Consider the following 54659-nt stretch of genomic DNA (forward strand, 5'->3'; position numbering starts at 1 on the left):
GCCGACCGCCCGCCTGACGGCTGTGGCAGCATGCGGCCATGCCCTTCCCGCACCCCGACGGCGACTACGCGATCACCGTGATGTACTCCGTCCCGGACGACGCCTGGTATCTGGAACTGCACCTTGTCGCCGATCAACGAGCTCTTGTGACCGCCGTCGTCCCCGATGAGGACCCGGTGCGGGAGCCAGCGCTGTGCTTCGATCCCCAGAGCGGGCACCTGGACATCCCGTACGTGGTCATGCGCTGGTTCATGGATCAGGTCGAGGAGGAGATCCGAACGTCTCGCGCCTGGATGCGGTTGCGGCCCGAGCTTGTCGAGATCATCCACAAGCTGCGCCAGGAGTACCTGGGTGCCATCGATGATGACGACTTCCCCCGTGTCCTGGCGGAGGTGCGCACCGCTGTCCCAGCGGCCGACCTCCCCGACGTCCTCGCATCTGCCTTCGGGCGGAAGCCGGACGGCACCCCCGTGGGCTCCTGACCTCGTCGCGACGGGACGGGCATCAATGAACCGGCCTGAAGAGGAGATCACGCATCCCCGAGCGTGCCTGAGGCAGTGGACTCGCCGAGTTCCGCGAGAGGTTCGCAGATCCGGCTGGAGGTCGCGGTGTGCCGTTCGACCTCACGAGGCCAGCCGCGTTCGACCGCGTCCTGGACCAGCTCGTGCTCGCGGACCAGCCGCTCCCTCAGTCGCGGAACGTACTCGCTGGTGGTGAAGAACTTCGAGCACCGTAGGTAGAGGTCGCATTCGCACGGTCCTTCGGCCGGGGTGCGCAGGCAGTGGCCGAGTTCGAGTTCGGTCTTGAAGAAGTTGGTCTTCAGCCAGTGGACGGTTTCCTCGCCGAGCTGGTTGGCCAGGAGTGCCTCGGCGGCCGGGCCAGCGATGCGTCCGCCGGCAGCGATGACCTTTTCGTACTGCTCTTTGAGCACGGGGTCGCTGATGTGCGAGTAGGTTGCTGACATCTGCGCGCTGCGGTGGCCCAGGATGGCCATGATGGTCTGGATCTGGGCACCGCCCTCGGCGAGCTGGGTGCCGACGGAATGCCGGAACCTGTGCGCGGTGACTGTGTGGTTTCCGTCGCCGTCGAGGAGCCCGGCCTTGCGGCAGGCGATCTCCAGGGCGTCGTCGAAGAGGAAGAACCTGCCCATCGGCTTGCCTCGGCGCATGAACACGTAGCGGACCGGCCGCTGGGCCCACGGGTCGTGGCGGGCGGCGGCGTTGCCGGCCTTGGCGGTCTCGATCAGGCTCCGCAGTGCGTCGGCGGCCTGCGGGTGCAGCGGGATCATGCGTTCGGTGTAGGTCTTGCCGACAGGGATCCGTAGCCGGGGATAGCCGTCGGGATAGGCGTCGAGGTGTCGACGGTCAGCCAATTCCCCAGGTCAAACGCCAGACAATTCCCCACCCTCTCGCGTCTGGCCGGTGATCTGAAGGCGGTCCCGGAGGCGCTCAGTCGTCCTCCGCGCCTGCACTGGCTTCCCATGCGGCAGTGACACATCCTTCTTCCCAGTGCCACCGACCCTGCGCCTCGCCGTGTTCCAACAGCGTTCGGATCCGCTGGATGTCCGCTTCCGGCGGGATCTTCAGCGCGACCATCCGGAACTGCTCGATGCCCTCGCCGGTGGCGCCGAACTGGTGGAAGGTCTCCAGCACGGTCTGCCGGGCAGCGGCAGAGCCGCCGCCCTCGAGCACGATCAACCGGATGGTGCAGTTCTCCGAGGCATGAACGGTCTCCGTTGCCCAGCGCAGGCCGTCATCATCGACGCTCACGCGGATGACGTCGCCGCTCGCGACGCCGCGGACGAACCAGGGGGTGTTGTCGAGACGCACCGTTCCGTCGCCAAGGTCCACTGCCCACAGGCTCTCGACGCTTGCCGGCGGCCAGCCGTCCTCGTCGACCTCCATCCGGAAGTGGACCTTCACCTGGGCGTCGCTGATGTTCGTCACCGCACCATCATCCACGTGGGCCGGCGGGGCCGGAACGCGGGGCTGCGGGCAGCGGTCAGCTGAGCACTCCGTGGCGCCGGTCAGAGTGTCTGAGGCTTCTCGGCGGGATTCCTCGGGCGCTTGTTGGGCCGGTAGCTGGGGCCGTTCATGATGACCTGGTGGCTGGTGTTGATCAGCCGGTCCAGCAGCGACTCGGCGACGACGGGGTTGGGGAAGAGGGGATACCAGTCGCTGGGGGCCCGGTTGCTGGTGATGATCAGCGAGCGCCCCTGCCGCTCGGAGACCAGCTCGTAGAGGTCGTCGGCCTGGGCCGCGCTCAGCTGCCGCATGGCGAAGTCGTCCAGGATGAGGACGTCGGGTCGGATCAGCTCTCGCATGCGCTTGTCCCAGGTGCGGTCCGCGTGGCCGCCGGCGAGCTCGGCCAGGACCCGGCTGATCTTCGTGAAGCGGACGTTCGCGCCCTGTCGGACAGCGAGGTGACCGAGGGCCTGGGCGACGTGTGTCTTACCGACGCCCACCGGGCCGAAGAGGATCACCGACTCGCCTGCGTGGAGCCAGCGCAGAGCGGCCAAGTCGCGGATCTGGGCCGCGGGCAGCTTCGGGGAAGCGGCGAAGTCGAACTCCTCCAGAGTGACCTGCTGCTCAAACTTCGCCTTCTGCAAGCGCCGTTGGAAGGCGACCGTCTCGCGACGGGTGATCTCGTCCTGGCAGAGGACCTGAAGGAAGTCCAAGTGGCCGAGTTCACCACCCTGGGCCTGGATCAGCCGCGCATCCAGGGTCTCCAGCATTCCCGACAGCCGAAGGGCCTTGAGCGACTCACGCAGGGCGGTGTCCATCACGCTCATCGAGCGGCCTCCTCGGCGTCGTCGGCGTCAGCGTGGCCCGGGGTGCCCTCAGGCTCGCCGGAGGTCTGGGTGGGGATGCTCGTGGCGAACAGTCCCTCGGGGCCGTGGAGGAAGGCCGCGGCCCCGGCGTCGCCGGTCTCCGGCTCGGGGTCGGTCTCGGTGCCCGCGATCAGGATGCCCTTGATGGTGCGGTAGGACGGGTCACCGACCGCGATGGCCTTGGTGCAGGCCGCCTCCAGCCGCTGGTCGCCGTACTCTTCCGCAGCCCGAGGATCCCCTGGGCAGCGCGGAGCCGGTAGAGCGCGTTGACCTCCAGCAGCTGGTCGCTCACCTCCCGGCAGGCGTCGCCGACCTCGGAGGACTGGCTTCGGCACCAGATCGGCGTCTTCATCTGGAAGGCGATCTTCTCCGGCGGGTAGCCGTTCTTGTCCGTGCGCTTGCCCTGGTCGAGTGCGGCGTGGGTCTTGACCAGCTCGCCCTCATGGAAGACCTGGACCATAGTGGCGGTGGAGCGGACGTCGACCTTGCGGCCGATCAGCTTCCATGGCACCGAGTAGAGGGTGCGGCCGACCTTGATGTGGATGTCAGGGCCCACTGCGGCTGTGGACCAGCGGGCCAGCACGAACGGCTTGTCCGGCAACGGCAGCAGGGCCTTGGACTCCACCGCTTCGAACACCGACAGCGGACTCGCGCCGCCCAGCGGTCGGCACTGCCTGCGGCCGGCGGTGCCGGTCGACCACGTCAGGGCCTCGGCCTGCATCTGAAATCGCTGACCGTTCACACGCCTGGATGAGCGTACGGGCGATCCAGCGCTCGACCGGCCCCAAGGGACTGCACTGGATCGACGGCGCCGCACACGTCGACCTCTACGACAAGGAGCGGTACGTCGCCCCCGCCATCGCGAAACTGGCCGACTTCTTCGGCACCCACCTGGCCGCGGCCGGGTAGCCACACCCCGGGAGCCGACCGGCGGGCCGACCGGTCGGTCGTGTGCATCCGCAGGCAGGCCTCCGTGCGCTCACGGCACCGCCGCACGCCTCCGGCGGCGCCAGCGTGCGGGATCACAACGCATGCCCGTCCTCCGCGCCGCAGTCGCTCGCGCACCCCGCGTGGCGGGAGTGGTGTTGGCCGGACTCGGCCTGGCGGTTGGACTCTCGGCCTCACCCGCCGTAGCCGCGACCGAAGGCGGCTGGATCAACGAGGGCGGCCCCGCGCGGTCCCCGTCGGCCATGACGGCTATCTGGCACGACAACGGGACCTACGAGGCCACCCGCGGCGAGGACGACCGGATCTGGTGGCGGCACGGCGCCCGGCGGCAGATGCCGGGCAACGCCCGCACCCGCCTCCCGCCCACGCTGGCGGTCGGCGACGTGGACGCCCGCGCCCAGCGCCTGGTCATGTTCCGCGTCGGCGACGACGGCCACGCCTACTACAACCTCCTCTTGGACCGGAACTCCAACCGGTGGTCCGGCTGGAGCAGGGTCCCCGGCCCCCTGTACCTCACTTCCGGCCCGACTGGGAGGCCGAACAGGAGTTCTACGTCTCACGGAGCCTGATGAACACGCTTCGCGTCGCCCGCATCCGCCCGGACGACGGCCGGAACACCCGCTACACCGAACTGCCCGGCGACGGCCTCGGCGTCGGGCGGTCAGCGGTGGTTGACGATGACGGAGATGCCCCAGCCGATCGCCGCAAGCACCACCGCGAAGACCAGTCCGGCCAGGGCGTAGCCGACCGGCCCGGCGGTGGGCCGGTCGGCCGAACCCTCAGCACCGGTCGGATTGAGCAGGCGCAGGCCGAGGGCGAACAGCGCGGGCAGGCCGGCGCCGGTGAGCAGCCCCACCACGACGATCCGCCACAGCGCGTCCAGGTTGACCCAGGAGTTCACGGGCCCACCTCGTCCTTGGCCTTGACCGGCTCCGGGGCCACCGAACCGGTCCATGCGGCATTGACGTTCTCCGGCGTCACCGGCGGGTAGCGGGAGGCGGCGAAGAAGGCGGTCGACGCCAGTACCAGCACGACGAGGATCACCACCACCCCGGCCGTTCCGCCGATCCCGTTCGCGACCCAGTAGGCCACCGCGCCGGCCGCTGCGGCGGCCGGGAGGGTGAGCAGCCAGGCCGTGGCCATCCGGTGGGCCAGCTGCCAACGAACCGCCGCGCCCCTCCGGCCGATCCCCGAGCCCAGGATCGACCCGGTGGCCACGTGCGTGGTGGACAGCGAGTAGCCGAAGTCGGTGGAGCAGAGGATCACGGCGGCCGAGGCCGACTCGGCGGCCATCCCCTGCGGCGGTTCGATCTCCACCAGCCCCTTGCCCAGCGCGCGGATCACCCGCCAACCGCCGACGTAGGTGCCCAGGGCGATCGCCACCGCGCAGGAGACGACCACCCAGTCCGGTGCCCGCGCTCCGGTCGGCAGGGTGCCGTTGGCGATCAGGGCCAGGGTGATGGCGCCCATGGTCTTCTGCGCGTCGTTGGTGCCGTGGGCGAGCGAGACCATCGAGGCCGAGCCGATCTGGCCCAGCCGGAACCCGCGCCCGCGCGGGCCCTCGGGCACGCCGCGGGTGAGGCGGTAGACCAGAAGGGTGCCGGCCACGGCCACCCCGCCGGCGATGAACGGCGACAGCGCGGCGGGCACGACCACCTTGGAGACCAGCCCCTGCCATTTGACCGCCGAGACCCCGGCCGCCGCCACCGTCGCCCCGACCACCCCGCCGATCAGCGCGTGCGAGGAACTGGAGGGGATCCCGAGGAACCAGGTGGCCAGGTTCCACAGGATGCTGCCGGTCAGACCGGCGCACACCACGGTCAGGGTCACCTGCCCGCTGGCGACCAGGCCGTTGGCGATGGTCGCCGCCACAGCGGTCGACAGGAACGCGCCGACCAGGTTCAGCACCGCCGACACCGCGACCGCGACGCGCGGCGGGAGCGCGCCGGTGACGATCGAGGTCGCCATCGCGTTGCCGGTGTCGTGGAAGCCGTTGGTGAAGTCGAAGCCCAGCGCCGTGACCACCATCAGCGCCAGGACCGCGTCGTTGCCGGTCACGGGCCCGAACCTAACCCGCGCACCGGGACCCGGCCGGTCCGCCGACGACCCGGCACGCCGAACGGCGAACAGCCGCCATCCGGTCGGGCCAACATCGCACGGCCATACCGCCTCACCTGCCGTACGGGCCCTGCTCCCGGATCGGAGCCGGTGAGCCCTCCCCCGTTGCCGTCTCGCCCCGGGAGGCCACCGACCGGCTCGCCGTCCGGTGGCCGTCCCGGTCTGCCACGGGGGTGTTCCACCCCAATACCCAGCCACGCCCCTCAGGTCATCAGCGCATGTGTGTCCCGCCGTTGATGTCGAAGGTGGCGCCGGTGACGTACCCGGCGTCTACGTTGACGGTGACCCCGTACGGGGCCAGCTCCCGGGCGAAGACCTTGGTGAGCGCCAGGACGCCGGCCTTGGCCGCGGAGTAGTGCGCGCCGGCGAGCGTCCCGCCCTGCTGGCCCGCCAGGGAGGACAGGTTGATGACGCGACCCCAGCCGCGTTCCCGCATCGGCGCCGCGCAGAGCCGGGTCAGCACGAGGACGCTGCGGAGGTTGGTCGTCATGACGGCGTCCCACTCGTCCAGTGCGATGTCCCAGACCGATCCCGGCACAGTGCGGGCGGCGTTGTTGACCAGGATGTCGGGCGCGTGCCACCTTCCCGCGACCTCCCCCAGCGCCGCTTCCACCGCCGCGGTGTCGTCCACGTCGACGGTCAGCGCCAGCGCGCTGCCCAGCCCGGGGTCGAGCCCTCGGGCGACTTCGGCCACGGCGTCTCCGTCGCGGTCGAGCAAGGCGACCCGCAGCCCGATCGCGTGCAGTCGGGTGGCGATCGCCGCGCCGAGGCCGCGCCCCGCGCCGGTGACCAGGGCCACCCGCGGTGCTCCCGAACCGGGCCTGTCGTCGGCGGCGCCCACGCCGCCGGTTGCTGTCTCGGACACGCGAGGGTGTAGAGGCTGGGCAGGTCGTCCTGGCGGACCGCGGCGAGCCATTCCAGGAGCCGTTCGCCCTGGCGTTCCGTCAGCATGACGGCGAAGGTGCGGGCGTGCCGGGTCAGGGCGTCCAGCTCGGGGCAGCCGGCCAGGACCGTCTTGAGCTGGAGCTGCTCGGACTCGGAGAGCGCCGTGGGCTGCCGGAGGATCCAGCCGGCGACGGTACGGGGCGACGGCGGCTGGGCGGCACCGGCCGTGGCGAGGTCCGCTTCTACCGCAGACAGGCACTGACGCGCTGGTAGCTGCCCTTGCAGCCGAGCGGGACGATCTCCTCCCAGAGCTTCCAGGAATTGGTGCAGCCGTCGTTCCAGCGGTCGTCGAGGTAGGGCTTGTAGTCGTCGAGGACGGATGGGCGGTTCTGCCACTGACCCTGGAAGAACTCCTCCGGGTTCGCGGCGTCGGCCAGGGCCTTGACCATGCGGTAGGTCATGCCGAGCTGCCGTTGGACGGCGCGTCTGCCGTGGCCCGCGGCAAGCAGGGTGTGCACCTCGGCGTGACGGGCCCGGGTCCGGTCGGCGAACCGGAAGCCCGTTGGCCAGGGCTGGTCCACGTTCTCCTCTTGGGCCAGGAACTGCATCTTGCGCATCGACGGCTCTGAGCCACGGTTCCGCTACTGACCTGGCGAACGGCGACGCAACAGGAGCGCAGTTCAACTCGCCCCGAAACCATCAGTAAGCCCCGATCCGATCGGCTCTCCGCCAATGGAACAACGAACACTAACTCGCTGCACCCGCCTGCCAGGCGGGTGCAGCCTCAGCTGGCAGGAACGTCCGTCGTGGCCGCGTCGTCCGCGCTGCCGGACAACGGTCCCGGGATGGCGGTCTTGATACCTGCACCGCTTTTCCGAGGCCTCCCCTTCGGGCGGCGCACGGGCGCCTCCGCGCCCAGCCGCGAAAGCTCCTCCGCACTCCAGCCCGCAGCCTCCGCGGCCGCGAACGCCTGGCCGTACGGCACCTCGGTCTCGGCCAGCTGGTCGCGCAAGCGCTTGCGCTGCGCCATGAGGCCGGCGAGCGGCACGATCGCCTTCTCGCGCCCCTCCTGGATCTCACGCATCCGCCGAAGGAATTCGTCATCTCTCGTCATGCCGGGGATCGTAGAACCGCCGTCCCCGACGGTCTCGAACCCGCTCGCAGGTGTCACCCGTATCGGTGATTCGCGACCATCACCCCGGCGTATCTACGAGCAGGTAATTCGACAACGAACCAGAGTGGCGAAGCGGGAGTCCGGCGAGGGACGGGGTCGCTCCGGATCCGTGAGAAAAACGTCCTCACAGAGCCGAGGAGCAGCGAGGGTGAGTGCCACGCAGGGTGGACGGCGCCGGGAGCGGCAGACCCGGTCACCCCGGTCGAACCGGGTGAATCTCGCCTACGACGATGTCGAGCTGACCATCGTGCGGGAGGCCGCGAACCGCGACGGCATGGCCGTGTCCGCGTGGGCGGCCCGCAAGGCGCTGGCAGTCGCCAAGGATCAGCTCGTGCCGGTGTCGGCGGACGCCCGGGATGTGCTGGCCGAGCTGATCCGGTCGCGTGGTGAGTTGGTGCGGCTCTGCGCGTCGATCGGGCCGAGCGGAGACGGCGGTGTCCAGCCGATCGTGCACCTCGTCGAGGAGGCCGTTCGTCGGGTAGATCGCGCGACGCTCCAGGTGATGCGGGAGCGAGCGTCGCGCTGGTGATTCCGAAAAGGGCGAAGGGTGGGAACGACACCGCGGGGCTTCTGTTCTACCTCTACGGTCCCGGAAAGCGGGACGAGCACGAGGACCCTCGGATGGTCGCCGCGTGGGCACCGTGGGTGCCCGACCCCGCGCGGTCGGCGAACACGACGGTGGGGGACCTGGGACTTCTGCTGGACGCCCCGGTGCACGCCCTCCCGGGCAACGTCCCCGCCGAGCACGTCTACCACGTCGCCGTGCGCACGGCTCCCGAGGATCCGCTCCTGACGGACGGGCAGTGGGCCGAGGCCGCGGCGACGATGATGAACGCCGCCGGCATCGCCCCGCACGGTGACCCGTGGGGTTGCCGCTGGGTCGCGGTCCGCCACGCGGACGACCACATCCACATCGTCGCGACGAAGGCCCGGCAGGACGGGATCCAACCGAATCTGCGGCAGGACATCGTCCGGATGCAGCGGCTCGCCCGACAGCTCGAGACCCGATGGAACCTACGTCCGCTGACGTCGGGGGACCGAACCGCGAAACGCTGGCCCACGACGGGCGAGACGCGAAAAGCCTCCCGCCGCCACCTGCCGGAGAGCGCACGCGACCAACTCGAACGAACCGTCCGTACGGCAGCGGCCTCCGCAGCAGGCGAGGACGACTTCTTCGCACGCCTCCGCTCTTCCGGAGTGCGGGTGACCCAGCGCGTCGGCGCGCAGGACAACGCGTTCACCGGCTACGCGGTCGCGCTCCCGGGCGACCGGGACCGGGGCGATCGCGCGGTGTGGTTCGCGGGCTCGAGCCTGGCCTACGACCTGTCGCTCCCCCGTGTCCGGGAACGCTGGCAGGTCCCGATCCCGGCGCCCGAAATCCCGCCCGACCTGCTCTGGCAGACGCTCGAACTCAACCTCGACGTGGTCTCCGGGCGACTCGGCGCCGACGGGCCACGGCAGGGTGCCGGTGACGTCGCCGCCCTCGGCGACCTCCTCGTCGTGGTGGCCGAGAACGCGCCGTCCCTCACCGGGCCGGCTCTGCGCGCTTCCGCAGCCGAGTTCGAACGGGCTGCACGGGCACCGGGCCACCGCGACCTCGACGGGGAGGCGCGGCTGCTGCTGCGTTCCTCGGTCCGGATCCTCGTGTCCGCGGCAGAGTCGTCAGGCCGTAACGACACCGTCGCCTTCCTGGGCTTCCTCCTCGCCCTGGCCACAGCCGTCAAGGCGGCGCAGCTGTGGCACGAGGAGCAGGGCTACCGCCTCCAGGCCGAAGCCGCGGCCCGAACGGGCCGACCGCTACGGGAGGCGGTGGAACTCGTCACCGGGGCATCGTCGGTCGGTGCGGGAACCCGGCCGCGTACGAGTGGGGCGGGACCGTCGCCACTGGCCGAGGTCGTGGCTCGGGCCGTTCCCGCTCATGCGTCGGCCGTACTCGTGGACCCTGCCTGGCCTGTCCTGCGCGAGCGGCTGTCCGCGTTGGGGCGGCATGGCGTCAGCCCCGTCTCGGTCCTCGCCGCGGTGGCCGCCCGACGTGAGCTCAGGTCAGCCGAGTCCGTCGCCCAGGTCCTCGTCTGGAGGCTGGACGGCTGGGCCGCCGCTCACAGCGTTCCGTTGGACGCAGAACCAGCAGCTGCTCCACAGGCCGGCGCCGCACCAGCGCACCCTCCGCGGGCGATCCCAGGTTCGACCGTCGGAGCAGGACACTCCCCCGGCCGTGGGGCCGACGGCCCCACCCGGAGCCGCTGACAGACAGGAGACCCCGATGACCATGCCCTACCCGGGCGAGCCCTTCGCCGAGGCCGTCGGCGAAGCGGTGCAGGCATCCACGATGGCGGTACGGCTGGTGCTCGCCGTCGCGGACGCGGTCCGCCGTGCGGCGCAGCGAAGGACGGGCGGGGACCACCAGCTGCCGCCGGTGGACCAGGCCCTCCCCGAGGCGGCCGGGGACGTGAAGGCCAGGCTCGTCCCGGACGTCGCGTGGGCCCTGATGTCCGGTCCGGACTGGCCCGCCATGGCGCAGCAGTTGGTCGCGTTGCGGCAGGCCGGTGTCGACCTCGATCACTTCCTCCCGCAGGTCGGGGACATCGCCGTCGCGGTCCGGGACGCGGTCGCCGCCGACTCGGCGCGGGTCGCAGCGGGGCGGACGCAGGAGTGGGCGCGGGTGCTGCGTGCGACCGTTCCGGCGGGCCCGGTGCGCGAGGCCATCCTCTCCTCCCCCATCTGGCCGGAGATCGCCGCGACCATGCAGGAACTCCACGACCACGGCATCGACGTCCGACGGGTCCTGGCCGCGGCCTACGCCGAGGGGCTGGGAGTCGACCGAGCGGTCGGCCGGACGCTCAACGCCCCTCAGCGATCGGCCGCTGCTCCGAGCCGGGACGCCGTGCTCTCCTACGGTCCGCTGACGGTGGGCCTGGACCTGCCGAAGGACCTCGACCTCGGAAATCGCCGTAGGGCGCTGGCGCAGCTGGGGGTGAGCCAGGCGGAGAACGGCCGCTTCGTCCGCTGGGTCCACGAGGCGATGCCCGGCCGTGAACGCGAGGCGGGGCTGCTGGTGGGCTCCCGTCAGTGGCCCCTGCTGGCCGCCCGGATGGCACGTATGCAGGACGACGGCCGGTCCGTCCCGGACCACCTCGTCCGGCTGATGCGCGACCGCGGCTGGGAGGCTGGCCCCGTCTCCCAGCTCACTGCCCGCCTGATCCACGCCACCGTCGCGGCCTTGCACCGCCCGACGCACGACGACCTCGCGTCGGGCCCAGTCGTGACCAGCGCGGCAAGGGCCTCGTCAGCGGCCGCCGGACCTCCTCCCTCACGAACGCGTGGCACAGCACTCACCGGCCCCGGCACCGCTCCGCACCGCGCTCCCGTCCCTCGCCCTGGTACCGGACGGTCCAGGTGAGCCCAGGCCCTGCATGCCCAGCTGGAAGCCGTTCCGGTCGACGCGCTTCTCTGCCCGACGGTCAGGAGGCCTGGACCACCGGCGGGCGGCTGGTGCGGGGCGTAGGCGGTCAGGTGAAGAACGGGTCGTCCACGATGTGGACCCAGCCGCCGTCCGGCTGGCGCCGGAGGATCTCCGTGGTCGTGGAGATCACCGGTTCGGGGCCGGCGCCCGTGAGCGTGGCGGTGTTCGACACCAGGGCGATGCCGTCCACCTGCCGGATCTCGCGCAGTTCGAGCTCGAGTCGGGCGCCGCTGTCGATCAGTTGTCGCAGGGCCTTCCGGATGGCCTCGGTGCCCACCAGGTGGGTTCCGGGGGTGGGGACGAAGTGGGCGTGCGGCTCGTACAGCGAGAGCAGGCCCTCGATGTCACCCGCCGCCAGGTACTCCGTGAACATGGCCCCGACTTGCTCGGGCGTCCGGGCACGGCGCCGGGCGACGGCGCCGACGGGACGGTCGCCCCAACCCGCCATGGCGATCAGGTCGTACCAGGTGGGCTGAGCGCCGTACGGCAGATGGTGGCGCAGCACTGCTCCCGGGAAGGTCAGCGGAGTCGCCTTCTGCGGCTTGGCGGTGGCCTGGGCGACGATCGCGTCGCTCAGCGCGTAGGCCAGGTCCATGCGCGGGAGCACGGCGTGCACCTCGTCGGCGAGGCCGGCCGGAAGGCTCTCGCGTCGGACTCCGAGGATGTCGGTGCCGATGCCCTCCTGCGCCAGCCGCACCTCTGGGCCCTTGCGCCCGGCGATGCCCTCCGAGGTGTGCAGGGCGATGGCGTCCCAGGCGATGGCGATGCGCCGTTCCTCGACGCCGCGTTCGCGGAGGAACGCCGCCGCGGTGTCGGCACCGTCGACCTCGAAGCGCTGGTCGCCGTTGCCCTCCTCGCTCAGCCCGATGTCGTGCAAGACGCAGCTGAGGAACAGCAGTTCGTCGTCGTAGTCGGTTCCTGCGCGCAGGCCCTGCTGCCGGGCGTGGGCGCGGGCGAAGACGTAGCTGCGGACGCTGTGGAAGAGGACGAAGTCGGGTGTGGCCCGCTGCGCACAGGCGTAGGCGTCCCGGGACAGGTCCGTGTCCGGGAGGCCGAGCCGTTCGAAGACGGGCAGGGGTGCGTCGGTGGTCACGGCAGCTCTCTTTCCGATCAGGGTGGCGTCGCCGTCGTACAGGGGCAGGCCGCCCGCGTAGGGGATCAGCCCGCCGTTGGTGTGCTCGGTCGCGGGCGCCGGGCCGCCGGGCCCGCAGAACTCCCACAGCTTCTCGCTCGGGGCGTCGAACAGCACCGACGTCTTCGCCTTGGCCAGCGCGATCTCGATCGAACCGAGGATCGCCCCGTCCATTCGGGCGAACGCGACCAGGTGTCCGCCGCCGTCGACGACGGCGATGTTCATCGGGACGCCGATCGCCACGGCGTGGGCGCGGGCTCTTTCGATCGCGGCCTGGGCCCCATCCAGCTTGATCCTCATGGTGCTCACCCCTGTCGGCTCACCGCGGAGGCGTCCCCGTCGAGGCCGTGCACAACCACCGCACCCGGTGGTGACGGCAGGAGAGCGTTTCCCGTGGTCATGAACCGACCGTAGGCGCAGACGGAGCGAGGCAGTCAGTGGCACGAGTGCCATCCAGGGATAGGATCGTGCCATGGGAGCCCACACCTCCGACGGCAAGCACCACGTGGTCGTGGTGGCGCTCGAGAACGTCCTCGCCCTCGACATCGGCATCCCGTTGCAGGTCTTCGGAAGCTGGCCGGACGGGCCGTACTCGATGACGGTGTGCACGGAACGGCCGGGCCTGGTGCCGATGCACGGCGGCCCGGCGCTGTCCGTCATCGACGGGCTGGACGCCCTTGAGACCGCGGACACCGTGATCGTCCCGGGGTACCTGGAGCCCGACCCGCCCTCCGCCGCGGTCACCGCCGCCCTCGCACAGGCGGCGGCCCGCGGCAGCCGGATGGTGTCCATCTGCTCGGGGGCGTTCGCCCTGGCCGCCGCAGGCCTGCTCGACGGCCGCCGGGCCACCACGCACTGGCGCTACGCCGCGGCGCTGGCCGGCCAGTACCCGCGGGTGACGGTGCAGCCACACGAGCTGTACGTCGACGAAGGCCAGGTACTGACTTCGGGCGGAGTCGCCGCGGGCCTCGACCTGTCCCTGCACCTCATCCGGCGCGACCACGGCGCCCGTCTGGCGAACCAGCGGGCCCGCCTCCTGGTAACCGCCCCGCACCGCACCGGCGGTCAGGCCCAGTTCGCCGACCTGCCGGTGACCGCGGACCCCTCCGGCACCACAATGCCGGTGTACGAGTGGGCCCTGTGCCACCTCCACCAACCGCTCACCGTCGACCAGTTGGCGCGCCAGGCCGGCATGTCCCGCCGCACACTCATCCGCCGCTTCCACACCGACACCGGCCGACCGCCCATGAGTTGGCTGCTCGACGCAAGACTCGGCCTCGCCCGGGACCTCCTGGAATCGACCGACCTGACGGTCGAAGCCATCGCCCGACGCTGTGGCCTGGGCACCCCGGCCAACTTCCGCACCCTGTTCAAGGCACACGTCGGGGTGCCGCCACGCACCTACCGCGAGACCTTCAACTCCACCGCTGCAAAGAGCCATTGACCGCTTTCCAAGCTGTACGGAGCAGTCTCTTCCCTGCGCTCATCCTCGGGCAGCGGGAATCCGTCGGCTCTCGACCAAAGCCTCCCACCCCCAGGGAGCTGCGTACGTCGGCCAGCGGGAAATCGTCGTACACCCTCTACGGCCTGGTGGCACCCGCGAAGTCGGAGGCGGGCATGTCGGTGACGGGACCCCTCTTGACGACGTCCCCGGTCTTCGGCGCGGAGATCATCACCCCGTCGCCGAGGTAGAGGGCCACGTGGTAGACGTGACCGTTGCCGTGGCGCCAGAAGAGCAGGTCGCCGGTTCGGAGTTCGGCCTGGGCGACGGGGTGGTCGGCCGTGGCGGCGTACTGCTCGGCGGCGGTGCGGGGGAGCTGGCGGGCAGGCCAGTAGGCGTACTGGACCAGCGCTGAGCAGTCCCAGCCGAGCGTGGAGTCGGCCAGGCACTGGCCGCCGCGGAAGCCGTCCTCGCCGTCGCAGTGGCCGTGGCTCGGGCCGGCGGGGCTGCCGCCACCGTAGCTGTAGGGAACACCGAGCTGGGAGGCGGCCTTCCTCGCGGCGGCCGGGCCGACACCACTGCCGGAGATCTCCGACATCAGGCCGGCTCCGCCGAAGCGGCCCAAGTTCCCCATGATTTCGGCTACATAGCGTTGCGTCTCGCCGTAGGGCGGAACACCACGGCTGCCCTGGACCGCAGCCCAGCCCGCGTTGTAGCCGGCGAGCGCCAGGCGCCGGGGGTCGTCGGCGATGCCCGATGCCCGCGCTTGCACGAGCAAGCTGCACATCAGGCGGCCCTGTGCCATCACCGCGTCCCCGATGTCGTACGGCGACGCGGAACCGCTCTGGTCGTCGTCGCGCCCCCAGGTCGCCCAGGTACCCGGCATGAACTGCGCCGGACCCTCGGCGCCGGCCGGACTGCGGGCGTCGACCCGGAAGCCGCTCTCCTCGAACAACTGGGCCGCGAGCAGGGCCGGGGTCAGCCCCGGATCGTGGCACTGGCGGGCGGCCCGGAACACCCAGGGGCGATACGCCTCGGGCACGCCGTCCACCGCCACACGATCCGCTTCGACAGCCCCCGCCGTCGCCACCAGGGCAAGCGCCGCACCGATCACGCCGAGGAAGAGGACGAGCAGCCCACCGAATCCGAGCAGCACCTTCTTCACCGGAATCCCCTTGAGTCGTGCACGGATGGGTCCGAACGGGCGGCTGCGCGTGCCTTCCGAACGGCCGATTCCGTTACGCCATGCAGTCGAATGACTACGCTACCCTCTGTGGCCGAAGGAGTTCGATCTGCCAACGCAAGCAGCCAGGGAAGGTTGCGACATGACAGCCGATCCGGTGGTACCCGTTCAGCGCACGCGCGTCGTCCCGCTGTACGGAGTACTGCCGGTCCACGGATACGACATCGCCTCCGCCGTCGTGCTCCGGATGCTCGACGACGAGGGCGGCCGGGGCACACGAGCCTGTGGCCTCGGGCCGGGGGAAGCGGTGCCGTACGGCGTCCAGCCCGTCCTCGTCGCCCCGAGCACCGTCTACGGCATCGCCTCGGTCGAGGCGATCGTCCAGGGCTGGCCGACGGGCGTGGTGCCGAGGCCCTGGCTGGTCGTGGTCGCCGACGCTCCTGCCCGTCCCGCGCCGGCCGCCCGCTACCGTCTCCGCGCGCTCGGCGGACGCCTCGCCGGAACCACCTACCTGCCGTACCTGCCGGTACTCCGCTCGGTCGAGCGAGCGGAGGACGCCCTGGCCGATGCCGTCGTGGCGCGCGCGGCTGCCCGGCTGCGCGCCCAGCTCGAAGGGAAGTGACAGATGTTCATTGCGGAAGACCTCATCCCCGCCAAGCCGACCAAGATCCCCGGCATGGACGGCATGGTCTCGACCCTGTTCGGCTACGGCTTGTGGCTCCTCGTCCTCGCCGGCGTCTTCGCCACCGGGTTCGGTGTGTTCAAGCTCGCCACGGCCGAGAAGAGCCGCCACGGCGGCGGCAGCGAACCGTTCAAGTGGATGGGGGCCGGAGTCGCGGCGATCCTGTTGTCCGGCTCGCTGATCAGCATCCTCAACGGCATCGTGGGCTGACCGGTGCGGACCCGGAGGAGGGACGGAGTCCTCTCACGTTCTGCCCTGTGGAGCGCGGGGGCGCTGCTCGCCATCGTCGTCGGCCTGACCGGTTACACGGCCCTGTCCGGTGGCGATGCTCAGCCGTCGAAGGCTCAGCCCAGCGAACCCCCGGCCACCGCGGTCGCAGCGCCCCCGCTACCGGTGTCGCCGTACAGCCTGCCGACCACGTGGACCGAACCGCAGCGATGGCTCGCCGCGCCCCGGGGCACCCGTACCGTCGGCAGTCGGGAGGTCGGCTTCCCCCACAGCACCGACGGCGCGATCGGCATGCTGGTCGCCTCCTCCGGCTTCGACGTCGAGGGCTCCACGACCCTGGTGGACGAGCAGCTCACCTTCTACAGGACCTACACGGCCGCCTCCGATCGGACCCCGACCAGGGAGCAGCGGATCCGTCAGGGCGCAGCGAAGGCGGACGCACGCGCCCGCTCCACGATGGGCCTGCCGGAATCGGGCCCGTTGCCGGCCGGCGCCTGGGTTCGAACCCACCTGGTCGGCTTCAAGCTCGTCCAGGCCCAACCCGACTCCGTCACCGCCCACTTGCTGCTGCGCACCGCCCAGAAGGCCGGTGAGACCAGGCCCGAGGCCGTGTCGTACGCGGTGGGCACCATCGGGGTGGTGTGGCGGGACGGAGACTGGAAGCTCGACCCCACCGGCGGTACGTCCCCGGCTCCGGACTCGGTGCCGGAGATCGCGGCCCCCGGCGACCCCGCCTTCAACGCGCAGGGTTGGACCGCGATCAGGCAGGCCTCGTGAGGAACCGTCTGGTCGCCGTGCTGCTGGCTGTCGTCACCCTGTGCGGCCTCGTCGCGCTCGCCCCGCCCGCGATCGCTGACGACAAGCCCGGAATCATCGGTTCGCTCGCCCAGGCAGGTTGTGACTACGGGGTGGTCGGCGCCTACGACTACCTCACCAACGGCCACCACTGCGAGCACATCGGTGAGACCGTCGATCGGACGATCGACGCCGAGTGGAACGACGTCTGGAGCTCCACCATCGGGGAACTGCTCAAAGCCGGGATCGCCTTCGTCAAGGCCCTGGTGAAGTTCACACTGACGGTCGCCCTCCAGGGGCCGTCGCTGCGGCTGGAGGACACCGGGCTGTTCGGTGAGCATGCGACCTTGGCCGGCATGCTGGTGTGGCTCGGGCTGATCATCTCAGCGGTCGGCCTGATGTGGCAGATCGGGCGGATGGCCGTCACCGGGCAGATGCGTCACCTCGGGCAGGCCCTGAGCGGGTGGCTGCAGAACTGCCTGTTGTGCGTGGGCGGTGTCGCGGGCGTCGCACTGCTGCTCAGGGCTGGGGACACGCTGACCGACGGGCTGGTCGACAGCACCTTCGGCGACACGGGGACCGCCACCGGCCACATCGTCGACGTCCTGGTTCCCCATGTGGTCAACCCCTTCATCGTGATCTGCGGCCTGCTGGTCCTGGTGCCGGTCGGCTTCGTCCAGCTCGTGCTGATCTTCCTTCGGAACTCGGCGATTCCGATCCAGTGCCTGCTCCTGCCGATCGCCGGAGCCGGCCGGGTGGGAGGCGAGACCACCCGCAAGTGGGCTCCGCTGCTGATCAGGTCGATCCTCATCGGCATCGTGTACAAGCCGATGGTCGCGGTCATCATCTGCACCGGCTTCGCCGAGTTCGGCCATGCCGACTCGGTGGTCGAATGGCTGCGCGGGCTGACCACGCTGCTGCTCGGGGCACTCGCTCCGGCCGCGTTGGTGCGGATCTTCGGACCGGTCGCCGACGAAGTCGGCACTGCCATGGGCTCGGGCGGAGCGGTCGCCGCCATGTCGGCTGCGGCGGGTTATGCCGCCCGTAGGGGGCGCAGCGAGGGCGCCGACTCCGCAGGCCCGGCCGCCGAAGGCGGGGACGGGGCGACCAGTGCGGTCGAACATGCCCGCCGTGTCGAGCGGTCGATGTCCACGAGCGCGGGGGCCGAGGAGCAGTCGTCGACCGGCGGCGACGCGCTCGCCCAGGCGGCCCGCAACGGGGCTGCCCGGATTCCCGCACCAGCCGGGAGCCCTGACGGCATGCCCGGTGCCGAAGGCGTGCCGGGTTCGTGCGGCTCAGGCGTTGCGACAGGCGCAGCCGCAGCGGGTGGCGCAGCGCTCGCCATCCAGGTCCTGGACGGACTGAACAGTGCTGTACAGCGCGGCGCGGGTGAGATCGGGAACGGATCGGAAGGACAGCTGTGAGTGCCCACGAGGTACCCGACGGGCTGATGGTGAGCGGCCTGCGCACCCGTCGCTCCTTCGGGATGGGGAACCTGTCGAAGGAAGCGACGATCGGTGCGGCAGCGGTCCTGACCGCAGACGGTCTCATCGGCGTCCGCCACCCGGCCAGCCTGCTCGTCACCCTTCCGCTGACCGGGGCGGTCGTCGGCCTGGCCGCCGTCCGCCGGCACGGGATGTCCGCGCTGGCTTACTACCGGGCCAAGTTGGCGTGGCAGCGCGGATACCGCACGGGGACCACCTCCTACCGGCGTGTCCTCCTCCCCCAGCCCTACGTGCTCGACCTGCCCGGGGTAGGGGCGAGCTCGTCACTGATCGCCGCCCACGACCCGACCAGCGGCCGCAAGGTCGGCGTCGTCCACGACCGCACCACGGGTCGGATGACGGTCTCCACCCTGCTCGCACCCAGGGGAAGCCTCATGGCCCCCACCAGTGCCGTCCGCTCCGGGCTGCGAACGTGGGGCGAAGTCCTCAACACCATGTCGACGGCCGAGCAGATCAAGGGCGCCTCGGTCACCATCCAGATCACCCCCGGAGCCGGCGAGGCCCTGGCCGACGACGTCCAGCACCGGCGGCGACCCGACGCCCCTCGCCTGGCGCTGGACGTCATCGACGAGCTGGTGCGCACCACTCCGCGTGCCACCGCCCAGGTCGCCTCCTGGCTCAGCGTCACCGTCGATCCGCGTGCCACCGCCAACCCCCCGACCGACCTCGCCGAACAGGTCGGCGAGACGCTTCGGGTGGTCGACACCCTGGACCTGAGCGGGACCGGCACCGACATCGTCCGCCGGACCACCCCGACCGACCTGCGCCGGATCGTCCGCTCCGCGTACGACCCCGGCGTGGCCCTCGCCCGGGACGAGCAGTTCGACGAACTGCAGTGGGGCGATTGCGGTCCGATCGCAGCCGACGACTGGGTGGAGTCCTATGCACACGACGGCGCGGTGTCCGCCAGCTGGGTGCTCCAGGAGATGCCCCGCCGCCCGATTCCCTACAGCACTCTGCTGCCGCTGCTGGCCCCGGGCCGCTTCCGCCGACGGATCACCCTGGGCTACCGGGTCCTGGATCCGCACGAGGGCGAGGCACTGTTGGAGCGGGAGATCTCCGCCGCCGAGCACCGGGCACAGGCCACCGCCGAAGTGAAGGGCCGCGCCAGGTGGAGTCAGAAGGCGGACTACCAGCGTGCCGAGCAGGCCGCCCGTCAGGTCGCCGGCGGGGCCCAGGTCGTCGACTGGACCCTGTGGGTCACCGTCACCGCCGACAAGCCCTCCGATCTTCCCGCCGCCCAACAGGAACTCAAGCTCGCGGTCGCCGGCACCCGGGGGATCCGCATGCGACCGGCGTTCGGTGCTCAGGCCGCCGTCTTCGCAGCCGGACTGCCCATCGGTTACAACCCCCTGGTGAAGTAGAGGAGTTCTCGATGCCGGACAAGGCGCAGCTCCGCACTCCTCGGTGGGCCCACGAAGAGACTCCCACGGGCCGGGTGCGGTTCCTGGGACACGCACGCCGGATCCACGCGCCGCGGCTTGGCTGGGGCGGCCCGTTCGCAGGCCGCGTCGCGGTGGAGGACACCGGTGCCGTCTACACCGGCCCCACCAGTCAGATCGCGCTGATCGACCCGTTCCTGCTGGGCGCGGGCCTGCCGGCACGGGGAGTCCCGGTCGGCCGCGACGTCCTCACCGGCGAGCTGGTGTGCATCGACCCGTCCGGCTGGACCGGCAGGCTCACCACCAACCCGGGTGTCTGGGTGATGGCGCAGCCCGGTGTCGGCAAGTCCGCCCTGATCAAACGGATCTGCCTGGTGTACGTCGCGTACGGCCACATGATGTGCGTTCCGGCCGACGTCAAGGGCGAGTACGCCGTACTGGTCCGCGAACTCGGCGGCAGTGTCCTGCGGATCGGCACCGGTACCGAACGGATCAACCCCTTGGACTCCGGGCCGCTCAAGCACCGCTTGCCCGGTCTGCCCGCTGCCGAGCGCGAAGCCCTGCTCGACGTCCTCACCGGCCGCCGTCTGGAAACCCTTGGGGCCCTGCTGGCAACCCGGGTGGGGCTCGGCCGCCAGGCGAACGAGATCGAGCGTTCGGCGCTGACCACCGCCGTCCAACTCGCCGCGGACGCCGTCCCGGGCGCCGATCCAGTGGTTCCGGACGTCACCGCCGTCCTCCGGCAGGCCCCGGAGGTGCTACGGGCCAAGCTCGCCGCCGAGGGCGACACGTACCTCGATCTGACCCGCTCGATCGTGGCCGGCCTGGACAACCTGGTCGGTGGTCCGCTCAAGGGGATGTTCGACGGACCCACCACGTCGCCGATCGATCTGAACGCTCCGGCCGTCTCCGTCGACATCAGTGCCCTCAGGGCCCGGGGCAACGACGTCGTCTCCGCCGGGATGATCGCCAGCTGGGCCTACGCCTACTCCTCCATCGACAGCGCGCGGAGTCTCGGTCTGCTGCGCCGCAAACTCGTCCTCCCCATGGACGAGATGTGGCGGGCGCTGCGCGCGGGCCCCGGCCTGGTCGACGCGATGGACGCCATCAGCCGCCTGAACCGGACCACGGAGGACGTCAGCATCTACGCGACGCACTCGACCCTCGACTCCGAGTCCCTCCCGACCGAGGAGGACCGGGCGAAGGCAAGGGGACTGATGGACAGGTGCGACACCTGGGTGATCGGCGGCTCCACCGGCGAGGAACTCGGCCGGGTCTCGGGGCGACGGGCCCTCACCGAACAGGAACGCATGATGATCGAGTCCTGGGCCTCGGCCACCAGCAGCGGTCTCGACACCTCCGACCAGATCCACCCGGGCCGCGGAAAGTACCTGATCAAGTTGGGCACGCGGCCCGGCATCGCGGCCGCCATGGAGCTCACCGCGACCGAGCGCCGGCTGTACCACACCGATTCGGTGGAGAACGAGCCTGGGAGTGCCCGCCCATGATGACGGAGAACGACCGGATGTGGCTCGCAGGCGGAGTCCTCGTCGGCGGCTCGATGCTGTTGTCCGCGTCCACCTGGGCGGGAGCCGCGGTCGGGGCTGTTCTCGCAGAGGCCGACGCCCCTCCGCTCAGCCCGTACACGGTCTTCGAGATGACGCGCGACTGGCACTCCGTCTGGCCGCACTCCGCGACGGCCAGCGGGATCGGCGCCGCGTTCTTCGACCTGGCCGTCGTCGCCGGGGTCGTCTGGGGTCTGTGGGCCGCCCTGCGCTGGTTCCACAACGCCTCCCACCTCGCCACCCTGCACCAGGTGCGCGATCTCGCCCCCAGGCGGGCCGCCCGTACCGCCACCCGGCTGCGCGCTTCCCTCCGGGACGTCAGAGCACGCGACGTCGCCCCGCGCGATCGCGGCGTGCTCCTGGGGGACCACCTCCCCACCGGCGTCGAACTGCGGGGCTCCGACGAGGACACCTACCTCGCCCTGATGGCCCCTCGCGCGGGCAAGTCGAGCACGCTGGCGATCCCCGTCGCCGAAGGGGCGCCGGCCTCCTTGTTGGTGACCAGCAACAAACCCGACGTCTATGCCGCCACGCTCGCCGCCCGCCGACGGGCGGGCAACGCCTGGACCTTCGACACCCAGGGCATCGCCCAGGTCGAACGCGCCTGGTGGTGGGACATCATCGCCGAGGCCGAGACCCTCGACCGCGCCGAGCGCCTCGCCTCGCACTTCATCGCCCAGGTCAAGAGCGACACCGCCGACCCGTTCTGGGCCCAGGGAGCCAGCGACCTGCTGGTCGGCATGTTCCGCGCCGCCTGGTGGGACGGCGCCACCGTGCGGGACGTGCTCCGTTGGCTGGCCGACCCCAAGGAGCGGGCACCCCTGCGGATCCTCTACCGGTACGAGGAGGTCCTGGCCGAGCAGGTCGACAGTTCCATCAACATCGCCGAGGAGACGCAGTCCGGCATCTACCAGAACGCCCGTACCGCGGTCTCGGCGCTGCGCGACGAGAAGGTGCTCGCCTGGATGCTCCCGGACCGGCACCGTCCGCGGTTCCGACCCGAGGAGTTCGCGCTCAGCCGGGACTCCCTGTACCTGCTCAGCAAGAAGTCCGGGGCCGCCGCCGCCATCGTCGCCGCCCTGACCGACGCCGTGTTCACCACGGCGTCCGAGGCCGGCGAGCGCCACGGCGGACGTCTGCCCGAGCCGATGCGCGCGGTCCTCGACGAGGTCGCCAACATCTGTCCCATCGCCGACCTTCCGGACCTCTACAGCCACCTCGGCTCGCGCGGCATCACCGCGCTCAGCATCTTCCAGAGCTACGCCCAGGGCGTGCGGGCCTGGGGTGAGGCCGGCATGAACGCCCTCTGGGGAGCCAGCACGAAGAAGATCATCGGGGTGGGCCTCGACGACCCCCGGTTCGTCAACGACATCGCCACCCTGGTCGGCAACCACGAAGTGACGCGCGGCTCCTACACCAGGAGCCGCGACGGCGGTTCCACCTCGATCAGCGAACAGCGCGAGCAGATCCTCGAACCCGCCCAGATCCGCGCCATGAAGCGCGGCACCGCCCTGCTGCTGGCCACCGGCATGCCCGTCGCCCAGATCGCCCTGCGGCCCTGGTACGAGGAGCAGGCCATGGCACACCTCGGCCCCGCCATGAAGACCGAGGAGGCTGCCATCGCTAAGAGAGCCAATCTCGCCTGGGAGGAGCGGAAGGCACAACGCCGTGGCTGAGCACCCGAGTTCGGGCACGCACGCCCCCACCATGGTCCCGATGTCCGAGGACGTCGAGGACCTCAAGGCGGAACTGGCCGCGATGCGCGTCAAGGTGGAAGCCGTCGCGCGCAGCACGGCGGAGGCAACGGGCCGACTCGCCACCGGCAGCGCGGAACCAGAAACAGCACCGGAAGAGCACAACGACCCGCGCTACCCGCCGTTCATCTTCCTCCTCGAAGGCGAGGAACTCTACGCGGAGCTGCGCCTGCTCGCCGAGTGGGTGGAGGGAGTCCTGGTCCCCGGCTGCCTCGGCGAGCCCTCGGCCGAGGCCCGCTGGTGCCATCTCTGGACCGAACACTGGGACGCGGTGGGCGCCCTGCACGCGCTGTGGCTGGCCTGGCAGGAACTCACCGACCCCGCCGTCTGCGGTTACACCGGTCCGAGCACCTGGTACCGCGACCACTACCGCCCCTGCATGGCGGCGCTGCGCGGACCAGGTGGCCCGTTCTCGGGCTGTACCAAGGGCGAGCACCGAATCGAGCACCGGCTACCCGGAACCGTACCGAGCGCCTGGTGCACAACTCAGGACGACAACCGACCCGACGGCTAACGGGTCCTCCGGTGCGCTTGCACGCTGGCCACCTCCCGCGCCAGCTCGGCCGCCCGGTTCGCGGGCATCCGAGCCGGCTCCAGCGGTCGCGCCGGCACCCTCGTGCTCCGGGCGCGCGCCGCGGCGGCCTGCACACGCCGGGTGTCGTAGGAGGGGTCGCCGGTGAAGCCGAGCGTGTTCCGGCGATCGGCGTCGAGAACGGCCCGTCCGAGCGGGTGGCCGACCGCCTCGGCCGCACGGGCGGTCGCGGTCTGCGCGGCCGCGGACGCCTGGCGGGCGCGGTTGTACGCCTCGGTGACCTCGCGGATCTGCTCGGGCGACGCCGGGTACCACCTGGTCCAGCCCTCCTTGATCTGGTCCGAGGGCGCGCTGCCTCTCGGGTTGTGGGCGGGGTCGGAGCTGAGCAGGGCTCCGCGCCGGACCAGCGCCTCCGCGATGCGGGGGACGTGCTCGGCAAGGACCTGGCCCGCAGCGGGAACAGCGTGGACGACGGCCAGCAGGTGCGACGTGTCGGCCGGGGCCCGGATGATCTCGTCCGCGGCCCTGGGGGTGCGCCGACCGCCGTCACGCGGGGTCCAGCCGGAGGAGAAGAGAGTGCGGCCGAGCCGGACCACGGCGAACTCGGCCTCCCGTACGAAGCGAGGGTTCACCGTCGCCGGTGCGCTCCCGAGGCCGGACTTCCAGCCGGCCGCGGCCTGTTGCCAGGCCTGAGCCGCTGTGCGCAGGGCGCCTCCGGCCGTGTCGAGGAGACCGCGGGCCACGGGATCGGCGCTCAGCAGATCTCGGGTGTGAGCGATCAGACGGGCGGTGAGCAGGTGCGCGACCGCGGAGTGGTCGGAGGCGATCGACAGCTCGGCGGTGGTGGCGTCCGGTAGGTTCCGTGACGCCTGCTGCGCCGCGTGGGCGGCGAGCCACTCCAGACCCGCACCGGCGGCCCGGAGCGCTTCCCCCTGCGGTTCTCCCGGCCGGACCGGGGACGGCGGGACGGTCGCGGCAGCCGGAAGGTGGAGAAGGCCGGGAGCCGGCACGGACGGGCGGGGCGAGCTGAGCTGGCGGTGGATGCCGATGGTCGCCTGCTCGATCAGCACCGCGCGTTCCCTGAGCCGGTAGGCCACGGTGTGGCTGCGGACCACCCGACGATCGGGCGGGCACAGCTGGCCGATCCGTACCGCCACCCGCCCAGCAACACTGGCGAGTTCGGCGGTATCCGCGACGATGTGCCGCGCAACCCCACCGCTGTCCAGGTAGGCGGCGTACGGGCTGCGGGCTTCGCCGTCCGGACCGTGATGGCTGGCGAGCAGGTCACCCGCGAGGCGGAGGAATCGTACGGCGTCGGTCAGGTGCGAGGCCGCGGGGTCGGGCTCGGACCAGGCGTAGAAGGACTCGTCCCGCAGCAAGCGCCCGAGGATGTCCATGTTGCTGTGCAGTCGGGAGACGTCGCCCTCCGCGATACCGAGCGGGTCGGGGGCGTGCGGGCCGAAGCGATCGGTGTTGCGGTGGAGCAGTTGGAAGACGTCCGCCAGCGCGCCGCTGCGGGCGGCGTGCTGGCCCGGGGTGCTGCGGCTCTCGGCCTCGGCGAGAGTGAGCGCCGCCAGGGCGTACTCGAGCCTGGATGCCGCGAGCGTGATGAAGTCGCCCCAGGTGACGTCCATCAGCCGACGGGCCCCTGGTCGACCGGCAGGGCGTTGCGCAGCGCTGTGGCCGCGTCGCGGGTGTGGAGGGCGGCCGTGTGGCGGTCCCGCAGCTGCTGGACGTCGTCCGAGGTTCGGGCGAGCGAGTCCAGGGCGTCGGCAAGGGCGGTGAGCCGGCCGACCAGGTCGTGGTCCGCCGCTCGGCCGAGGTCGCCGGGGACGCTGTCGGGCAACGGTAGGTAGATCGTTGCTTCGGTGGCGTAGGAGGCCGCGGCCAGGGCGGCCAGGTGGTCGTAGCGGTCGTCACGCACGGCCAGGTCGGCGAGCGCGTGCGCGGCAACGGCGGTGTTCCTCAGAACGGCAGCGGCTGCCAGCTCGACGCCTTCCGCCGTAGCGGAGTTCGGGGTCATAGTTCGGTCCTCCTCGGGTCGCTGTACGACGTCAGGCAACCACGGGCGGCGGCTCGATGGACGCGGTCACCCTGCCCTGTGGATCGACGCGGGCTGTCGGGTGGTGAAACTCACCGGATCGGGTGAACACAGCGGGCGCACCTCTGACGTGACTCACCTCTGCTTCGGACGACGCCCCTGCTGGACGGCCACTCCATCGGGTCGCAGGTGTGCGGGCTGCTCCCCGACGCCGGCAGCCGACCGCCGTTGTGCCTGACGGCCCGACCTGGCCTTCGCCGCGTCCGCCGAGACACGCCGACCCTGCACAGTCATCGGGCTCGGGCGCTCCAACGCTTCACCCATCCTGCGAAGGTCGGGAACGTCGATGGTGCCGGAGGACGACCTGCTCCGGGGAGCGGACTGCAGAGCGGTGCCCGAGGAGAGCAGTGCCACGGCCGTGGGAAGGCTGGTCCGACTCCGCGCAGAGGTGCCGTAGGCACTCGCCGTCTCGCCGAGGACGAGCAGGGTCGCGGCGGTGGGCAGTGCCCCCTGCCTCCGGCGCAGCAGGTCCGCTCCCTGATGGGCCAGTTGGGCGATTCGCTCGCAGGCGTGGATCGATGCGTTGCGCAGGAACTCGGAAACACGGTGGTCGGCGAGGAGCCGGTGGGCCCACTCGCCTGCCTTCGTCGTGATGTTCCGCCACAGTCGAGCGACCGCTTCCCGCACGATTCGGATCTCTCGCCATTCCCGCAGACCTTGAAGGGCCGGGTGGCTTCGATCGGCAGCGCGGAGTGCCGCGTTGACGGCCTCGGCGCTACGCCCAGCGGTGGAGGAGCCTGTTACGCCCGTCGCCACCGCCGCTTCGGGTGCGGCCGGAGTCGTGGTGATGTGCCGCCATCGGACTTGAAGTGCCTCGACATCGGCTTCCAGGGCCGCCCTCAGATCGTCGACCGAACGGCTGCCCTCGGGCACGATCTCCGTCCAGGCTTCGACCACCTCTCGGAGCTGCGCCTTGAGGTCAGGCAGTCCGGCCTGGTCCGTCGTCTTGACCGGTTCCGAGGAACTGATGCTGTACTGGTCCCACAGCGGCAACTCGTCCGGCTGTGGGGCAAAGTTGGCCATCGAGGCTTCTTGTTGCACTGCGGCCTCGCCATCAGCCCTGGCGCCCGCCAGCCAGTTGCCTGCGAGACCGGCCGCTGCGGCATCCTCCTCAGCGAGCCGGTCCCAGGTCCTCTGACCACTCGTCGGAGGAACGCCGAGGATGATGTCCTCCTGTTCCGCCGGCCGTGGTGAGCGCATTCGCCGTCTCCCTCACGCTCCAGGCACGCGCCGATGCACTCGCAGCAGCGACTACCACCCCTGGTCTAGCACGGCGTGATCCGGTGCCCCGCGATCGACGCGTCCCGCCGATCGCAGTCGTCGACCAGTGCGCCCCCTGTCCGGCACCACGTCACATCGGGGTCCTCCGGGGGAGGCCGGGATGCACCAGGCCTCCCCCGCCTCTACGCGGCAGGCCAGTTGTGGTGCGCCAGGCCGCCGGGGTCGGTGAGGGCTCCGTGGATACCGGCGGCCGGGTAGGGGATCAGTTCCTCGGGCAGGGCGTCCTCGGCGAAGAAGCGCAGATCGAGGCACTTCTCGGGTTCGCGGTTGACGGGCTCGCCCTCCCACTCGGTGGCGACGAAGAACAGGCCGAGGCGCAGCGTGGTGGGGTCCTGGTGGTGCAGGACGGTGTAGGCGAGGCGGAGGTGGTCCGGGTCGACCAGGAGGCCGGTCTCCTCGTCGAGTTCGCGGGCGGCGCCGTGGGCCGGCTTCTCGCCGGGGTCGAGCTTGCCACTGGGGGCGTGCCACTGGCCGTAGCCGTAGGGGCCGCCTCGTTGGGACAGCAGGATCTTGCCGTCGGGGGTGCGGGCGATCACGTGGACGTCGACCACCGGCGGCGGGGTGGTTGTGCTGCTACTCATGCTCTCTCTCACTTCCCTGCGGAGTTTTGGTGTTGATCGCTCGGTCCGGGACTGCTCCCAGGATGGCCTGTGCGGTCTGCTCGGCGGTGAGGTGGGTGGTGTCGATGGTGTGGAGCCGGTAGCCGAGGCGGTTCAGGATCGGGACGGCCTCGGTGTAGAGCCGGAGTTCGCGGGCGGTGGCGGCGGAGTCGAGCTCGAAGCGGTGCCGGGTGCCTCTGACGGCCAGGCGGCGCTGCACGGTGTCCGGGTCGGCGGTGAGGATGACCGCGAGGTCGGGGACGTCGGCGCCCTGGTTGATGGTGAGGAGGAAGTCGACGTCGACGCCGTCGGCACGCTGGAGGACGAGGGTGGAGGCCATCCAGCGGTCCATCAGTACGGTGGTGCCGGCGGCGCGGTGGGGGCGGATGTCGGTGTCGAGTTGGTGGAGGCGGTCGGCGGCGACGGCCAGGGCGAGGGCGCGGCCGCGCATCGTCGCGGCGGCCTGGCGTACTGCGGTGCCGTAGGGGGTGGTCGAGGGGCCGGTGGCGGTGTGGACGGTGTGTCCGGACGCGGCGAGAGCGCGGGCGGTGGCGGCGACGGCGGTGGACTTGCCCAGTCCGCTGGGCCCGTCGACGCTGATCAGCAGGCCGCTCATGTCCTGACCTCCTGACGGGTGCTGGTGGTGCGGTGGTGCTGTTCGCGGGAGATGTCGGCGAGCCAGCCGTGGAGCTGGGCGAGGGGGACGTCGCCGAACTGCTGGCCGGTGCCGAAGTTGAACTCGTCACGGCCGCGCATCGCCTCGTCGGCGCCATGGTCGGTGAGGTCGATGTCCTGGTAGGTCTGCAGGGCCTCGGGGTCGTGGCCCTGCTGGACGAGGCGCTGGAAGACGGGGCTGCCGGGGTAGGGACGGAAGGTGAAGGCGGAGGCCCGGAAGGTGCCCTCCGAGCGGTCCGAGAGGGCCCAGAGTTCGCGGATGTGGGCGAGGGTGGCGAGCGCGTCGTCCCGGGTCTCGCCGGGGTAGCCGAGGATGAAGTAGCCCTTGACGCCGACGCCGCGTTCCAGGAGTCGACGGGTGATGTCGAGGGTCATCTCGGGCGTGATCCGCTTGTCCATCGCCCGCAGGATCCGCGGGGAGCCGGACTCGATGCCGAGCGCGACCTCGCGCAGTCCGTTGGCGCGCAGCTGTTCCAGGACGGTGTCGTCCTCGCGGTCGAGGACGTTGATCCGCCCGGTGGCGTCCCAGACGTACTTCTCACCGATGCGTTCGGCGGCGAAGGCCTCCAGGGCGGGGTGGATGATGCGGCGCGCGCCGAGGAACAGGTCGTCGACGGCCCTGAACGCGGTGCAGCCGTACAGGTCGTGGAGCTGGTGCATCTCGGCGATGATGTTCTCGGGGGTACGGGTACGGATGCTGACCTCGGGGTTCATGGAAGCGGCCGCGCCGCAGAAGCCGCACTCGTAGGGGCAGCCGCGCGAGCAGACGAGGTTGGCCTCCCAGCGACCGTCGTCGGCCTGGAACGGGTCCTGGGTGAGGTAGCGGCGGTCGAGGAGGAGCGAGTTGATGTCGGGGGCGAGCCAGCGGGCGGTGTCACCGTTCCGTGGGATGCCGGTGGCGGTGGTGCCGAGGAGGCGGTCGCGCCACATCACCTTCGGCAGCTCCCGGCGGCGGTGGACGTCGCCGAGGAGCGCGGTGACCCGGGTCTCGCCCTCGCCGACCAGCAGGGCATCCAGCCGCGCGAACCGCGGATCGGCGAGCACACGTTGCGGGTCGGCCTTGGCGTGGTGGCCGCCGGCCATCAGGGAGATCACCGGGTCGAGCCCGGCCGCGATCCTCGCCGTGAGGTCGTAGGTCGGGGCGAGGAGGTTGAAGCCCACCCAGCGCGGCCTCAGTTCGTTGATGAGGTCGGTGGTGTCCTGGACGCCGAGTCCGTGGGCCTCGGCGTCCAGGATGCCGACGTTGAAGCCGTGCTGGGCGGCGTGGGTGGCGAGGTAGCCCATGCCGAGGACGGGCAGGGTGTAGTCGTTGACGCGCGGGCGCAGGTCGTAGTCGCGCAGCGGGGCGTTGACGAACAGGCAGTCGAGGATCCGGTGCGGGTCGGCACCGGCGACCGGGTCACGGGTGGTGCCGGTCCGATCCTTCGAGCTGGTCGGTGCGGGCATGGGCCCCCCAGGTGAGTGTCGACAGGGTCAGGGTGTGGAGGTGGCGCGGGTCGTGGCCGGCCAGGTGGTGCCAGTGCGCGCCGAACAGGGCCTCGGTCTTCTTCGGCTTGTCGGCGGCGGGCCAGGGGTGGTCGGGGGCGATGCGGGCGACCCAGGTGCGGACCGCGAGGTCGGCGTGCGGGTAGACCGAGAAGTCGCCGGTGAAGTCCGCGGCGGCCGCGGCCGCCGTCCAGGGGCCGATCCTCGGCACGCTCACGAGTGCGGCGACCAGGGCTGCGGCGTCCAACTGCTCCCAGCGGGAGCGGTGTTCGAGGTAGGCGGTGGCGGCCGCGCGCAGCGCGGTGCGGTGGAAGGTCGTGCCGACGTCGGCGAACTGCTCGTCGGTGAGGGTGAGCACTGCGTCAGGCCCGGGTGCTGTGTGGTGGGTGCAGCCGTGGGCGGGCAGCTCGGTGCCGTGGACGGCGCACCAGGTGCGGTAGAGCTTGCGGGCCTGGTCGGCGCGGACGACCTGGCGCAGGATCGCGGTGGTGATCGCGTCCCACAACCAGGGGTTGGCCACGCGCACGCTCGACCCGAGGGCGTGCAGCCCGCTGCGCAGGGCGGTCGGCACGGCGTCGGGCAGGTCGCCCGGGTCGGTGGTCACGACGGCGGGCTCGTGGTCCTCCGCACCGTCCACACGGGCCAGGCCGAGGCCTGCCGGGGTGAGCGTGGCCAGCCACCGGCCGCCGGCGGTGCGCAGGGGGCGGTGCCAGTGGCCGGTGGTGGTGTTGCGCTGCCAGGCGGGGTGATCGGTCGTCAGGACGGCGTGCACGGGTGGCTCCTCGCCTCGGGTGGCGTTCGTGGTGCCCCAGCTTGCCAAGCCGGGAAGGGCGCCGTCGGGCACGGCTGCTGCTCACCGGTTGCCGCGCGGCAGGGGCTCGATGACTCCGTCCGCCGCGAGGGCCTGGTACAGGGCGTGGTGTTCGGCGTCGGTCATGGGGCGCGAGTGCACGGGCGGGGCGCCGTCGGCAGGCCGGGGCCACGAATCGACGGGTGGGATGAGGTCGGTGGCGGCGTGGGCGGTGGCCGTGTAGGGGCCGCGGAGCATCAGGGTAGTGGTGTCGGGGCGCATGAGGGCCTGGTGCGCGAGGGCGGTGCCCAGCGTGTAGGAGCTTCCCGGCAGTTCGGTGGTGGTGACGGCCGGACACAGCTGGTCGGCGGTGAAGGGGCCGGTGTCGCGGCCGTCGGTGCGGGTGGAGACGGTGTGGAGGTAGCCGCCGGTGAGGACGCGGGCCCCGAAGGCGTAGCCGTGGGTGTGCGGAAGGCGCTGGTTGGCGGGTCGGGGGTTGGTGTTGAGGCGGATCTCGAAGCCGCGCCAGGTGTCCAGGGCCAGGACGACGCGGTCCAGGAGCAGGGTGGTGCGGCTGGCCTCGAAGCGCTCGTAGTCGAGGACGGCGGTGGTGGTCAGGTAGGACAGGGTGCTCTTGTGGACGGCGAGGTGGTGGAGGGCGTCCTGCTGGGCGTGGAGCTGCGCCAGGGTGGCGTGGTGCAGGTAGGGGATGTCCTGGAGGCTGGTGCCGGGCCTGCGGCAGTCGTGGGGCTCGGGGCGGGAGAGGCGGGTGCGGGCCTCCTTCACGGCGACCTGGTACTCGGCGGGGGTGAGCGGTCGGGAGTCGGGGGCGGCGAGGGGGTGGTGGGTGAGGACGAGCTGGACGCTGTGGGCGGGGGCGGTCAGTTCGGTGGTGGCACCGGTGTGGATGGCGCAGAGCTGGCCGGGGTTGAGGCTGCGCAGGTACTGGGGTCGGCGCTGGTCGGCGTCGTCCTGGTGGCGGGACAGGGCCAGGTCCAGGGTTCCCGTGAGGGGGAACAGGAGGGCGGTGTGGTCTGCGGCCCGGGGCGGGGTGGGGGTGCCGTCGGGCAGGCACAGGTGGAGGGCGGGCTGGTCCTGGTGGGCGTGGGCGAGGAGCAGCTGGGTGTGGCCGGGGACGGTGTGGGAGGCGGTGGCGAGGGCGTGGGGGTCGGCGTGGTCGAGGAGGTGGAGGAGTTGGGTGGTCACGGGGGTGAGCCAGCCGTCGGTGATCAGCCGTTCCGGGACGGGGATGGTGCCCGGGTCCTGAGTGAGCAGGTCGGCGGCCGGTGGTAGGAGGAGTTCGGCCCGGGTGCCGTCCGACAGGGTGAAGATCATGGTTGCTTCTCTCGTTCAGTGGCGGCCGGTCGGCGGAGCCGCGGGCTGCGGGGACGGCTCGGGCTGGAAGGTCATCGCCGTCCCCAGGTCCAGGGAGGCCGGTGGGCGCCGCGCAGGCAGGCCACCTGGTGGGCGGCCTGCCTGCGCAGATGCGTGTCGAGGTGGGCGCGCCGCACGGTGTCCGTCACGGCGGTGAGCACGACGACGTCCCGCACGGTCTGGTAGTCCGGCCAGGCCCCGATCTGGCCGTAGGGCGGGGCAAGGGCTGCGCGACTGTAGGCGGTGTAGGCCGCGGTGTACGCGTGGAGGTCGTCGCGGTGGCCGCGCAGCAACTCGGTGTGCCAGCGGGCGGCGACGAGGTCCCACTCCCGGTGTCCGTACCGCAACGGGTACTGCGGGAACAGCCGGGGGTGCGAACCGTCGCCGTAGCAGGGGGCGATGGCGCGTGCGCCGAGGATGACCGTGGACGGCGTCGGCCATTCGGCGCGCTCCCACTCCTCGCGCAGCTCGGCGGCGCGTTCGCGCAGGAACCACTGGCTCGCGTCGTCCAGCGCGACGTCGTCCAGGCCGTCCAGCAGCCCCTCAAACGGGTCGTGGTCCTCCAGCCACAGGGCCGCGCCGGGCCGGATCCGGTGCACGGCTGCGGTGAGCCGCGCGCTCGCGGCGACGTCGCGCAGCGGGTGCCCGGGGCTGCGCCAGAAGGTGACCGCGCGTCCGTGGGCGATCCGGACCTGGTCGTAGTCCGGGGCCACGGCGGCCACCCGGTGCTCGTGGAGCAGCCGGGCACCGCGCAGCAGGGCCCCTGCCTCGTCCGCGTCGGCATGCACGAGGGCGAGCGCCCTGGAGGCGGGCAACCACCAGGCGTGGTGCGGGTGTTCGCCGACCAGCTCGGCCTGGGAGGGGTTGTCGCCGGTGTCGGTGCAGACCTGGGTCAGGGCCGCGTAGGCGGCCGCGACCTCGTGCCTGCGGCCCTCACTGGTGATCCTGGTCAGCGTTCTGGTGCGCGGTCCGACGCTCACGGCGCAGTCCTCCGGTACGAAGTCGATGGGCGGGTGGGGTGGTTACGCCGCCGGTATCCGGTCGAGCTCAGGCTGCTGACCGGGCCGCACACCGACGGCGGACCGGGGCCGCCAAACCCGCACGGCGGCGCCGGTGCACAGCACCACGACCTGCGACTCGACCTGCCTACCCGCGACCGATGCGGGGACGGGCCGCGCCGCCTCGGGCAGGTCGAGTTCGGCCCACACCACCTTGCCGTCCGGCCCCTCATCGACGCCGAACCGGTCGACCACCCCGGCCACCAGCAGCAGACCCCTGCCGCTGGTGGCGCCCTCCCCCGCCTTCCGGGACTCGGGCCTACCGGGCCCGGGGTCGGCGACGGACATCCGCAGCACCCCGGTCGGGGAGAGGCGCAGAGCGGCAGTCAGCTCCACGTCCGACCGGCCCCCGTCGCAGCCGTGCACCACGGCGTTGGCCGCGATCTCGGACATCACCAACTGGACGTCGTCCACCAACGGATCGTCCAGGCGCAGGCCGAGCTCCGGCAGCTGCGCCCCCACCCAGCGGCGAACGACGCCGATCCGAGCCAGTTCGGCGGGGAACGTCACCGTGGTGGTTCGTGATGTCGGCTTCATTGGGGCGCCTCACTTCCAGAGGACCAGGGCAATAGTGGAGGCAGCCCGTACGGCTGCCTCTGCCAAGGCACCTCGACTCGACCGGAATCGGATTCGCAGCAGCGCGACCATCCAAGGCTCCTGCCAGTTCCGCAGGTTGACGGTACGTTCGGCTGCGTCGAGGCGCACAATCAGTTCAACACCGAAGCAGTGGCTCTCGGTACACTCGTCACCACGGAAAGTGGTTTACAGGGTTAACAGCCAAGACCGGGATGTGACTCATGACGACATCCAGCACTGCTCTTCAGCACTTCATCAGCAGCTACGGATTGAAGCTGGAGGTCGTGGCCCGCGCCCACCGCGAGCAAGCCGCGCTCAACGGTGACCTTGATACCCGCACGAGCAAGGCGACCGTGTCGCTGTGGTGTGGTGGCCAACGGCGCCCGAGGGGGCGCAACCCCGAATACCTGGCACAGGCACTGAGCAAGATCGTCGGGCGTTTGGTCACACTGGACGAGATCGGGTACGGCGATGCTCAACCGCAGGAGCTGCCGACACTGGCCACCGACCCGGTCGCCGCTACCGCTGACTTGGGAAGGGCCATGATGGACATCAGCCGCCGCGACTTTCTTCAACGGGCCGTCTACGTCTCCTCAGCCGTCGCTCTGCCGCTGAGCTACGACCACGAAGCCGTCGCCCGTACGCTGCGTGCCCGCCAGCCCGGCGCCCGGGTGGGAAAGGCCGAAGTGGCAGCCGTCCGGAACACCGTCCAGGCATTCAGGGCCGCCGACGAACAGCTGGGAGGTGGCCACGGGCTGTCTTCCGCCACCTTCTACCTCACCGACGCCGCCGCGCCCATGCTCAGCGGCCGCTACAGTGACCCGGCCGTACGCCTCGACGCCTTCAACGCCGTCGCCGAACTGGCTTACCTGCTCGCATGGAAGCACCATGACCTCAACCAGGAGGGCGCCGCTCAGCGCTACTACCTCCTCGGCTACCAGCTCGCGTGCGTGGCCGACTTCCACGGTCACGGCGCGTGGATGATGCGAGCCCTCGCCCACCAGGCACTCAACCTGAAACAGCCTCAGCACTGCGTCGACCTCGCCGAGGAGGCCCTCCGCCGGTCGGCCGGCCGCATCGACCCTCAGACCCGGGCACTGCTGCTCATCACCAGCGCCCGCGCCTACGGGGCCACCCGCCAGGGCGAAAAGGCCGCAGCCGCCCTGCTCTCCGCCGAAGACGCCCTGGCCCGTACCGACGACCCGGTTGCCGACTACGCTCTGGCGGCCGGGCCGGCAGGCGCCACCATCAGCTCCCACACCGGCAAAACGCTCGCAGAGCTCGGCGACCACAAGAACGCGGAGAAGCACCGCCGCAATGCGCTCGCAGGCCGCGACCCCGACCAGTTTCGGCGCATCCACGCACTCACCACGGATGAGCTGGCGGGCACCCTCGACAAACAAGGCCGAATGGACGAGGCCGTATCCGCCTGGGGCGCCGCGCTCGACCTGATGGACGGCATCACCTCCGCCCGCAACACCGACTCCATCAAGGCCATGCGCACCACCTTGCGGCGCTACCAGGCCCGCGGGGTACCCGGCGCTGCCGCTCTGTCCGAACGGGCCCGACAGGCCCTTGTAGCCTGATCCACTGACCTGGCGCGGTCCGTTCACAGGAGGGGAAACACAGTGACCGAAGTCTTCACCGTGGAGGCACTCGGGTACGTGGTAGGGGGCCGCACCGAGCCCACCGACGACTACTGGGGAGGTACCCGCGCCGTCATCCGGCTCGACGGCGACCGCTTCCCACCGGAGGCCACGAAGGGGCTGGAGGCGTTCTCCCACCTCGACGTCATCTTCCGCTTCCACCTCACCGACCCGACCGACCTGAACTTCGGCGCCCGCCGCCCACGCGACAACCCGCAGTGGCCCGAGGTCGGCGTCTTCGGCCACCGGAACATGCGGCGCGTCAACTGGCTCGGCTCCTCCCGCTGCCGCCTCCTCAAGGTCGACGGCCTGGACCTGCACGTGGAGGACCTGGACGCCGTCGACGGCACGCCGATCCTCGAGGTCAAGCCCTGGTTCGACGAGTTCGGCCCCCGCGGCGACACCCACCAGCCCTCCTGGACCACCGAGATGCTCCACGAGTACTTCGCCCCTGGCCCCACCACGCCCTGATCGAAACCTCCGGAGACTGTTTCCTCGCGTCGACGGGTAGTGGCGCGAGGAAACGACCCAGGGAATCCCCATGACGACAGTGCTTCGCCGCTATGGGGCCGACCGACTTCCGCCGACCACGCCCAACTGCTCATCGACGTCCACGCCGATGCCTATCGCGACCAGGCCGGCGGTGGGCATCGCCGGGCAGGCCCACGAGGCACTGCCGTCCCAACGCGCCGAAGCGCTGGCTGTGCTCTACGTCGACGTCGCCCACCCCCGGGTCCAGGACATGTACGAGCGGTGGTCGTACGAGAAGGTCGGCGAGCACCGACCGTTCGAGGGCGCTCCGCTCTACGCTGTCATGATTCGCACCCTCCGCTGAGCCCCCGGGTCCGCCCCCAGGCTCGCCCTGCGCGCCAACGGCTGCCTTTCCGGGCGGCTCGACGGCTCTGGGTCCACTCGGTGTTCGGGCGCCCGAGCACTGACCTCAGCGTCCGCGAGGATCGAATGCACCGCCGTCCCGGAACCGCACCTGTCGCTCCCTCGTGACCGGGTGGTCGCTGACGAATGGAGACAGCGAGTTAGTGGTTGTTGTGACATCAGCTGTCGAGCGGCATGCGGGAACCGGCATCTCTGCGCGCCGTCACGGTGGCGGCGGGGGCCAGGGCCGTGCGCCGAAGGAGCGCGGGCTCTCGACCTCGTGACGCCCTGTCGGCCGGTAATGCTCAAGGCCTGCGGATCGGTTCCGGGAGGGACGCGAGGTGCGCCGATCCGTGGAAAGCGGGTGGGTCACAGCCGTCCCTGCGCCGGATGTGCAGATGGCCGTCGAGGGGGGAAGGCGGGCGGTGCCGCGAGCAGGATGCGGTCGAATGCGTACCGGCTCTTCTGTGCGACCCGGCACGAGACGGAGTTGTCCACCTGATGCAGGAGTTCCAGCTGCGCCAGCCCGCCGTTCCCGAAGGTGGCGAAGGCCCCGCCGGTGAGGGCCTCAAGGGCGCGGGGCGCCACGCTCCGCCCGCACGCATGCACCGCGGTCCAATAGCCCACCTCGGCCGAGGGCTTGCCGGAGGCGACGCCTTTGAGGGCCGTCGGCGTCACGATTTCGCGATCGGAGTGGAATCGAATGGCCTTGACCGTGAGACTGGCCCGCCGAACCGGCTCGCCGATCGAGTGAGGCGTGTCGCCGTCCATTCCCCTTGCCTGGCGTCTCCCCCGACGGGAGATTCAAGCCCCCCTTCGCCTGCGCCTTCGAGGGGCCCGGGATCAGCCGAAGTGCCGGACGGTGGTCGGGTCGGCGGGGGCGTACGGGGGCCAGTGCTCGGCGGGGGGACGCCCGGTGGCGGCGAAGGTGGCCACGGCGTGGGAGAAGGCGTGGCCGAGGGTGCGGGCGGCGGGGGTGGCGTCGCCGAGCATGGAGCTGTCGGGGTAGGCGTCGAAGGTGGTGAAGAGGTAGGGGAGTTCGGCGCAGTGGGTGGCGCCCAGGCGGGCCGGGTCCGGGGTCGGGGTGCGGTCGAAGCGGTAGACGTAGGTGGGGTGGCCGGCCGCGGCGTGGTGGTCGGCGATGGCGAGGGTCCGGTCACGGAACTGGAGTCCGGTGGCGACCTCGGTGAGGATGTCGCCCGGCGTCCGTGGAACGGTGGCGGCCGTGCGGTCGTAACGTTCGGCGCCGTCCTCCGCCAGGGTCGCCGCGATCGCGCGGGCCCGCTCGGCGGTGGCGGTGCGGACGGCCGGGTCGAAGGCGTAGAACGCCGTCATCTCGTCCCGGGTGGTGCCGGTCAGCAGCTGCTTGCCGTCCAGGCGGCCGTCGGCCAGGGCCTGCTGCCAGGTCACCGGCAGGCCGTAGCCGCCGAGGACGGGGTACATCGGCGGAGCAACCTTGCCCGGGCGGGCGACGTCCCGGGCGAGTTGCCCGTAGGCGGTGAGCAGCTGCCCGGGCGGGACGGCGCGCAGCGCGGCCAGCGGGTCGGGGCGGCGGTCCAGGCCGAGGATCCCGAGGAAGCGGCGGGCGTGGTCGGCGGCTTCGCCGGGGTCCTGCGGGGGGAGGCCGAACGGGCCGCTCTGGGTGACGACCCGTGCGATCCACGGGCCGGTCTGCGGTGCGAGGGCGAGGTGGAGGGCGGAGTAGGCGCCGGCGGACTGGCCGCCGACGGTGAGCAGTTCCGGGTCCCCGCCGAAGCCGGCGATGTTGTGCCGCACCCAGGCGAGGGCGGCGGCCTGGTCGCGCACCCCGAGGTTGTCGCTGCCGAGCTCCGGGAGGTGGAGGTAACCGAGCGGTCCGAGGCGGTAGTTGGCGGTGACGACGACGAGGCCTCCGGCGGCGGCGAGGTGCCGGCCGTCGTACCAGTCCCAGCCGCCGGATCCGCTGCTGAACCCGCCGCCGTGGAACCAGACCAGGACCGGGCGGCCGCCCGGGGCGGACCCCTCGGCGGGAGGGCCGGACGGACCCGGCGGCTCCGGCGACCACACGTTGAGGGTGAGGCAGCCGTCCTCGTCCCAGTCGGGGGCGCGCCACCCCATCACCGCTTCGAGCCGGGACGGCCCCTGGGGCACGGCCGGCCCCGGACGGGCGGCGTCCCGGACGCCCGGCCAGCCCGGGTGCGGTCCGGGCGCGGCGAAGCGCCGCTCCCCCACCGGGGAGGCCGCGTACGGAATGCCCCGGAACGCGGCCACGCCGCCCTCCACGACGCCCCGCAAGCTGCCCGACCCGGTCACGACGACGGGGCGTTCCTGCACGGCCATCGCTGCCACCTCTCCTTCGCCATCGCCCTGCGGTTCCCTGGCGTCCGCACGTCCGATCGGCGTCTCGCCCGTCCCTCCAGTCAATCGCGCGGCAGGCGCCGCCACCGGGAATCGGGAAAGTCGGGACGTGAGGGAGGTCGGGAACCCGGCGCGTGGGTGTCGTCGCGGCAACTGCCGCTCCGTGCGCCAGGATCGTGGTCCCGGCTCCTGGAACTCCGTCGGGCCCGACACGAAAGGCTCTTGAGGATGGCGATCGACGACGAGGTCAGGGCGGTCGCGTGGAAGTCGGGTGCGGTGGCGCTCGTGGTCGCGGCCGTCCAGTACGTGGTCGCCGAGGCCATGGCGGTCTCCGCCTGGCGGGACCCGGTCTACGACTACGCGCACAACTTCATCAGCGATCTGGGTGTGCCCTCCTGCGGCGGGGTGCTGCAGGGCCGGACGATCTGCTCGCCGCTGAACGGGGTGATGAACGCCGGGTTCATCGCGCAGGGTCTGCTGTTCGTCGCCGCGGCCCTGGTCCTGCAGCACCTGCTGCCGGGGTGGTTGCGCTGGGCGTACCTGGTCCTGGCCGTGGTCCACGGGGTGGGGATCGTCCTGGTCGGACTGGTGCACGGTTCGCCGGAGGCGGACCGGGACGGGTCGATGGCCTGGCACGGCCTGGGTGCGGGCATGGCGATCATCGGCGGCAACCTGCTGGCGGTGGTGGTGGGCGGGCACCTGGTGCGCAGCGGCCGGGCCCGGTGGCCGGGTCGGGCGGTCCTCGGGTGCGGCGCGGTCGGGCTGGTGTGCGCCGTCGTCCTGCTCACGATGATGCCGACGGATCCGGTCCCGTACCACGCGGCCGTGTTCGAGCGCGGCTCGGTCTACTCGATCACGGCCGCCGAGCTGATCGCCGGGGCCACGGTCCTGCGCGCGCTGCGCGGCCTGCGCGGACTGCACGGCCTGCACGGGCCGGGCTCCGGAGCGCCCCAGCCCGTCGGGACCGCCGACTGACGCACCGGCCGCCGAAGTTCCCGTGAGCGGGAGGCAACCGATCAGCGGGGCCCGCCGGTTGGTAGGGGGTGTCGCCTCCCACCACCTCGGCCCGGCGGTCCCCGGCCCCGGTCGGGTGGGGCGAGGGGCGAGGGACGAGGGGCGATCCGGCTAAGGTGCAGCCGGGGGCCGGGGACGGACTGGGAACACGGGTGCGGCATGCGGATTCTCCTGCTGGGACCGTTGGAACTGCGGAGCGACCGGGGCGTGCCCGTGCACGTCGGGGGGTCCCGGCGGCGGGCCGTGCTGGCCGCGCTGGCGCTGGAGGCCAACCGGGTCGTCCCGGTCGAGCGGCTGGTCGACCTCACCTGGGAGCACGCCCCGCCGTCCACCGCCCGGGCCGCGCTCCAGGGCCACATCGCCCGGCTGCGCACCCTGCTGGACGGCGGGCTCCGGCTGGAGACCCGCGCACCCGGCTACGTCCTGCACGCCGACCCGGAGCTGATCGACACCCACCGACTGGAGCACCTGCTCGACCGCGTCGGCACCGCGGACGGGGAGGAGGCCGCGGTCCCGCTGCTGCGCGAGGCGCTCGCGCTCTGGCGCGGGCCGACCCTGGCGGACTGCGGCTCGGCCGCGCTGCGCGAAGCCGCCGCCGGACGGCTGGAGACCCTGCGGGTCGAGGCGCTGCAGCAGCTCGCCGGGCACGAGCTGCGCACCGGCCGGGGCCGGTCGGTGACGTCACAGCTCACCGCCGCACTCCCCGAGCACCCGCTGCGCGAATCACTCGTCCGCCTCACCGTGCTCTGCCTCCACCAGGAGGGCCGGAGCGCCGAGGCCCTCGCCGTGTACGAGGAGGCGCGCGGCAGGCTCGCCGAGGAGGCCGGGATCGACCCGGGGCCGGCACTGCGCGAGGCCGCGGCTCAGGTCCGGTCCGCTGGTGCTGCTGCTGCTGCTGCTGCGGAAGAACGACCCGCGCCCGCCCCCGCCCGACTGCCGCGCGCTCCCCGCCGCTTCGTCGGCCGGGCGGGCGAACTGGCCTGGCTGGACGAGCAGTGCGCGAGCCTCCGGCGAACGCACCGGCCCGGGTACGGCGGCAACGGCCCGGTCCTGCTGGTCACCGGCCCGGCCGGGGTCGGCAAGACCGCCCTGGTGCTGAGCTGGTCGCACCGGCTCGGACCGGCCTTCCCGGACGGGCGGGTCGCCGTCAACCTGCGGGGCTTCGACGAGACCGAACCGCTGCGCCCCGAGGAGGCCCTGGCCGAGCTGCTGCGGGCGCTCGGCGCCGACGAGAGCGCCGTGCCGGCCACCCCGGAGGAGGCCGCGGCGGCCTGCCGGAGACTGCTGGCCGGGCGCCGGGTGCTGATCGTGCTGGAGAACGCCCGCGACGCCGGGCAGGTCCGCCCGCTGCTGCCGGTCGAGCCCGGCTGCGCGGTCGTGGTGACCAGTCGGCACCGGCTGACCGAGCTGGTCGTCGAGGCGGACGCCCGCGCGCTGCCGCTGGCCTCGCTCCCGGCCGGGGACGCCTTCGACGTGCTCGCCGAGGTCACCGGACGGCCCCGGCTGGCGGCCGAGCCGGAGGCGGCGCGGCGGGTCGTGGAGCTGTGCGAGGGGCTGCCGCTGGCGCTGCGGATCGCCGGTTCGCGGCTGGCCACCCGCCCGCACTGGCGGGTGGCGACCCTGGCCGGGGAACTGGCCGACGAGCGCTCCCGGCTGGCCGCTCTGGCCACCCAGGGCGCGTTGAGCGTGGCGGCGGCCCTGGAACTGACGGTCCGCAGCCTGCCCGGCCCGGCCGCCGGTCTGTTCCGGCTGCTCGGCATCCACCCCGGCCAGCAGGTCGACACCCGGGCCGCCGCCGCGCTCGCGGGCACCGGCCTGCGGGCGGCGGCCGCCGCCCTGGAACTGCTGCACCGGGCGCACCTGGTGGCGGAGACCGTTCCCGGCCGGTTCGAGCGGCACGACCTGGTCCGGCTGTACGCCCGGCAGGCCGCCGAGGAGCTGCCGGCCGCCACCCGGGACGCCGCGCTGGCCCGGCTGTTCGACCACTACCTCGCCGCGACGGCGGCCGGCCTCGTGCTGGCCCGGCCGGACGCCCGGCACCACCGCCCGTCCGCACAACCCCCGTGCGGCGCTCAGGAGTTCGCGAGTTCGGCGGAGGCGCTCGACTGGTTCCGGGGCGAGGAGCCCGCCGTCCGCGGCCTGATCGCCCTGGCCGGCCGGTGGGGGCGGCCCGAGTACGCCTGCCGGATGGTCGAGAACGCCGGGTACCTCTACCTGGACGCCGGCCTGTTCCGCGCCTGGGAGGACTCCGCCCGGACGGCGCTGCGCGCCGCCGAGGCCGCGGGGACCGCCGCCGACTGGCCGCACCTGTACTCCAACCACAGCCTGTCACTGGGCTGGCTGGGCCGACGGGCCGAGGCGCTGGAGCAGTCCGCGCGCGCCGTCGCCGTCGCCGACCCGGAGAGCCGGCCCGTCCTGCGGCACCGCTACCTGAGCATGCGCAACAGCTTCCTGGACGACTACGGCGACCCGGTGAAGGCCCTCCCCGGAATCGTCGAGACGGTCACCGAGGCCCGGGCCGGCGGCGACGACCGGACGCTCTCCCAGGCACTCAACAACCTCGCCGACGCCCTGCTGCGGGCCGACCGGGCCGCGGAGGGCCTCGCACCGATCACCGAATCGCTCGCCCTGCTGGCCGGCCGCGAGTCCGACCCGTACCTGGTGATCTCGACCAAGACCCACGCCCAGGTGCTGAGCGCGCTCGGCCGCTCCGAGGAGGCGGTCGAGCAGATCCACCGCGCCCTGGAACTCGGCCGCGCCCAGGGCAACCAGGCCCATGCCGAGTTCGACTTCGCGGACGTCATGGGGCAGGTGCTGTACGACCGGGGCCGGACCGCCGAGGCCCGCGCCCACTGGGAGCACGCCCTCGAACTCGCCGCCGAGCAGGGGCGGATGACCCGGCAGGTGGAGCGGGTGAAGGAACGGCTGGCGCAGTGCGGGCCGCCGTGACGGGCACGCGCTCAGACGCCCCGGGACGGCCGGTACGGCGCGGGCTGACGGCCGGGCAGGCCGGGTACGGCGGGTACGCCGGCGGAGGCGGTCGCCGCGGTGGAGGCCGTCGAGGTGGAGGCCGTCGAGGTGGTGGGGCGGGCCGAGCCGCCTACGGTCGTCCGTACGCCCGAGGCCGTGGGAGCCGCCGCGCCGGAGGCCGTGGTGCGGCGTGCCGCCGACGGCGCCGGCCCGGCCGCAGGTGCGGGCGTGCCGCCGTCCGGCTCGACCCGCTCGATCCGCAGCACCAGGTTGCGGTCCCGGCGGTCGCCCGCCCGGTCACGGTTACGGCTGTGCACGGACTGCGTCAGCACGCCCCGGATCTCCTGCCAACGCCCCTGTACGGCACGGATGTTGGGGCACCACTCGGAGCCGTAGCGGTGTTCCAGCGCCAGCTGCCAGTTGTCGGCCGCCACCAGGTGGACCGCGCCGACCGTCGCCGGGATCTCCACCGGGGCGGCGCCCCGGACGGTCACCACCGCCCGCTGCGGCCACTCGCCCTCCACCGCCGTCACCGTGATCCGGCTCGGCCCCTGGTACCAGGCCATCGCTGCGGTCCTCCCTCGTCCGTCCGCGCCGGTTCGTCGCCCGGCCCCACCCGGTACCACGGACGGCGGGCCCGGGAGGTTCGAACCAGCGTGAACCGGTCGGCACCCGTGAACCGGTCGACCCCCGTGAACCGGTCGGCGCCGTGAACCGGTCGGTGCCCGCCGGCCGTGCAACCCGGCGAGCACCGTCACCCGGGGAGAGCACACGTGACCAGGACCGAATCACCGAGGCGGATCTCCGTGATCTGCTGCGCGGCCGCCGCCGGCCTCGTCACGGCCGGACTCCTCGCGGTGCACGTCCCGCCCCCACCCGCTCCCGCCCGGCCGCACCCGGCCGGCGCGGCGGCGCCCGCAGCGGCCGGAACCCCGGCCCGGCCACCGTCCGGCCCGACCCGCACCGGGGTCCGGGCACCGCTGCCGGACGGGGCGGACACCGCCGGGGCCCTCACCGTCCCCGCCGACCTCACCGACCCCGCCGGAGGCCCCCGTTGAACGAGGACCCGCACGGCACGACACCGGGCCCCGGCCTCCAACTGCCCTGGATCGCCGAGGAAGAGGAAGGCGAAACGGACCCGCCGCACCCCACCGCCGGCCCGCTCGCCGCCCGGCTGTCCGCCGGCCTCGGCCGGCTGGGCGACCGGTCCCGCTGGGACGCCCGCCGGATCGCGATGGCCGCCTCGATGGCCACCGGCGCGGTCCTGCTGCTCGTCGCCCCGTTCATCGAGCCGGACGGCGGCAGCGGCGACCCGGCTACGGCCGCCGCGCCGACCGGCCGCTCGCCCCTGGGCACCCACGGCCGGGCCCACCCCCCGACGCCCGCACCCACCGGGCCGACCGAGCCGACCGCGACGCCCGGCAGCTCCGCCGACCCCACCGGCACGCCCACCGGGAGCCCGTCCGCCGCGCCGTCCCCGACCGACGACCCGCACCAGGCCCCGCCCACGGCCCAGGCCTCCCGGCCCGCCGCCCCGGCGGCCACCACCCCCGCACCAGCCGCACCAGCCGCGACACCCGCCTTGGCCGCCCCTGCCGCCCCGCAGGCCCCGCCCGCCCCACAGCCCGCCCCCGGCTACCGGGCCGTCGCCGGACTCGGCTGCTCCGGCCCCGGCGCCCGGTTCCAGGAGGTCGGGGCGTTCCGCCAGGGGGCCGACGGCTGGGTCACCGTCAGCAGCGGCGGCTACGGCGGCGATTCCTGCGACGGTCGGTACGACGCGGTCCCGATGTCCGGCGACCGCGCCAAGGACGACAACAGCACCTACGCCCTGTGGACCTTCGACACCGGCCCCGGCCCGGCCTCCTGCGCCGTCGCCGTCTACGTCCCGGACTCCTCCTCGGTCCAACAGGTCGGCGGCGCCCCCGCCTACTACACGGTGGCCGCCGTCTCCGGCGCCGACCTCGGGTCCTTCACCGTCGACCAGGTCTCCCACCGCGGCAGCTGGGTGGACGCCGGCACCTTCCGCGCCCAGGCCGGACCACTGACCGTCCGCCTCCACAACCGCGGCCAGGACTGGACCGGCTCCGGCCGGGCCACCCACGCCCACCTCGCGGCCGCCGCGATCCGGGTCACCTGCCAGGGGTGACGCGACGCGCGGGTGACGGCAACCGTCACCCGCGCGAGCGCCCGTAGGGCCATCCGTCAGACCGTCAGGCGGTCACGCGGTACCAGTACCCGCCGGTGCGCAGACCGGCGTAGTGCACGTTGGTACCCGTCTCCTTGGCCTCGTACATCATGTCCGCGCCGGTGGCGGAGTCGGTGCCGGCGTAGATCACCACGTGGTGGGTGTCGTGCGGGCCGTTGCCGAAGTACTCGACGTCGCCCGGGCGGCGCTGGGACTCCGTGATCGGGGTGAGGTGCTTGTCCAGGGTCTGCTCGGTGGTGTCGCCGCCGTTGGCGAGGTCGATGCCGGCGCCGAACCAGAAGGCCGCGCGGACCAGGCCCGAGCAGTCCACGCCGACGGTGGTGTTGGCCGGGCAGGGCTGGATCGAACCGGTGTAGCCGTCGCAGGTGCCCAGCGACGGGCCGGGGCCCTCGCCGCGCAGCGAGTGGCCGCCGCCCCACACGTACGGGACGCCCAGGTAGGACTTGGCCGCGTTCAGGACCTTGGTGGAGTCGATCGGGCCGCTGGGCAGCGGGACGGGCTTGCTGCCGTAGAGGGCGTTCTTGACGGCCGTGCCGACGATGCCGTCGATGGCCAGGGCGTGCGCGGCCTGGAAGTTGCGCACCGCCGTGTCGGTGGCGGGGCCGAACTGCCCGTCCACGGTGAGGCGGCCCGCGTTGAAGGTGTTCAGCATGGACTGCAGGGTCTTGGCGCACGCGCCGGTGGCGCCCTTCTGCAGGTCCCCGCACTGGGTGCGCAGGTCGACCGTGCCGGAGGCGGCCGCCGCGGCCGCGTCTATGGCCGCCTTGGTGGCCCGGCCGACGATGCCGTCCACGTCCAGGGAGTGCGCGGTCTGGAAGTCGCGCACCGCCGTGTCCGTACCCGAGCCGAACTGCCCGTCCACGGTGAGGTGGGCGCCGGTCTGGTTGAGCTCCAGCTGGAGCTGGGTGACGCAGCCGTCGACCTCGCCCTTCTGGAGGTTGGCCGGGCAGGACGGAGAGGTGATCGGTATCGGGGCCGGCACGGTCGCGGCGGAGGCCGCCGAGGCGGTGAAGGCGCCGACGCCCGTCAGCACGGACGCCAGGGCCAGGCCCAGCGACAAGCGGCGCCGGGTGGGGAGGACGGTGTTCACAGGGGTCTCCAAATCCATGATGATTCGTCAGAACTCTGCCTCACCCGGCCACCCGTACGGGAGGGGTACGCCGTCCCATCCGCCGGACGGCCGCGTCTCACGGCACCCGCCCGGACGATGGGACGAGCCGCCACCCGGGTACGGCACCCAACGGGCGCAGCCGTTGAGCTGGGCCGACGGACGGAAGGACGGCGTCCGCCGCAGCCCTCGGCCACCGGGGAATCCGCGGCGTCCCGGCCCGCATCCCGGGAAACCGTCCCGCACGTCCTCCACCGCGCGGGCCGCCACGCGCTCGGTCACCTCACGGACCCTCACCTCGCCCCGGGCCGGGCGGGCGGCCGCTCGGCCCGGGGCGGTGCCCGCTACCGGGCACGCTCGCCTTCGCGGCGGCGGCGGGTGCCGACCATGCCGAAGGCGCCGCCGAGCAGCAGCAGGGCGCCGGCGCCCTCCATCAGGATGCCGGTGGCGTCGCCGCCGCCGGTGTGGGCCAGGGCCTGGCCGGTGCCGGAGCCCGTGCCGGAGGCCGCTTCGGTGGTGGGCGCCGGGGCGGGGGCGGCGGGACTGGGGGACGTGGTGGGGGCGGAGGACTGGGTCGGGGTCGGGGCCGGGAGCGCCGTGGTGGGCTCGTCGGTCGGCGCCGGGTCGGTGTCGGAGGCGGGGGCGGTCGCGGTCGCGGTGGGCGCCGGCGTCCGGCTCGGCTGAGCCGTTCCATTGCCCGTGCCGGTACCGGTACCGGTCGGGGTGGTCGGGCCGGGCGCGGGGGCCGAGACCGTGGTGCAGTCCGCCGTCGGCGTCGCGGGGGCCGTACGGGTGCTCGTGGCGCGGGACTCGGTGGGGGACGCGGCGGAGGCGGTGGCCCTGGGCGTCCCGTGCTTGGTCCGGCTCGCGCTCGGGCTCGCCGTGGGCCCGTCGGAGCCGTCGTCCGTCGGACCGGCCGGTTCCCCGGCCGTGGCGGTGGCGGCGCTCGCCGCGCGCCGCTCCTGCTGCCGGGTGGCCGTCGGCGACGGTGAGGCGCCCGATTCCGGCGGCTGGTGGTCGTCCGCCGGCATCCCGGTGGCGGCGGTGGCCTCGGTCGCCGCGCGCCGGGTCTGCTTGCGGGTGGCCGTCGGAGCGGGTGGCCCGCCGTCGGCCGCGGGCTTCGCGGTGGTGGTCACACCGGTGGCGGGCTCGGGATTGGCGGGCTCGGGGTCCGGGCAGTGGGAGCTGGTGCCGACAGGTCCCCCAGGGGTGGAGTCGACGTGGTAGCCGGCCACGATCCTGGTGAAGGCGTACGGGTCCTGCTGGATCCCGCCGCAGACCGAGGCGCTCTCCGCAGTGAACTCCCCGCCGCACGGGCGGTCCCGGTTGACGGCCCAGTAGGTGAAGCGGGCCAGGTGGTGGGCGGCCGCGAAGTCCCGCATGGCGCGGAAGTCCGCCGGGCCGACCAGCTCGTCCTTGCTGTCGGAGTGCCCGTTGATGGAGGACAGGCCGGTGTGCCGCCAGGCGGTGTCCGCGTCGTAGCCGTAGGCGTGGACGAGGGCCTGCTGGAGGCCGGTCAGGGCGGAGACGGTGGCGTCGACCATGGTGCCGGGGTGGCTGTCGAAGTCGAACGGCATCACCACCCAACCGTCCACCTCCACGCGGGCCTTGGCGGCCCGGGCGATCAGGTCCGCGCCGTCGGCGTCCGGGCCGTTCAGTTCGGTGCTGAAGGTGACGTAGACCCGCAGGCCGGGGTTCTTCGCCTTGACCGCCCCGAGTGCCTCGACCACTCGCTGCCGGGCGTCGGCGCTGGTCAGCTCGGTGGACTCGATGTCGATGTCGATCGCCTTCAACTGGTAGGCGTCGATCACCTTCTGGTAGGCGGCGGCGAGTTGGGTGGAGTCCGCGCACTTCTCGCCGAGCTTGGCGCCGTCCCAGCCGCCGAAGGAGGCCACCGCCTCGCCGCCGGCCGCGCGGATCGCCTTGATCTTCGCCTGGTCGTCCCCGCCGGTCAGCGGACGGCTGCCGTCCCAGCGCGGGTCGCAGCCCTGGCCGGCGAGCAGGAAGGCGAGGGTGAACTGCTTGAGCCCGGTCGCCTTCATCACCGCGACCGGGTCCTGGGCGTCGCCCCAACCCAGTTACTCGTAGGCGGCGTTGAGGCCGACCGGGTCGGTGGCGGCGGCCGGGGCGTCGTTCTGCGCGACGATCAGGACGCCGCCGGCCGCGATCGCGGTGGCAGCGGCGGCGATCCGCCGACGGCGGCTGAGCCGGTGTTTGGGCATGGCGGTCGCTCTCCTGAGTCAGGGCCGGCCGACACCCGGCCCGTCCCGGGTCCGCCGCCGCCCACGGGGATTTCTCGCCGGGGGATACGGCCCGCCGCCCCGCTCCGGTTCACCGCTCCCCCGGTCGGCCGTCGCCCCGCCGCACGGCACGGCCCACCTCGGCCCGCCTCAGCTCAGCGCCAGGTGCACCGCCGTGGTCAGCAGGTAGCCCAGCGCGAAGACAACCGCCGTACGGCGCAGCCCCGTTGCCCGGAGCAGGACGGCCGCGCTGCCGAACCAGACCAGGTCCAGCACCGCCCGGGCCGCCCCGTGCAGCGGCACCTGCGCGCCCGGTGCGCCGAACAGGGCCCAGACCGCGACGTACCCGGCGGGCAGGGCGAGGGCGAGTGCCCAGCGGGCCGGCCGGGTGGTGCGCCGGGTGAGTGCGAACCGTACGGCGGCGGCGTAGACGGCGAGTTCGAGCAGGAAGGCGAGCGCGTCGTCGGCCGTGCGCAGCACCGCGGTCATCGTGCGCCCCCGGTGGCCCGCCGCGCCGTCGCCAGGTGCGGCAGCGCCAGGGCGCCGGCCCCGAGCGGCGGTGAGTCCGTCATCGTCCCCCGCATATCAAGCACACCTCCAATGATTCGAGCCCTGAATGATTCTGTGGAGATATTATCGCCGCCATGGACGCCGTCAACCCCCCTTCGCTGACCTCCTCGCTCGCCTTCCGCCTCGGCACCCTGGGCACCGTCGCCACCGCGCGCTTCACCGCCGCCGTCGAGAGCCGCGGCCTCAAGCCGAAGCACGTCGCGCTGCTCGCCACCCTCGACGCGGGTGCCGCCGCCTCCCAACTGGAGCTGGCCCAGGTGATGGGAGTGGCGCCGAGCCTGGTGGTCAGCCTGGCCGACCAGTTGCAGGCGCTGGGCGCGGTGGCCCGCGAGCGCGACCCCGCCGACCGCCGCCGCCAGACGCTGACCCTCACCGCGGACGGCCGCGCCCTGCTGCACGAGTGCACCGCCCTGGCGCACGCCGTCGACGACGAGTTGGCCGCCGCCCTCTCCCCCGCCGAACGCGAGTCCCTCCGCCGGGCCCTGGGTGTGCTCGCCCGCGAGGCCGGGCTGCCGGTCGAGGAATGACCCCGGGTTCCGGCCCCCGGGCCCCCGGAACGCGAAGGCGGCGCCGGTGCCCTCGCACCGACGCCGCCCGCCGCCCCACCGACCAGCCCTACCGACCGCCGCCCCACCGACCGGCCCGTGCCGTGACCGAGACGGTTCGCCGGGTGGGTGCGGTCAGTCGGAGCGCGCCGCCTTCCACACCCACGAGGTTCGGCGGGGAAGGCCGTCCAGTTCCTGGCGGCCGGTGCACCAGAGCAGCACCTGGACGGGGTCTCCGGGAGGAGCGTCGGGGAACAGCCGACCGAGGACGGCCGCGCACAGCGGTGCGGGCGGCTGCCAGTCCACGGCCAGCCCCTGGGTGATGTCGTGCGTGTGCAGCAGGATTTCAGCGACGCCCATGGCCGCGAAGCCCTCGGGATCGCAGGGACCCCAGTGCCAGGCACGCGAGGTCGGACCGGCCGCGGCCAGTGCGGAGCTGAGGAGGCAGCCGCAGGCGGCGACCGTCCGGAGCACCTCGGCCGGGGAGGCGGTGGGGCGGACGGTCAGGTCGAACGGGAGGTAGGAGTCGGCGGGACGTGCTGCCACCTGCCCCGCGTAGGCCAGCAGGTCGTGCGCGATGTGAGCCGCCGTCTCCCAGCAGCTCCACTCCAGCGGACCGGCCGGCACCGTCCAGTCCTCGTCGGCATGCAGTCCCAGGACCTTCAGCGACTCCGCCAGGGCCGTGTCGACGTCCCGGTGGTCCATGTGCAGCTCCTCGTGCGGTTCGTGCGGTGCGAAGGGGATGTGGCCGCGGCGTCTTCACGCCCGCCGGCGCAGGTGGGCGCGTCGCCTCAGACCTCGCCGAGGAATCCCGGGTCGGTCAGCCCCGCCTGCCCGGCGAAGTCGGCCGCCACTCCGAGCACCTCGTGCATCGGCACCGCACGGCGGCTGGTGGCCGCCAGGTCCGCCTGGGCCTGCTCGGACCACAGGAACGGGAACACCGTGATCCCCTGGGACGGGGTCAGGGCCGCGGCCTCCGCCCGCCAACCGGGCCAGCGCACACCGTCGTAGAAGCTCTCCGCACCGCCCGAGAGCAGCCAGGAGACCCAGGCCGAGTGGCCGATCCCCAGGGCCTCCCATTCCAGGGTGTCGGGAGCGAAGTAGGTGATCTGCCCCGGCGCGCCCGGACGGCCCGCCGCCGCGGGGTCGTGGCCGTTCAGCGCGAAGACCCCGCCCACGGCGTCGTGGCCGACGACGAGACCGTCCGCGGGATGCCAGGCGGACTCGAAGGCCGCCGGGAACCCGTTGACCCGGCCCAGGCTCGGCAGGCCCCCGTCCCCGGCCGCACCGCCGCCGAACACCCGCACCCACCCGTCGTCCAGCAGCAGCCCGCCCGTGTTCAGGACCAGGGCGCCGAGCACCGACCGCGCCGTCACCTGCAACTGCAGGAGGCAGCGGCGCCCCTCCTCCTGGTCGACCGGCAGCAGCTCCACCGGCACGGCCGCCGCCGCGATCGTCGCCGCCAGCTCGGGCCACGCCGGATCGTCCACCTCGGTCAACTCGTCGATCTCTCGCATCCGAGGATGATCGCACCGAACCCGCCCGGCCCCGGCATCCGCCCGCCCGCCTGCCCGCCTGCCCGCCTGCCGGTCGGGGCCGGCAACTGCCGTTGCCCGCTCGGCACCTGCCCGCCGGGAGGCCGCTCCGCTAGCGGGCGGTGCGGCCGAGGGGCGGGGTGCGGGGGCGGAGGACCTCGCCCTGGGGGCCGAACATGACCAGGTACTCGACCGGGGCGTCGGTCCCGGCGTTCGCGACGCCGTGGGGGGTGCGGGTGTCGAACTCGGCGACGTCACCGGCGCCCAGGATCAGGTCCTGGTCGCCGAGGGCCAGCCGGAGCCGCCCGTACAGGACGCAGAGCCACTCGTACCCGTCGTGGGAGGACTGCCGGGGCCGGGCCGGTGGCGCGTCGGCGTCGGCGGTGGCGGCGGTGGCGGCGGTGGCGGCGGCGGCGGGCAGGACGTGCTTGTGGGCGTGCAGGCCACCCACGTAGCGGGTCAGCGGCAGCACGGACTTGTCGGTGGCGTCGGGGCGCCGCCGCCGTGTCGTCGCGCCGGCGGGGGGAGCGGGAGTGGTGCCGGCCAGCTCGTCGAGTGAGGCGCCGTACTCCTGCGCGAGCCGCAGCAGCACCTCCAGGGTCGGTCGGCGCCGGCCGGTCTCGATCCGCGACAGCGTGCTCAGGGCGATCCCGGTCGCGCGGCTGACGCCGGTGAGGGTGGCCCCGCGCCGCTCGCGCGCGGCCCGCAGCCGGGGGCCGATGCTCGCCAGCACGTCGGCCGTACGGTCGTCCGTCATCGCTGCCCGCCCCCTCCGGTCGTACCCTCGCCGACGCCCTGTCCTGCCAGTTTGCCAGGATGTCAAGGATCTTCGCGCCGGGCGGGCGCGGCGCCGCATGATCGGTGGGCAGCCGCACCCGCCCGTTCACCGAGGAGTTGCGATGAACCGCCCCTTGCCGTCCGCCGAACCGCACCACCGCACCGTCGAGGGGCCCGCCGGGCGCCTGCACCTGGTCGAGCAGGGCAGCGGACCGCTGGTGCTGCTCCTGCACGGCTTCCCCGAGTCCTGGTACTCCTGGCGCCACCAGCTCCCGGCCCTCGCCGCGGCGGGGTACCGGGCCGTGGCACTCGACGTGCGCGGCTACGGCCGGTCCTGCACGCCGGCCGGGCCGGACGCCTACCGGATGGTCGACCTGGCGGCGGACAACGTCGCCGTGGTCCGCGCCCTCGGCGAGGAGCGGGCGGTGCTCGTCGGGCACGACTGGGGTGCCGGCATCGCGGCCACCTCCGCCCTGCTGCACCCCGGGGTCTTCCGCGCCGTCGCCCTGCTGAGCGTCCCCTACGCGCCGCCCGGCGGCCCCCGCCCCGGCGAGGTACTCGCCCAACTGGGCGGCGAGGAGGAGGAGTTCTACGTCTCGTACTTCCAGGAGCCCGGCCGGGCCGAGGCGGAGATGGAGTCCGACCTCCGGGGCTGGCTCGCGGGCTTCTACGCGGCCCTGTCCGCCGGCACCATGCCGGGCCGGGACGAGCCGGACCCGCACTTCCTGGCCCGCGCCGGCGGCCGCCTGCGCGACCGCTTCCCCCGGGGCGCGCTCCCCGGCTGGCTGACCGAGGAGGACCTCGACGTGTACGCGGGCGAGTTCGAGCGCACCGGCATGACCGGGGCGCTCAACCGCTACCGCGCCATGGACCGCGACTGGGCGGACCTCGCCCCGTACCGCGGCGCGCCGATCGAGCAGCCGTCCCTGTTCATCGGCGGGGCGCTGGACGCCTCCACGACCTGGCTGGCCGACGCGATCGCCGCCTTCCCCACCACCCTGCCCGGCCTGGCGGCCGCCCACCTCCTCGACGGCTGCGGGCACTGGATCCAGCAGGAGCGGCCCGCGGAGGTCAACCGCCTGCTGACCGAATGGCTCGACGCCCTCCCGGCCTGACGGCACGCCCGGGCCGGGGCGGCGGGCCTGCGTCCGTCACTCGTCCTCGCAGGAGGAGTGGGGTTCGTACGGCTCGAAGTCGCGGTGGTCGAGGAGTTCCGCGATGGAGAAGGGGTGCCGGTGGTCGGCGAGGAGGCGGTGGACGAACTCGGCGGTGGAGCCGTCGAAGCGGGCCTCGTGGTCGCCGTCCTCGTTGCGGGCGAGGACCGGCCACCGGTCCGGGTCCGGGCCCTCCGTCAGCCAGTAGAACTGGTCGGCCTGGACGGAGCCGGCCCACTGCAGGAGCCCGCCGGGGGCGGGGTGGAGCCGGTAGGGGTGGTAGACCGCGGCGATGTCGGGGTGGGCGGCGGCGAGTTCGGCGAGGGTTCGGGCGTTCCTCACCAGGCAGGAGGGATCGTCGGAGCCGGGCTGGGGACCGGGCAGGAAGATGTCGAGGAAACCCGCGAACGTGCCGGGGCCGAAGTGCTCCACCAAGTGCCGGTAGTCGGCTGGCAGGGCGGTGCCGAGCCCGGCCTCGGCCGACGGCCAGTCGACGGACCACTGCCGCGACCGGGGCCGGCCGGTCACCGCGGCGAGCCGTCGCACCCAGCGGGCACCCGACCCTTCGGCCCGGTCGTCCTCCTCGAAGTAGTCGGCGGGAAGGGCGAGTTCCGCCGGGTCCGCCCGGGGAGCCGTCAGCACGAGGAGCTGCGGTTCGCCGCTCCCGCCGTCCGGCCGGACGATCCCGCAGCCGACCCAGCGCCCGCCCACCGCCCACCCGCACAGGTCGACCACGCCCCCGGGGAACGCTGACACCAACGGCAGCCCGCGGCCCTCGTCGAGGGTGGGGTCGACGAAGCCGCCGGTGGCCAGGGTGCGCGAGGACCCCCAGCGGGGGCGCAGCGCCTCGACCAGGCGGCGCAGGGCGGCGTCCAGGTCGCCACCGGTCGCCACCGGCAGGCGGGCGAGGCCCGGTGCCGGACGGGCCAGCAGGGCGTCGACGCGGTGGAGGTGGTCGGCGAGTTCGTCCATCGCACCAGTCAACCGCAGACCACTGACACCTCCTCCCCCGCCCGCCGGATGAGAGGATCTCGCCGAAAGTTCTGTACGAGGAGACACCGTGAACGACCGCTCGAAGCATGACCACTCCGACTGGGAGGAGGTCGTACTCGCGGCCCGCGAACGTGCCCGCGCCCGGCAGGCCCTCATGGTCGACCGCTTCGGGCCGTCGGGTGACGTGCAGTACCACTGGTCGTTGGACGATGCGCGGATCACCTGGTCGCGCGCCGGGAAGGTGTTCCTCGCCGGCCGTCTCACGATGATCGGCAGCGTCAGCCTCGCCCAGCAGTCCTGGCTGTGGTCCTGGGCGAACGACTCGCTGCCGCGCGCGGTCCTCGGCGACATCGAGCGGGTCCGGCGGTACGGCGAGGAGAACGACTTCCCCGTCCTGCCGTGGCCGGGCTTCGACCACCGTCCCGAGCTGGTCGCCGAGGCCCGGATGGTCGCGGCGTCCGTGCTGGACGCCGACGGGCTGTGGGCGGAGTCCACGGACGACGGGCAGCTCCACTTCCTGGTGCACGACCTGGCGCCCGCCACCGGTTGACGGCCACGGGCGTGCGGGCGCCGGGCCAGGCCGCTGATCGCGGCGGGCCCGCGCGAGCCGCCCGCCGGAAACCGGGCGATTCGCGCCGGGAAGACCTCCCCCGAGCCGCGAGCATGGAGCCGTGAACCACGCCCGTACCCGGCCCCCGGAGGCGAAATGAGCAGGACCGTCGGTGACGACACCCCCCTGGTGGGGGCGAACAGCCCGTTCTTCCGGATCGTCAAGGAGGGACTGGACGGCCTGGTCGACGGCGAGGACTTCTACGACCTGCTGGCCGAGGACGTGGTCTTCGAGTTCGTGATCACCGTCCCGGGGTACCCGCGGCGGGTCGAGGGGCGCCAGGGGATCGTCGACCTGTACCGCGACTACGGCGACTACGTGGAGCTGCACGGCGCGGACGGCCTCCGGGTGCACCGGGACCGCGAGACCTCGGTGGTGGTGCTGGAGTACGCGGTCCACGGCAGGTCGGTTCCGACGGGGCGGCCCTACGACAACCACTTCGTCTCCGTGCTGACCGTCGAGGACCGCAAGGTGAAGCACTGGCGCGACTACCTCGACCCGGTCGCCGTCTTCGACGCCCAGGGG

Annotated in this window: 58 protein-coding genes and 1 pseudogene (2 of these 59 cut by a window edge); 27 read left to right on the forward strand and 32 right to left on the reverse strand. The window is 72.8% G+C overall.

What is annotated here, in order from left to right:
• On the forward strand, positions 1-81 hold the end of the coding sequence (locus ACFY2K_RS27820) for a hypothetical protein (protein WP_387714981.1). The gene continues 2667 nt to the left of window position 1, outside the view; the window shows 81 of its 2748 coding nt (coding positions 2668-2748); its start codon lies off the left edge, out of view; it ends in the stop codon at positions 79-81.
• Complete coding sequence (locus ACFY2K_RS27825; protein ID WP_380521774.1) at positions 39-482, forward strand: hypothetical protein; 444 nt, start codon at positions 39-41, stop codon at positions 480-482. Before ACFY2K_RS27820 ends, ACFY2K_RS27825 begins: the two co-directional genes overlap by 43 nt.
• 47 nt (positions 483-529) lie before the next feature.
• On the opposite strand, the gene ACFY2K_RS27830 is transcribed toward ACFY2K_RS27825, so the two are convergent.
• The 4 genes from ACFY2K_RS27830 to ACFY2K_RS27845 form a co-directional block, all read right to left on the reverse strand.
• A complete protein-coding gene (locus ACFY2K_RS27830) occupies positions 530-1372 on the reverse strand; it encodes a tyrosine-type recombinase/integrase (protein WP_380521772.1) in 843 nt (280 codons plus the stop codon).
• 76 nt (positions 1373-1448) lie between these two features.
• The gene (locus ACFY2K_RS27835; RefSeq protein WP_380521770.1) at positions 1449-1946 is read right to left on the reverse strand and encodes a DUF4265 domain-containing protein; all 498 of its coding nucleotides are present in this window, start codon (positions 1944-1946) and stop codon (positions 1449-1451) included.
• A gap of 80 nt (positions 1947-2026) precedes the next feature.
• Positions 2027-2791, reverse strand: coding sequence for an IS21-like element helper ATPase IstB (istB, locus tag ACFY2K_RS27840; RefSeq protein ID WP_380521768.1), 765 nt, complete (start codon positions 2789-2791; stop codon positions 2027-2029).
• Between the two features lie 169 nt (positions 2792-2960).
• Complete coding sequence (locus ACFY2K_RS27845; protein WP_380521766.1) at positions 2961-3551, reverse strand: hypothetical protein; 591 nt, start codon at positions 3549-3551, stop codon at positions 2961-2963.
• Positions 3552-3580: 29 nt separating this feature from the next.
• Between ACFY2K_RS27845 and ACFY2K_RS27850 the strand changes: the two genes are divergently transcribed.
• Positions 3581-3739, forward strand: a complete 159-nt coding sequence (locus ACFY2K_RS27850) for a hypothetical protein (RefSeq protein ID WP_380521764.1) — start codon at positions 3581-3583, stop codon at positions 3737-3739.
• Positions 3740-4020: 281 nt separating this feature from the next.
• Positions 4021-4347 (forward strand): hypothetical protein, encoded by a 327-nt coding sequence (locus ACFY2K_RS27855; protein ID WP_380521762.1) that lies wholly within the window; start codon positions 4021-4023, stop codon positions 4345-4347.
• Between the two features lie 92 nt (positions 4348-4439).
• On the opposite strand, the gene ACFY2K_RS27860 is transcribed toward ACFY2K_RS27855, so the two are convergent.
• From ACFY2K_RS27860 to ACFY2K_RS27880, 5 genes are all read right to left on the reverse strand, one after another.
• The gene (locus tag ACFY2K_RS27860; RefSeq protein WP_380521760.1) at positions 4440-4679 is read right to left on the reverse strand and encodes a hypothetical protein; all 240 of its coding nucleotides are present in this window, start codon (positions 4677-4679) and stop codon (positions 4440-4442) included.
• On the reverse strand, positions 4676-5836 hold the full coding sequence (locus tag ACFY2K_RS27865; protein WP_380521758.1) for an anion permease: 1161 nt from the start codon (positions 5834-5836) through the stop codon (positions 4676-4678). The genes ACFY2K_RS27860 and ACFY2K_RS27865 overlap by 4 nt, the downstream gene beginning before the upstream one ends.
• Before the next feature lie 271 nt (positions 5837-6107).
• Positions 6108-6761 (reverse strand): SDR family oxidoreductase, encoded by a 654-nt coding sequence (locus tag ACFY2K_RS27870; RefSeq protein WP_380521756.1) that lies wholly within the window; start codon positions 6759-6761, stop codon positions 6108-6110.
• Between the two features lie 262 nt (positions 6762-7023).
• A complete protein-coding gene (locus ACFY2K_RS27875; protein WP_380521754.1) occupies positions 7024-7398 on the reverse strand; it encodes a hypothetical protein in 375 nt (124 codons plus the stop codon).
• 167 nt (positions 7399-7565) lie between these two features.
• Entirely contained in the window at positions 7566-7895 is a 330-nt protein-coding gene (locus tag ACFY2K_RS27880; RefSeq protein WP_380521752.1) for a hypothetical protein, read from the reverse strand.
• A gap of 208 nt (positions 7896-8103) precedes the next feature.
• Here ACFY2K_RS27880 and ACFY2K_RS27885 point away from each other — a divergent pair, with 208 nt between their 5' ends.
• The 3 genes from ACFY2K_RS27885 (at position 8104) to ACFY2K_RS27895 (ending at position 11355) form a co-directional block, all read left to right on the forward strand.
• Entirely contained in the window at positions 8104-8484 is a 381-nt protein-coding gene (locus ACFY2K_RS27885) for a hypothetical protein (RefSeq protein ID WP_380521750.1), read from the forward strand.
• A 92-nt stretch (positions 8485-8576) separates the two neighbouring features.
• Complete coding sequence (locus tag ACFY2K_RS27890; RefSeq protein ID WP_387714990.1) at positions 8577-10202, forward strand: relaxase/mobilization nuclease domain-containing protein; 1626 nt, start codon at positions 8577-8579, stop codon at positions 10200-10202.
• Between the two features lie 16 nt (positions 10203-10218).
• Positions 10219-11355 carry a hypothetical protein gene (locus ACFY2K_RS27895; RefSeq protein ID WP_387714993.1) on the forward strand — a complete coding sequence of 379 codons (1137 nt, stop codon included), beginning with the start codon at positions 10219-10221 and terminating at the stop codon, positions 11353-11355.
• Between the two features lie 109 nt (positions 11356-11464).
• Here the strand turns inward: ACFY2K_RS27895 and ACFY2K_RS27900 are convergent, their stop codons facing one another.
• Positions 11465-12850, reverse strand: coding sequence for a heme-binding protein (locus ACFY2K_RS27900; protein WP_380521746.1), 1386 nt, complete (start codon positions 12848-12850; stop codon positions 11465-11467).
• Between the two features lie 172 nt (positions 12851-13022).
• Here ACFY2K_RS27900 and ACFY2K_RS27905 point away from each other — a divergent pair, with 172 nt between their 5' ends.
• Positions 13023-13994 carry a GlxA family transcriptional regulator gene (locus ACFY2K_RS27905; RefSeq protein WP_387714997.1) on the forward strand — a complete coding sequence of 324 codons (972 nt, stop codon included), beginning with the start codon at positions 13023-13025 and terminating at the stop codon, positions 13992-13994.
• Positions 13995-14130: 136 nt separating this feature from the next.
• On the opposite strand, the gene ACFY2K_RS27910 is transcribed toward ACFY2K_RS27905, so the two are convergent.
• Positions 14131-15156: an NlpC/P60 family protein gene (locus tag ACFY2K_RS27910; RefSeq protein ID WP_387715000.1), complete on the reverse strand. Its 1026-nt coding sequence runs from the start codon at positions 15154-15156 to the stop codon at positions 14131-14133.
• Between the two features lie 160 nt (positions 15157-15316).
• Here ACFY2K_RS27910 and ACFY2K_RS27915 point away from each other — a divergent pair, with 160 nt between their 5' ends.
• The 8 genes from ACFY2K_RS27915 to ACFY2K_RS27950 all read left to right on the forward strand — a co-directional run bounded on the left by ACFY2K_RS27915 (position 15317) and on the right by ACFY2K_RS27950 (position 23599).
• Positions 15317-15796 (forward strand): hypothetical protein, encoded by a 480-nt coding sequence (locus tag ACFY2K_RS27915; protein ID WP_387715003.1) that lies wholly within the window; start codon positions 15317-15319, stop codon positions 15794-15796.
• A gap of 3 nt (positions 15797-15799) precedes the next feature.
• Positions 15800-16066 carry a hypothetical protein gene (locus tag ACFY2K_RS27920; RefSeq protein WP_387715006.1) on the forward strand — a complete coding sequence of 89 codons (267 nt, stop codon included), beginning with the start codon at positions 15800-15802 and terminating at the stop codon, positions 16064-16066.
• A gap of 183 nt (positions 16067-16249) precedes the next feature.
• Positions 16250-16861, forward strand: coding sequence for a hypothetical protein (locus tag ACFY2K_RS27925; RefSeq protein WP_387715008.1), 612 nt, complete (start codon positions 16250-16252; stop codon positions 16859-16861).
• Positions 16858-18303: a hypothetical protein gene (locus tag ACFY2K_RS27930; protein WP_380521734.1), complete on the forward strand. Its 1446-nt coding sequence runs from the start codon at positions 16858-16860 to the stop codon at positions 18301-18303. The genes ACFY2K_RS27925 and ACFY2K_RS27930 overlap by 4 nt, the downstream gene beginning before the upstream one ends.
• The gene (locus tag ACFY2K_RS27935) at positions 18300-19748 is read left to right on the forward strand and encodes an SCO6880 family protein (RefSeq protein WP_387715011.1); all 1449 of its coding nucleotides are present in this window, start codon (positions 18300-18302) and stop codon (positions 19746-19748) included. The genes ACFY2K_RS27930 and ACFY2K_RS27935 overlap by 4 nt, the downstream gene beginning before the upstream one ends.
• 152 nt (positions 19749-19900) lie before the next feature.
• Positions 19901-21274: an ATP-binding protein gene (locus ACFY2K_RS27940; protein ID WP_380407674.1), complete on the forward strand. Its 1374-nt coding sequence runs from the start codon at positions 19901-19903 to the stop codon at positions 21272-21274.
• Positions 21271-23007, forward strand: a complete 1737-nt coding sequence (locus ACFY2K_RS27945) for a type IV secretory system conjugative DNA transfer family protein (RefSeq protein WP_380592396.1) — start codon at positions 21271-21273, stop codon at positions 23005-23007. The genes ACFY2K_RS27940 and ACFY2K_RS27945 overlap by 4 nt, the downstream gene beginning before the upstream one ends.
• A 40-nt stretch (positions 23008-23047) precedes the next feature.
• Positions 23048-23599 (forward strand): DUF4913 domain-containing protein, encoded by a 552-nt coding sequence (locus tag ACFY2K_RS27950; RefSeq protein WP_380592394.1) that lies wholly within the window; start codon positions 23048-23050, stop codon positions 23597-23599.
• Here the strand turns inward: ACFY2K_RS27950 and ACFY2K_RS27955 are convergent.
• The 10 genes from ACFY2K_RS27955 to ACFY2K_RS28000 form a co-directional block, all read right to left on the reverse strand.
• Entirely contained in the window at positions 23596-25251 is a 1656-nt protein-coding gene (locus ACFY2K_RS27955) for a hypothetical protein (RefSeq protein ID WP_387715016.1), read from the reverse strand. The genes ACFY2K_RS27950 and ACFY2K_RS27955 overlap by 4 nt on opposite strands.
• Entirely contained in the window at positions 25251-25640 is a 390-nt protein-coding gene (locus tag ACFY2K_RS27960) for a hypothetical protein (protein WP_387715019.1), read from the reverse strand. The genes ACFY2K_RS27955 and ACFY2K_RS27960 overlap by 1 nt, the downstream gene beginning before the upstream one ends.
• A gap of 153 nt (positions 25641-25793) precedes the next feature.
• The gene (locus tag ACFY2K_RS27965; RefSeq protein WP_387715022.1) at positions 25794-26918 is read right to left on the reverse strand and encodes a hypothetical protein; all 1125 of its coding nucleotides are present in this window, start codon (positions 26916-26918) and stop codon (positions 25794-25796) included.
• Positions 26919-27121: 203 nt separating this feature from the next.
• The gene (locus ACFY2K_RS27970; protein WP_380521718.1) at positions 27122-27580 is read right to left on the reverse strand and encodes an NUDIX domain-containing protein; all 459 of its coding nucleotides are present in this window, start codon (positions 27578-27580) and stop codon (positions 27122-27124) included.
• On the reverse strand, positions 27573-28214 hold the full coding sequence (locus tag ACFY2K_RS27975) for a dTMP kinase (protein WP_387715025.1): 642 nt from the start codon (positions 28212-28214) through the stop codon (positions 27573-27575). Before ACFY2K_RS27975 ends, ACFY2K_RS27970 begins: the two co-directional genes overlap by 8 nt.
• Positions 28211-29719 carry a B12-binding domain-containing radical SAM protein gene (locus tag ACFY2K_RS27980; RefSeq protein WP_380521712.1) on the reverse strand — a complete coding sequence of 503 codons (1509 nt, stop codon included), beginning with the start codon at positions 29717-29719 and terminating at the stop codon, positions 28211-28213. Before ACFY2K_RS27980 ends, ACFY2K_RS27975 begins: the two co-directional genes overlap by 4 nt.
• On the reverse strand, positions 29673-30530 hold the full coding sequence (locus ACFY2K_RS27985; RefSeq protein WP_380592390.1) for a hypothetical protein: 858 nt from the start codon (positions 30528-30530) through the stop codon (positions 29673-29675). Before ACFY2K_RS27985 ends, ACFY2K_RS27980 begins: the two co-directional genes overlap by 47 nt.
• Before the next feature lie 81 nt (positions 30531-30611).
• Positions 30612-31883: a hypothetical protein gene (locus ACFY2K_RS27990; protein WP_380592388.1), complete on the reverse strand. Its 1272-nt coding sequence runs from the start codon at positions 31881-31883 to the stop codon at positions 30612-30614.
• Positions 31884-31954: 71 nt separating this feature from the next.
• Complete coding sequence (locus ACFY2K_RS27995) at positions 31955-32902, reverse strand: hypothetical protein (RefSeq protein ID WP_380521705.1); 948 nt, start codon at positions 32900-32902, stop codon at positions 31955-31957.
• A gap of 42 nt (positions 32903-32944) precedes the next feature.
• Entirely contained in the window at positions 32945-33490 is a 546-nt protein-coding gene (locus ACFY2K_RS28000) for an ATP-binding protein (protein ID WP_380592386.1), read from the reverse strand.
• 287 nt (positions 33491-33777) lie between these two features.
• On the opposite strand from ACFY2K_RS28000, the gene ACFY2K_RS28005 reads away from it, so the two are divergent.
• The 3 genes from ACFY2K_RS28005 (at position 33778) to ACFY2K_RS28015 (ending at position 36037) form a co-directional block, all read left to right on the forward strand.
• Entirely contained in the window at positions 33778-35142 is a 1365-nt protein-coding gene (locus ACFY2K_RS28005) for a tetratricopeptide repeat protein (RefSeq protein WP_380521701.1), read from the forward strand.
• Positions 35143-35184: 42 nt separating this feature from the next.
• Entirely contained in the window at positions 35185-35673 is a 489-nt protein-coding gene (locus ACFY2K_RS28010) for a TrmO family methyltransferase (RefSeq protein ID WP_380521699.1), read from the forward strand.
• A 148-nt stretch (positions 35674-35821) separates the two neighbouring features.
• Positions 35822-36037: an acetyltransferase gene (locus tag ACFY2K_RS28015; protein WP_380521696.1), complete on the forward strand. Its 216-nt coding sequence runs from the start codon at positions 35822-35824 to the stop codon at positions 36035-36037.
• Positions 36038-36380: 343 nt separating this feature from the next.
• Here the strand turns inward: ACFY2K_RS28015 and ACFY2K_RS28020 are convergent.
• Together ACFY2K_RS28020 and ACFY2K_RS28025 are read right to left on the reverse strand one after the other, a co-directional pair.
• Positions 36381-36738 (reverse strand): annotated as a pseudogene (locus ACFY2K_RS28020) (GNAT family N-acetyltransferase); the annotation flags it as partial.
• A 180-nt stretch (positions 36739-36918) separates the two neighbouring features.
• Positions 36919-38394, reverse strand: coding sequence for a carboxylesterase/lipase family protein (locus tag ACFY2K_RS28025; protein WP_387715032.1), 1476 nt, complete (start codon positions 38392-38394; stop codon positions 36919-36921).
• 246 nt (positions 38395-38640) lie between these two features.
• Here ACFY2K_RS28025 and ACFY2K_RS28030 point away from each other — a divergent pair, with 246 nt between their 5' ends.
• On the forward strand, positions 38641-39387 hold the full coding sequence (locus tag ACFY2K_RS28030) for a DUF998 domain-containing protein (RefSeq protein WP_387715035.1): 747 nt from the start codon (positions 38641-38643) through the stop codon (positions 39385-39387).
• Positions 39388-39633: 246 nt separating this feature from the next.
• Positions 39634-42375 (forward strand): BTAD domain-containing putative transcriptional regulator, encoded by a 2742-nt coding sequence (locus ACFY2K_RS28035; RefSeq protein ID WP_387715038.1) that lies wholly within the window; start codon positions 39634-39636, stop codon positions 42373-42375.
• 11 nt (positions 42376-42386) lie between these two features.
• Here ACFY2K_RS28035 and ACFY2K_RS28040 read toward each other — a convergent pair whose 3' ends face one another.
• Positions 42387-42962, reverse strand: coding sequence for a hypothetical protein (locus ACFY2K_RS28040; protein ID WP_387715041.1), 576 nt, complete (start codon positions 42960-42962; stop codon positions 42387-42389).
• Between the two features lie 207 nt (positions 42963-43169).
• Here ACFY2K_RS28040 and ACFY2K_RS28045 point away from each other — a divergent pair, with 207 nt between their 5' ends.
• Positions 43170-43454, forward strand: coding sequence for a hypothetical protein (locus ACFY2K_RS28045; RefSeq protein WP_387715044.1), 285 nt, complete (start codon positions 43170-43172; stop codon positions 43452-43454).
• The gene (locus ACFY2K_RS28050) at positions 43451-44542 is read left to right on the forward strand and encodes a hypothetical protein (RefSeq protein WP_387715047.1); all 1092 of its coding nucleotides are present in this window, start codon (positions 43451-43453) and stop codon (positions 44540-44542) included. Before ACFY2K_RS28045 ends, ACFY2K_RS28050 begins: the two co-directional genes overlap by 4 nt.
• Before the next feature lie 64 nt (positions 44543-44606).
• Here the strand turns inward: ACFY2K_RS28050 and ACFY2K_RS28055 are convergent, their stop codons facing one another.
• The 4 genes from ACFY2K_RS28055 to ACFY2K_RS28070 all read right to left on the reverse strand — a co-directional run bounded on the left by ACFY2K_RS28055 (position 44607) and on the right by ACFY2K_RS28070 (position 48430).
• Positions 44607-45704, reverse strand: coding sequence for a peptidoglycan-binding protein (locus tag ACFY2K_RS28055; RefSeq protein WP_380592373.1), 1098 nt, complete (start codon positions 45702-45704; stop codon positions 44607-44609).
• Between the two features lie 350 nt (positions 45705-46054).
• Positions 46055-47755, reverse strand: a complete 1701-nt coding sequence (locus ACFY2K_RS28060; protein WP_387715051.1) for a hypothetical protein — start codon at positions 47753-47755, stop codon at positions 46055-46057.
• A gap of 33 nt (positions 47756-47788) precedes the next feature.
• The gene (locus tag ACFY2K_RS28065) at positions 47789-47932 is read right to left on the reverse strand and encodes a hypothetical protein (RefSeq protein ID WP_387715054.1); all 144 of its coding nucleotides are present in this window, start codon (positions 47930-47932) and stop codon (positions 47789-47791) included.
• Positions 47933-48100: 168 nt separating this feature from the next.
• Complete coding sequence (locus ACFY2K_RS28070; protein WP_380643267.1) at positions 48101-48430, reverse strand: YrdB family protein; 330 nt, start codon at positions 48428-48430, stop codon at positions 48101-48103.
• Between the two features lie 164 nt (positions 48431-48594).
• Between ACFY2K_RS28070 and ACFY2K_RS28075 the strand changes: the two genes are divergently transcribed.
• On the forward strand, positions 48595-49047 hold the full coding sequence (locus tag ACFY2K_RS28075) for a MarR family winged helix-turn-helix transcriptional regulator (protein WP_375884116.1): 453 nt from the start codon (positions 48595-48597) through the stop codon (positions 49045-49047).
• Positions 49048-49200: 153 nt separating this feature from the next.
• Here ACFY2K_RS28075 and ACFY2K_RS28080 read toward each other — a convergent pair whose 3' ends face one another.
• The 3 genes from ACFY2K_RS28080 to ACFY2K_RS28090 all read right to left on the reverse strand — a co-directional run bounded on the left by ACFY2K_RS28080 (position 49201) and on the right by ACFY2K_RS28090 (position 51357).
• Positions 49201-49770 (reverse strand): maleylpyruvate isomerase N-terminal domain-containing protein, encoded by a 570-nt coding sequence (locus tag ACFY2K_RS28080; protein ID WP_387715057.1) that lies wholly within the window; start codon positions 49768-49770, stop codon positions 49201-49203.
• 86 nt (positions 49771-49856) lie between these two features.
• Positions 49857-50582 (reverse strand): DUF2625 family protein, encoded by a 726-nt coding sequence (locus ACFY2K_RS28085; RefSeq protein ID WP_387715060.1) that lies wholly within the window; start codon positions 50580-50582, stop codon positions 49857-49859.
• 130 nt (positions 50583-50712) lie between these two features.
• Positions 50713-51357 carry a helix-turn-helix domain-containing protein gene (locus tag ACFY2K_RS28090; protein ID WP_387715063.1) on the reverse strand — a complete coding sequence of 215 codons (645 nt, stop codon included), beginning with the start codon at positions 51355-51357 and terminating at the stop codon, positions 50713-50715.
• Between the two features lie 142 nt (positions 51358-51499).
• Between ACFY2K_RS28090 and ACFY2K_RS28095 the strand changes: the two genes are divergently transcribed.
• Positions 51500-52492: an alpha/beta fold hydrolase gene (locus ACFY2K_RS28095; protein ID WP_387715066.1), complete on the forward strand. Its 993-nt coding sequence runs from the start codon at positions 51500-51502 to the stop codon at positions 52490-52492.
• Positions 52493-52528: 36 nt separating this feature from the next.
• Here ACFY2K_RS28095 and ACFY2K_RS28100 read toward each other — a convergent pair whose 3' ends face one another.
• Positions 52529-53503: a hypothetical protein gene (locus ACFY2K_RS28100; protein WP_380592357.1), complete on the reverse strand. Its 975-nt coding sequence runs from the start codon at positions 53501-53503 to the stop codon at positions 52529-52531.
• An 88-nt stretch (positions 53504-53591) separates the two neighbouring features.
• On the opposite strand from ACFY2K_RS28100, the gene ACFY2K_RS28105 reads away from it, so the two are divergent.
• Positions 53592-54074, forward strand: coding sequence for a DUF6882 domain-containing protein (locus ACFY2K_RS28105; protein ID WP_380592356.1), 483 nt, complete (start codon positions 53592-53594; stop codon positions 54072-54074).
• Between the two features lie 156 nt (positions 54075-54230).
• Positions 54231-54659 carry the 5' portion of a nuclear transport factor 2 family protein gene (locus ACFY2K_RS28110; protein WP_375884102.1) on the forward strand. It continues 24 nt past the right edge of the window, so only the first 429 of its 453 coding nucleotides appear in the window; its start codon is at positions 54231-54233; its stop codon lies beyond the right edge, outside the window.

The sequence above is a fragment of the Kitasatospora sp. NPDC001309 genome, assembly GCF_042896295.1.
Classification (GTDB): domain Bacteria; phylum Actinomycetota; class Actinomycetes; order Streptomycetales; family Streptomycetaceae; genus Kitasatospora.

What these genes read in the sequence shown, in the direction of transcription:
- ACFY2K_RS27950 (WP_380592394.1), top strand. Translation starts at nt 23,048, where the DNA reads ATGTCCGAGGACGTCGAGGACCTCAAGGCGGAACTGGCCGCGATGCGC.
- ACFY2K_RS27980 (WP_380521712.1), bottom strand. Translation starts at nt 29,719, where the DNA reads ATGCCCGCACCGACCAGCTCGAAGGATCGGACCGGCACCACCCGTGAC.
- ACFY2K_RS27945 (WP_380592396.1), top strand. Translation starts at nt 21,271, where the DNA reads ATGATGACGGAGAACGACCGGATGTGGCTCGCAGGCGGAGTCCTCGTC.
- istB (WP_380521768.1), bottom strand. Translation starts at nt 2,791, where the DNA reads ATGAGCGTGATGGACACCGCCCTGCGTGAGTCGCTCAAGGCCCTTCGG.
- ACFY2K_RS28080 (WP_387715057.1), bottom strand. Translation starts at nt 49,770, where the DNA reads ATGGACCACCGGGACGTCGACACGGCCCTGGCGGAGTCGCTGAAGGTC.
- ACFY2K_RS28005 (WP_380521701.1), top strand. Translation starts at nt 33,778, where the DNA reads ATGACGACATCCAGCACTGCTCTTCAGCACTTCATCAGCAGCTACGGA.
- ACFY2K_RS27970 (WP_380521718.1), bottom strand. Translation starts at nt 27,580, where the DNA reads ATGAGTAGCAGCACAACCACCCCGCCGCCGGTGGTCGACGTCCACGTG.
- ACFY2K_RS27965 (WP_387715022.1), bottom strand. Translation starts at nt 26,918, where the DNA reads ATGCGCTCACCACGGCCGGCGGAACAGGAGGACATCATCCTCGGCGTT.
- ACFY2K_RS28085 (WP_387715060.1), bottom strand. Translation starts at nt 50,582, where the DNA reads ATGCGAGAGATCGACGAGTTGACCGAGGTGGACGATCCGGCGTGGCCC.
- ACFY2K_RS28015 (WP_380521696.1), top strand. Translation starts at nt 35,822, where the DNA reads ATGCCTATCGCGACCAGGCCGGCGGTGGGCATCGCCGGGCAGGCCCAC.
- ACFY2K_RS27920 (WP_387715006.1), top strand. Translation starts at nt 15,800, where the DNA reads ATGTTCATTGCGGAAGACCTCATCCCCGCCAAGCCGACCAAGATCCCC.
- ACFY2K_RS28025 (WP_387715032.1), bottom strand. Translation starts at nt 38,394, where the DNA reads ATGGCCGTGCAGGAACGCCCCGTCGTCGTGACCGGGTCGGGCAGCTTG.
- ACFY2K_RS27955 (WP_387715016.1), bottom strand. Translation starts at nt 25,251, where the DNA reads ATGGACGTCACCTGGGGCGACTTCATCACGCTCGCGGCATCCAGGCTC.
- ACFY2K_RS27845 (WP_380521766.1), bottom strand. Translation starts at nt 3,551, where the DNA reads ATGCAGGCCGAGGCCCTGACGTGGTCGACCGGCACCGCCGGCCGCAGG.
- ACFY2K_RS27990 (WP_380592388.1), bottom strand. Translation starts at nt 31,883, where the DNA reads ATGATCTTCACCCTGTCGGACGGCACCCGGGCCGAACTCCTCCTACCA.
- ACFY2K_RS27915 (WP_387715003.1), top strand. Translation starts at nt 15,317, where the DNA reads ATGACAGCCGATCCGGTGGTACCCGTTCAGCGCACGCGCGTCGTCCCG.
- ACFY2K_RS27960 (WP_387715019.1), bottom strand. Translation starts at nt 25,640, where the DNA reads ATGACCCCGAACTCCGCTACGGCGGAAGGCGTCGAGCTGGCAGCCGCT.
- ACFY2K_RS27880 (WP_380521752.1), bottom strand. Translation starts at nt 7,895, where the DNA reads ATGACGAGAGATGACGAATTCCTTCGGCGGATGCGTGAGATCCAGGAG.
- ACFY2K_RS28100 (WP_380592357.1), bottom strand. Translation starts at nt 53,503, where the DNA reads ATGGACGAACTCGCCGACCACCTCCACCGCGTCGACGCCCTGCTGGCC.
- ACFY2K_RS27900 (WP_380521746.1), bottom strand. Translation starts at nt 12,850, where the DNA reads ATGAGGATCAAGCTGGATGGGGCCCAGGCCGCGATCGAAAGAGCCCGC.
- ACFY2K_RS28095 (WP_387715066.1), top strand. Translation starts at nt 51,500, where the DNA reads ATGAACCGCCCCTTGCCGTCCGCCGAACCGCACCACCGCACCGTCGAG.
- ACFY2K_RS27875 (WP_380521754.1), bottom strand. Translation starts at nt 7,398, where the DNA reads ATGCGCAAGATGCAGTTCCTGGCCCAAGAGGAGAACGTGGACCAGCCC.
- ACFY2K_RS27975 (WP_387715025.1), bottom strand. Translation starts at nt 28,214, where the DNA reads ATGAGCGGCCTGCTGATCAGCGTCGACGGGCCCAGCGGACTGGGCAAG.
- ACFY2K_RS27850 (WP_380521764.1), top strand. Translation starts at nt 3,581, where the DNA reads ATGAGCGTACGGGCGATCCAGCGCTCGACCGGCCCCAAGGGACTGCAC.
- ACFY2K_RS28075 (WP_375884116.1), top strand. Translation starts at nt 48,595, where the DNA reads ATGGACGCCGTCAACCCCCCTTCGCTGACCTCCTCGCTCGCCTTCCGC.
- ACFY2K_RS28090 (WP_387715063.1), bottom strand. Translation starts at nt 51,357, where the DNA reads ATGACGGACGACCGTACGGCCGACGTGCTGGCGAGCATCGGCCCCCGG.
- ACFY2K_RS28030 (WP_387715035.1), top strand. Translation starts at nt 38,641, where the DNA reads ATGGCGATCGACGACGAGGTCAGGGCGGTCGCGTGGAAGTCGGGTGCG.
- ACFY2K_RS28065 (WP_387715054.1), bottom strand. Translation starts at nt 47,932, where the DNA reads ATGCCCAAACACCGGCTCAGCCGCCGTCGGCGGATCGCCGCCGCTGCC.
- ACFY2K_RS27825 (WP_380521774.1), top strand. Translation starts at nt 39, where the DNA reads ATGCCCTTCCCGCACCCCGACGGCGACTACGCGATCACCGTGATGTAC.
- ACFY2K_RS27905 (WP_387714997.1), top strand. Translation starts at nt 13,023, where the DNA reads ATGGGAGCCCACACCTCCGACGGCAAGCACCACGTGGTCGTGGTGGCG.
- ACFY2K_RS27890 (WP_387714990.1), top strand. Translation starts at nt 8,577, where the DNA reads ATGGTCGCCGCGTGGGCACCGTGGGTGCCCGACCCCGCGCGGTCGGCG.
- ACFY2K_RS27855 (WP_380521762.1), top strand. Translation starts at nt 4,021, where the DNA reads ATGACGGCTATCTGGCACGACAACGGGACCTACGAGGCCACCCGCGGC.
- ACFY2K_RS27895 (WP_387714993.1), top strand. Translation starts at nt 10,219, where the DNA reads ATGACCATGCCCTACCCGGGCGAGCCCTTCGCCGAGGCCGTCGGCGAA.
- ACFY2K_RS28040 (WP_387715041.1), bottom strand. Translation starts at nt 42,962, where the DNA reads ATGGCCTGGTACCAGGGGCCGAGCCGGATCACGGTGACGGCGGTGGAG.